Source organism: Thiomonas sp. FB-Cd, assembly GCF_000733775.1.
Classification (GTDB): domain Bacteria; phylum Pseudomonadota; class Gammaproteobacteria; order Burkholderiales; family Burkholderiaceae_C; genus Thiomonas_A.
In genome coordinates, this window is sequence record NZ_JPOE01000005.1 from 1,200,768 (window position 1) to 1,257,556 (window position 56,789).

The 56,789-nt window shown below is 64.0% G+C and carries 46 protein-coding genes and 2 pseudogenes (2 of these 48 cut by a window edge); 22 read left to right on the forward strand and 26 right to left on the reverse strand.

Going from position 1 to position 56,789, the window contains the following annotated elements:
- Together mnmE and tatA are read left to right on the forward strand one after the other, a co-directional pair.
- Positions 1 to 25, forward strand: the 3' portion of a protein-coding gene (mnmE, locus tag CD04_RS0119345; RefSeq protein ID WP_031409775.1) for a tRNA uridine-5-carboxymethylaminomethyl(34) synthesis GTPase MnmE. Its footprint begins 1,406 nt before the window's first position; the window shows 25 of its 1,431 coding nt (coding positions 1,407-1,431); its start codon lies beyond the left edge, outside the window; its stop codon occupies positions 23 to 25.
- Positions 26 to 110: 85 nt separating this feature from the next.
- A complete protein-coding gene (gene tatA, locus CD04_RS0119350; RefSeq protein ID WP_081858096.1) occupies positions 111 to 377 on the forward strand; it encodes a Sec-independent protein translocase subunit TatA in 267 nt (88 codons plus the stop codon).
- Between the two features lie 29 nt (positions 378 to 406).
- On the opposite strand, the gene CD04_RS0119355 is transcribed toward tatA, so the two are convergent.
- The gene (locus CD04_RS0119355) at positions 407 to 1,414 is read right to left on the reverse strand and encodes a D-2-hydroxyacid dehydrogenase family protein (protein WP_031409779.1); all 1,008 of its coding nucleotides are present in this window, start codon (positions 1,412 to 1,414) and stop codon (positions 407 to 409) included.
- Between the two features lie 240 nt (positions 1,415 to 1,654).
- Here CD04_RS0119355 and CD04_RS0119360 point away from each other — a divergent pair, with 240 nt between their 5' ends.
- Entirely contained in the window at positions 1,655 to 2,221 is a 567-nt protein-coding gene (locus CD04_RS0119360; RefSeq protein ID WP_031409781.1) for a CoxG family protein, read from the forward strand.
- 33 nt (positions 2,222 to 2,254) lie between these two features.
- Here the strand turns inward: CD04_RS0119360 and CD04_RS0119365 are convergent, their stop codons facing one another.
- Complete coding sequence (locus tag CD04_RS0119365; RefSeq protein ID WP_051849451.1) at positions 2,255 to 4,054, reverse strand: cation:proton antiporter; 1,800 nt, start codon at positions 4,052 to 4,054, stop codon at positions 2,255 to 2,257.
- 140 nt (positions 4,055 to 4,194) lie between these two features.
- The gene (locus CD04_RS23430) at positions 4,195 to 4,542 is read right to left on the reverse strand and encodes a helix-turn-helix transcriptional regulator (protein WP_081858097.1); all 348 of its coding nucleotides are present in this window, start codon (positions 4,540 to 4,542) and stop codon (positions 4,195 to 4,197) included.
- Between the two features lie 131 nt (positions 4,543 to 4,673).
- On the opposite strand from CD04_RS23430, the gene CD04_RS0119375 reads away from it, so the two are divergent.
- Positions 4,674 to 5,987, forward strand: coding sequence for an MFS transporter (locus CD04_RS0119375; RefSeq protein ID WP_031409786.1), 1,314 nt, complete (start codon positions 4,674 to 4,676; stop codon positions 5,985 to 5,987).
- Positions 5,988 to 6,033: 46 nt separating this feature from the next.
- Here the strand turns inward: CD04_RS0119375 and CD04_RS0119380 are convergent, their stop codons facing one another.
- Positions 6,034 to 6,318: a DUF3567 family protein gene (locus CD04_RS0119380; protein ID WP_031409788.1), complete on the reverse strand. Its 285-nt coding sequence runs from the start codon at positions 6,316 to 6,318 to the stop codon at positions 6,034 to 6,036.
- A 465-nt stretch (positions 6,319 to 6,783) separates the two neighbouring features.
- The gene (locus tag CD04_RS0119385) at positions 6,784 to 8,010 is read right to left on the reverse strand and encodes a DUF3108 domain-containing protein (protein ID WP_051849452.1); all 1,227 of its coding nucleotides are present in this window, start codon (positions 8,008 to 8,010) and stop codon (positions 6,784 to 6,786) included.
- Between the two features lie 223 nt (positions 8,011 to 8,233).
- Here CD04_RS0119385 and CD04_RS22300 point away from each other — a divergent pair, with 223 nt between their 5' ends.
- The 3 genes and pseudogenes from CD04_RS22300 to CD04_RS25390 all read left to right on the forward strand — a co-directional run bounded on the left by CD04_RS22300 (position 8,234) and on the right by CD04_RS25390 (position 10,412).
- Positions 8,234 to 8,977 (forward strand): PhaM family polyhydroxyalkanoate granule multifunctional regulatory protein, encoded by a 744-nt coding sequence (locus CD04_RS22300; protein WP_038168581.1) that lies wholly within the window; start codon positions 8,234 to 8,236, stop codon positions 8,975 to 8,977.
- Between the two features lie 212 nt (positions 8,978 to 9,189).
- Positions 9,190 to 9,770, forward strand: a pseudogene (locus tag CD04_RS25385) (FIST N-terminal domain-containing protein); the annotation flags it as partial.
- A gap of 39 nt (positions 9,771 to 9,809) precedes the next feature.
- Positions 9,810 to 10,412 carry an FIST C-terminal domain-containing protein gene (locus CD04_RS25390; RefSeq protein WP_369792870.1) on the forward strand — a complete coding sequence of 201 codons (603 nt, stop codon included), beginning with the start codon at positions 9,810 to 9,812 and terminating at the stop codon, positions 10,410 to 10,412.
- 93 nt (positions 10,413 to 10,505) lie between these two features.
- Here CD04_RS25390 and CD04_RS0119400 read toward each other — a convergent pair whose 3' ends face one another.
- From CD04_RS0119400 to mnmG, 5 genes are read right to left on the reverse strand one after another with little or no spacing between them, the layout of a single operon-like run.
- Positions 10,506 to 11,420, reverse strand: coding sequence for a ParB/RepB/Spo0J family partition protein (locus tag CD04_RS0119400; RefSeq protein WP_051849453.1), 915 nt, complete (start codon positions 11,418 to 11,420; stop codon positions 10,506 to 10,508).
- A 34-nt stretch (positions 11,421 to 11,454) separates the two neighbouring features.
- Entirely contained in the window at positions 11,455 to 11,997 is a 543-nt protein-coding gene (locus CD04_RS0119405; protein WP_031409796.1) for an alpha/beta hydrolase, read from the reverse strand.
- A gap of 3 nt (positions 11,998 to 12,000) precedes the next feature.
- Positions 12,001 to 12,816, reverse strand: a complete 816-nt coding sequence (locus tag CD04_RS0119410) for a ParA family protein (protein ID WP_038168910.1) — start codon at positions 12,814 to 12,816, stop codon at positions 12,001 to 12,003.
- A gap of 32 nt (positions 12,817 to 12,848) precedes the next feature.
- Positions 12,849 to 13,511, reverse strand: a complete 663-nt coding sequence (gene rsmG, locus CD04_RS0119415; protein ID WP_038168912.1) for a 16S rRNA (guanine(527)-N(7))-methyltransferase RsmG — start codon at positions 13,509 to 13,511, stop codon at positions 12,849 to 12,851.
- A gap of 20 nt (positions 13,512 to 13,531) precedes the next feature.
- Positions 13,532 to 15,460, reverse strand: coding sequence for a tRNA uridine-5-carboxymethylaminomethyl(34) synthesis enzyme MnmG (gene mnmG / locus CD04_RS0119420; RefSeq protein ID WP_031409802.1), 1,929 nt, complete (start codon positions 15,458 to 15,460; stop codon positions 13,532 to 13,534).
- A 382-nt stretch (positions 15,461 to 15,842) separates the two neighbouring features.
- On the opposite strand from mnmG, the gene CD04_RS0119430 reads away from it, so the two are divergent.
- A complete protein-coding gene (locus CD04_RS0119430; RefSeq protein WP_031409806.1) occupies positions 15,843 to 16,043 on the forward strand; it encodes a DUF2892 domain-containing protein in 201 nt (66 codons plus the stop codon).
- Positions 16,044 to 16,405: 362 nt separating this feature from the next.
- Here CD04_RS0119430 and CD04_RS0119435 read toward each other — a convergent pair whose 3' ends face one another.
- From CD04_RS0119435 to CD04_RS0119455, 5 genes are all read right to left on the reverse strand, one after another.
- A complete protein-coding gene (locus CD04_RS0119435) occupies positions 16,406 to 17,182 on the reverse strand; it encodes a TSUP family transporter (RefSeq protein WP_031409808.1) in 777 nt (258 codons plus the stop codon).
- A gap of 298 nt (positions 17,183 to 17,480) precedes the next feature.
- Positions 17,481 to 18,104: a MarC family protein gene (locus CD04_RS0119440; RefSeq protein ID WP_031409810.1), complete on the reverse strand. Its 624-nt coding sequence runs from the start codon at positions 18,102 to 18,104 to the stop codon at positions 17,481 to 17,483.
- A 90-nt stretch (positions 18,105 to 18,194) separates the two neighbouring features.
- Positions 18,195 to 19,154: an AAA family ATPase gene (locus CD04_RS0119445; protein ID WP_038168582.1), complete on the reverse strand. Its 960-nt coding sequence runs from the start codon at positions 19,152 to 19,154 to the stop codon at positions 18,195 to 18,197.
- Positions 19,155 to 19,360: 206 nt separating this feature from the next.
- Positions 19,361 to 20,662 (reverse strand): RNA-guided endonuclease TnpB family protein, encoded by a 1,302-nt coding sequence (locus tag CD04_RS0119450; RefSeq protein WP_031409814.1) that lies wholly within the window; start codon positions 20,660 to 20,662, stop codon positions 19,361 to 19,363.
- 111 nt (positions 20,663 to 20,773) lie between these two features.
- Positions 20,774 to 22,660, reverse strand: coding sequence for a potassium transporter Kup (locus CD04_RS0119455; RefSeq protein ID WP_031409816.1), 1,887 nt, complete (start codon positions 22,658 to 22,660; stop codon positions 20,774 to 20,776).
- A 181-nt stretch (positions 22,661 to 22,841) separates the two neighbouring features.
- Here CD04_RS0119455 and hemN point away from each other — a divergent pair, with 181 nt between their 5' ends.
- Positions 22,842 to 24,254, forward strand: a complete 1,413-nt coding sequence (hemN, locus tag CD04_RS0119465; RefSeq protein WP_038168914.1) for an oxygen-independent coproporphyrinogen III oxidase — start codon at positions 22,842 to 22,844, stop codon at positions 24,252 to 24,254.
- A 150-nt stretch (positions 24,255 to 24,404) separates the two neighbouring features.
- Here the strand turns inward: hemN and CD04_RS0119470 are convergent, their stop codons facing one another.
- From CD04_RS0119470 to CD04_RS22310, 5 genes and pseudogenes are all read right to left on the reverse strand, one after another.
- Positions 24,405 to 24,776 (reverse strand): HIT family protein, encoded by a 372-nt coding sequence (locus CD04_RS0119470; protein ID WP_231480700.1) that lies wholly within the window; start codon positions 24,774 to 24,776, stop codon positions 24,405 to 24,407.
- Positions 24,777 to 24,885: 109 nt separating this feature from the next.
- The gene (locus CD04_RS0119475; RefSeq protein WP_051849455.1) at positions 24,886 to 25,668 is read right to left on the reverse strand and encodes an anti-sigma factor domain-containing protein; all 783 of its coding nucleotides are present in this window, start codon (positions 25,666 to 25,668) and stop codon (positions 24,886 to 24,888) included.
- Positions 25,665 to 26,234, reverse strand: coding sequence for a sigma-70 family RNA polymerase sigma factor (locus tag CD04_RS0119480; RefSeq protein WP_031409825.1), 570 nt, complete (start codon positions 26,232 to 26,234; stop codon positions 25,665 to 25,667). Before CD04_RS0119480 ends, CD04_RS0119475 begins: the two co-directional genes overlap by 4 nt.
- 208 nt (positions 26,235 to 26,442) lie before the next feature.
- On the reverse strand, positions 26,443 to 27,021 hold the full coding sequence (locus CD04_RS0119485; RefSeq protein ID WP_031409827.1) for a ferritin-like domain-containing protein: 579 nt from the start codon (positions 27,019 to 27,021) through the stop codon (positions 26,443 to 26,445).
- A 430-nt stretch (positions 27,022 to 27,451) separates the two neighbouring features.
- A pseudogene (locus CD04_RS22310) lies at positions 27,452 to 31,449 on the reverse strand (DUF3683 domain-containing protein).
- A gap of 426 nt (positions 31,450 to 31,875) precedes the next feature.
- Between CD04_RS22310 and CD04_RS0119495 the strand changes: the two are divergent.
- The 3 genes from CD04_RS0119495 to CD04_RS0119505 all read left to right on the forward strand — a co-directional run bounded on the left by CD04_RS0119495 (position 31,876) and on the right by CD04_RS0119505 (position 34,620).
- On the forward strand, positions 31,876 to 32,931 hold the full coding sequence (locus CD04_RS0119495) for a homocysteine S-methyltransferase family protein (RefSeq protein ID WP_031409829.1): 1,056 nt from the start codon (positions 31,876 to 31,878) through the stop codon (positions 32,929 to 32,931).
- Between the two features lie 144 nt (positions 32,932 to 33,075).
- Positions 33,076 to 34,008, forward strand: coding sequence for a hypothetical protein (locus tag CD04_RS22815; protein ID WP_051849457.1), 933 nt, complete (start codon positions 33,076 to 33,078; stop codon positions 34,006 to 34,008).
- A 210-nt stretch (positions 34,009 to 34,218) separates the two neighbouring features.
- On the forward strand, positions 34,219 to 34,620 hold the full coding sequence (locus CD04_RS0119505; protein WP_038168583.1) for a metalloregulator ArsR/SmtB family transcription factor: 402 nt from the start codon (positions 34,219 to 34,221) through the stop codon (positions 34,618 to 34,620).
- 181 nt (positions 34,621 to 34,801) lie between these two features.
- On the opposite strand, the gene CD04_RS0119510 is transcribed toward CD04_RS0119505, so the two are convergent.
- Complete coding sequence (locus CD04_RS0119510; protein ID WP_197033173.1) at positions 34,802 to 35,398, reverse strand: cyclic nucleotide-binding domain-containing protein; 597 nt, start codon at positions 35,396 to 35,398, stop codon at positions 34,802 to 34,804.
- 177 nt (positions 35,399 to 35,575) lie between these two features.
- Here CD04_RS0119510 and metH point away from each other — a divergent pair, with 177 nt between their 5' ends.
- Complete coding sequence (metH, locus tag CD04_RS0119515) at positions 35,576 to 38,332, forward strand: methionine synthase (RefSeq protein WP_231480701.1); 2,757 nt, start codon at positions 35,576 to 35,578, stop codon at positions 38,330 to 38,332.
- Between the two features lie 103 nt (positions 38,333 to 38,435).
- Here the strand turns inward: metH and CD04_RS0119520 are convergent, their stop codons facing one another.
- The 3 genes from CD04_RS0119520 to CD04_RS0119530 all read right to left on the reverse strand — a co-directional run bounded on the left by CD04_RS0119520 (position 38,436) and on the right by CD04_RS0119530 (position 44,337).
- Positions 38,436 to 41,555, reverse strand: a complete 3,120-nt coding sequence (locus CD04_RS0119520) for an efflux RND transporter permease subunit (protein WP_031409841.1) — start codon at positions 41,553 to 41,555, stop codon at positions 38,436 to 38,438.
- A gap of 25 nt (positions 41,556 to 41,580) precedes the next feature.
- On the reverse strand, positions 41,581 to 42,723 hold the full coding sequence (locus CD04_RS0119525) for an efflux RND transporter periplasmic adaptor subunit (RefSeq protein ID WP_031409843.1): 1,143 nt from the start codon (positions 42,721 to 42,723) through the stop codon (positions 41,581 to 41,583).
- Positions 42,724 to 42,804: 81 nt separating this feature from the next.
- Positions 42,805 to 44,337: an efflux transporter outer membrane subunit gene (locus tag CD04_RS0119530; RefSeq protein WP_051849459.1), complete on the reverse strand. Its 1,533-nt coding sequence runs from the start codon at positions 44,335 to 44,337 to the stop codon at positions 42,805 to 42,807.
- A 311-nt stretch (positions 44,338 to 44,648) separates the two neighbouring features.
- Between CD04_RS0119530 and CD04_RS0119535 the strand changes: the two genes are divergently transcribed.
- From CD04_RS0119535 to CD04_RS0119545, 3 genes are all read left to right on the forward strand, one after another.
- On the forward strand, positions 44,649 to 45,491 hold the full coding sequence (locus tag CD04_RS0119535) for an AraC family transcriptional regulator (RefSeq protein ID WP_051849460.1): 843 nt from the start codon (positions 44,649 to 44,651) through the stop codon (positions 45,489 to 45,491).
- Positions 45,492 to 45,610: 119 nt separating this feature from the next.
- The gene (locus CD04_RS0119540) at positions 45,611 to 46,882 is read left to right on the forward strand and encodes an O-acetylhomoserine aminocarboxypropyltransferase/cysteine synthase family protein (protein ID WP_031409848.1); all 1,272 of its coding nucleotides are present in this window, start codon (positions 45,611 to 45,613) and stop codon (positions 46,880 to 46,882) included.
- Positions 46,883 to 47,040: 158 nt separating this feature from the next.
- A complete protein-coding gene (locus tag CD04_RS0119545) occupies positions 47,041 to 47,847 on the forward strand; it encodes a glycine zipper 2TM domain-containing protein (RefSeq protein ID WP_038168589.1) in 807 nt (268 codons plus the stop codon).
- A gap of 530 nt (positions 47,848 to 48,377) precedes the next feature.
- Here CD04_RS0119545 and CD04_RS0119550 read toward each other — a convergent pair.
- On the reverse strand, positions 48,378 to 48,647 hold the full coding sequence (locus CD04_RS0119550) for an accessory factor UbiK family protein (RefSeq protein ID WP_031409853.1): 270 nt from the start codon (positions 48,645 to 48,647) through the stop codon (positions 48,378 to 48,380).
- A gap of 417 nt (positions 48,648 to 49,064) precedes the next feature.
- Between CD04_RS0119550 and CD04_RS0119565 the strand changes: the two genes are divergently transcribed.
- The 5 genes from CD04_RS0119565 to gshB all read left to right on the forward strand — a co-directional run bounded on the left by CD04_RS0119565 (position 49,065) and on the right by gshB (position 54,538).
- Positions 49,065 to 50,180 carry an outer membrane beta-barrel protein gene (locus CD04_RS0119565; protein ID WP_031409857.1) on the forward strand — a complete coding sequence of 372 codons (1,116 nt, stop codon included), beginning with the start codon at positions 49,065 to 49,067 and terminating at the stop codon, positions 50,178 to 50,180.
- Between the two features lie 34 nt (positions 50,181 to 50,214).
- The gene (locus CD04_RS0119570; RefSeq protein WP_031409862.1) at positions 50,215 to 50,553 is read left to right on the forward strand and encodes a P-II family nitrogen regulator; all 339 of its coding nucleotides are present in this window, start codon (positions 50,215 to 50,217) and stop codon (positions 50,551 to 50,553) included.
- Positions 50,554 to 50,581: 28 nt separating this feature from the next.
- Complete coding sequence (locus tag CD04_RS0119575) at positions 50,582 to 51,985, forward strand: ammonium transporter (RefSeq protein ID WP_031409864.1); 1,404 nt, start codon at positions 50,582 to 50,584, stop codon at positions 51,983 to 51,985.
- 260 nt (positions 51,986 to 52,245) lie between these two features.
- On the forward strand, positions 52,246 to 53,538 hold the full coding sequence (gshA, locus tag CD04_RS0119580; RefSeq protein WP_031409865.1) for a glutamate--cysteine ligase: 1,293 nt from the start codon (positions 52,246 to 52,248) through the stop codon (positions 53,536 to 53,538).
- A gap of 22 nt (positions 53,539 to 53,560) precedes the next feature.
- Positions 53,561 to 54,538: a glutathione synthase gene (gshB, locus tag CD04_RS0119585; protein ID WP_031409867.1), complete on the forward strand. Its 978-nt coding sequence runs from the start codon at positions 53,561 to 53,563 to the stop codon at positions 54,536 to 54,538.
- 194 nt (positions 54,539 to 54,732) lie between these two features.
- Here gshB and CD04_RS0119590 read toward each other — a convergent pair whose 3' ends face one another.
- Positions 54,733 to 55,641 (reverse strand): hypothetical protein, encoded by a 909-nt coding sequence (locus tag CD04_RS0119590; RefSeq protein ID WP_031409869.1) that lies wholly within the window; start codon positions 55,639 to 55,641, stop codon positions 54,733 to 54,735.
- Between the two features lie 318 nt (positions 55,642 to 55,959).
- Here CD04_RS0119590 and CD04_RS0119595 point away from each other — a divergent pair, with 318 nt between their 5' ends.
- Positions 55,960 to 56,789: the 5' portion of a class I SAM-dependent RNA methyltransferase gene (locus CD04_RS0119595; RefSeq protein ID WP_031409872.1), read on the forward strand. Its footprint extends 454 nt past the window's final position; 830 of the gene's 1,284 nt are visible here — the first part of the coding sequence; the start codon lies at positions 55,960 to 55,962; its stop codon lies off the right edge, out of view.

Genomic DNA, 56,789 nt, shown 5'->3' on the forward strand with positions numbered 1-56,789 from the left:
CAACCGATTCTGCATCGGCAAGTGAGTGCGGGGAACATTCGGGCGAAGACCCGGTCTTACCAAGTTGTGCATTGATCAGGATACGATGGCGTCCACCAACGGAGATCGCAATGGGCGAATTCAGCATTTGGCATTGGCTTATCGTGTTGGTCATCGTGATGATGGTGTTTGGCACGAAAAAGCTCAAGAACATCGGTACGGATCTTGGCCAGGCCGTCAAGGGATTCAAGGACGGCATGCGCGATGCCGAGGCAAGCGAGCCGTCGGTGCCTGCAGCGTCACCCGGACAGGCCGCGCAGCTGCCGCGACCGCTGGGAGAGGCAATGGCCGAAGTCAGTCAATCGGCGGCGGGCGCGTCGGGACGCGACCCGAATTGACGCGGCGCAAGCGGCCGCGCGCTGCTTGCCTAGCGCAGATGGTCGAGCGCTTGCGGGTTCAGGAGGTCAGCAGTGTCGCCTGCGGAAAAGTGACCGATCGCCTCAAATGCCTGCCCGAACAGGTGCTCGTAATGCTCCAGCTCGACGTAGCCGATGTGGGGCGTACAGATGGCGTTTTCCAGGCGCAGCAAGGGATTTCCCCGCATGATGGGTTCGGCCTCGAACACGTCCACTGCAGCCATGCCCGGACGGCCGCGGTTGAGCGCGGAAACCAGGGCATCGGAAGCGATGAGTTCGGCGCGCGCCGTGTTGACCAGGATGGCCTGCGGTTTCATGTGGGAGAGCTCACTGAGCGTGACAACGCCCCGGGTGGCGTCGGTCAAACGCAGGTGCAGGCTGAGGATGTCGCTTTCAATGAATAGCGCCTCGCGGGTCGCCGCCACGTCCAGGCCCGATTGGGCCGCAGCCGTGCGCGATGCCTCGCTGCCCCATACGAGCACGTGCATTCCAAAGGCCTGGCCATAGCGGGCCACGATGCGCCCGATGCGTCCATAGCCCCAAATGCCGAGCGTCTTGCCCGCCAGGCGCTGGCCTAAGCCGAAATTCACCGGCATGGACTGGGATTTGAGCCCTGGCTGCTGCCAGGCTCCTTGCTTGAGGTTGGCAACGTATTGGGGGATGCGGCGCATGGCCGACATGATGAGCGCCCAGGTGAATTCGGCGGTCGGGGCGGGGTCGCCTTTGCCCTCGATGACAGCGATGCCCAGTGCCGTACAGGCGTCGACGTCCAGATGGGCGCCGACGTGGCCCGTTTGCACGACGAGTTTGAGCTTGGGGCATTTGTCCAGCACCGCACGGGTGAGCGCGGTGCGCTCACGGTTGAGGACCACCACCTGCGCGTCGCGCAGGCGCACGGCGAGCTGGCCAGCGCCCTTGACGTTGTTGTTGAACACCTTGACGTCATGTCCGCTCAGGGTCGCAAAGCAGGCGAGCTTGCGCACGGCGTCTTGGTAGTCATCCAGAATCACGATTTGCATGGCGTAACTGTAGCGGCCAACGCGCCGCGTGTCCTCATGACGGGTGGCAGGCATGCCTCCAGACAGCGACCGGTTGACCGCTCGAGGTGCGATTGGATGAAATCCCTAAAAGGACTTTCCCGCAGTTTGTTGCACTGCAGCTTGAAAGTGGGGGTGTCCAGGGAATATAAGTACACATTAATACTGCAACGGGCGCGCCGCGCCCGTCCCACCGGTCCCTCATCCATTAGCGAGAACACCATGGACGTCCAAGGCAAACGCACCATTCCGCTGACGCCAGCCCAAACTTGGGAAGCGTTGAACTCCACCCAGATGCTCAAGTCCTGTATTCCAGGCTGTGAATCGGTCACACAAACCGGCGAAGGGCAGTTCGAGGTGGTGCAGGTGCTCAATATCGCGAACTACAAGACCCGCTTTTCCAGCACGCTCACGCTCGAGGATGTCAACCCGCCACACAGCTACGTCCTGCGATTTGAGGGCAATGGGGGCAATGCCGGCTTCGGCCTTGGGCGCGCGCTGATCGCGTTGCAGCCCACCGACGGCGGCACGCAGATGAACTACCAGGCCAGCGCCGAGGTCGGTGGCGCCATCGCGCAGATGGGACAAAGTGCGGTGGATCTGGCCGTCAAGGGGCTGATTGAAGATTTCTTCAGCCGCTTCGAGCGCAACGCGCGCGGCGACGAGTCCGCCCGGATGCCGGGCAGCATGGTCGAGCGCCTGTGGTTCATGATGCCGCCTTGGGCATGGGCCATTTCAACCCTGGTGGCCGTCTTCATCATTTACTGGGGCATGCACGGCACGTGGTGAGCGGCATGGCAGCGCCGCCCGAACGACGCTGATTCAGGACGCTGCCGTATCACCCGCCGGCGGCGCCCCGGCATCCTGGGCGTGCAGCGCCAGCTGCGCATCGTCCTGCAAAATATCTTCCAACTCCGCCCGCGCGCTTTTCGACAGCGCAATCAGTGCCGACTGATCATGCGAGACAGCTTGTTGGCGTTCGAGTAGGCGTTCGTCATGCGCTGCAAACAGGTTCGCGATGCGCTGCACATTCAGCCCCGGCCGAATCGCCTGCAGCGCCTGCTTGCCCATTTCGACACTCGACCACCACGTCTCGCGCGTTGCATTGCGCACGCCGAGCTCGCGCAGCCGCATGAGGTGGGCACGATTGCGTGCGCGGGCCAGCAGCGGCACTTCGGGGAAGTGCCGGCGCATGAGTTCAGCGATCTTCACACTGGCCTCGACGTCGTCCACAGCAAGAACGAACAGCTTGGCGTCGCCGACGCGCGCGGCGTGCAGCAATGCCAGGCGGCTTGCGTCGCCGTAGTAGATTTTATTGCCGAACCTGCGCACGAAATCCACCTGCTCGGGGCTCGCATCCAGTGCCGTGAAGGCAATGCCCTGCGCGTTGAGCATGCGGCCGACCACCTGGCCCACGCGGCCAAACCCGGCAATGACCACAGCTTCTCCCGGGGTGTCGATGGGGCTGAAAGGTGGCGTTTGGCGCTCTCGCATCCACGGCTTGAGCAGTCTGTCGTGCAGCATCAGCAAAATTGGAGCCAGTGCCATGGACACCGCCACGGCCGCCGTCAGGAGCTCCACAGTGGGCCGGCGCAGCAGCCCTCCAGCGCCGGCGTTGGCCAGCAGCACAAATGCGAACTCGCCACCACAGGCGAGAAAAATCGCCAGGGTCAAACTGGTTGACGTGTCCCCGCCGACGACGCGGCGCCAGACGAACAGCATGCAGGCCTTGAGCAGCAGGATGCCGGCGCCCAAGCCGACGACAAGATAGGGCTGCGCGGCCAGCAAGGGGAGTTGGATTCCCATCCCCACGGCGATGAAAAACAAACCGAGCAGGAGGGATTCGAAAGGTTCGATCGCGGCTTCGAGTTCATGGCGAAACTCGGAGTCTGCCAACAGGACGCCAGCCAGGAATGCGCCGAGTGAGGCGGATAAACCCACCGAGCTGAGGCCCACCGCAATGCCCACGGCGCCCAACAGGGCAGCAGCGGCAAACAATTCGCGGTTTCCGCTTCCAAATCGCGCAACATAACGGAACATCGTGGCCAGCACCGGTCTTCCGAGCACGGCGAGCAGCCCGAGCGCGGCCAGCGCCGGCCAGCCAGGCGGCTTGCCGCCGGCGCCCGCGAGGGCCAGAAGTGCCAGGATGGGAATGACGCTGACGTCCTGAAACAGCAAAATCGCGAACGACTCGCGCCCGAAGCGCGTGGTGAGCTCACGCCGCTCGGCAAGAAGTGGCAGGATGTAAGCGGTGGATGACATGGCAATGGCCACGCCGACCAGCGCCGCTGCGGCCCAGCCAAGCCCGAAGGCTGTGCCCAATGCGGCCACCGGGAGCGCGACTCCAGCCATTTGCAGCGTACCCAGGCCAAAGACCTGACGTCTCAGTGCCCACAGCCGGCTGGGTTGCAGCTCCAGACCAATGAGAAACATCAGCAGCGTGACGCCAAGCGCTGCGGTGTGCAGGATGGCATCGGGCTGGCTGTCCACGCGCAGCCCATAGGGGCCGACGGCCATGCCCGCCACCAAATAGCCCAGCACCGAGCCCAGGCCCAGGCGCTTGAAGAGCGGGACGAGCAGCACCGCGGCGGCCAGCAGGATGAGAAATGCAGTGGCAGACATGGCCCGATGGTAGGGCCAACCGCAGCGCGCGCTTCAAAGGCGAGCCGAGCCTGTACCGCCCTCGGGGAGGGGGCGTGTCGCGCACGGAGTCAGTCGCCGTGCGATTGGCGCGAAGTGCGCGCGGGTGGCCGCAGCCTGCGCTATGGGGACAGCTCGCCGCACAGCGCGCGCACGACAGCCATGACCTGTGGCGTCTTGATGCGGTAGTGCACGAACCGGCCGCGCCGCTCGGCGTCGACGATATTCTCGGCGCGCAGCCGCGAGAGTTGCTGCGACAAGGCGGCCTGACGCATGCCGACTGCGTGCTCGAGATCGCGCACACACATCGGCCCATCGATGAGCAGGCAAAGGATGCACAAGCGCTCCCGATGCGCCATGGCTTTGAGCACGCGCACGGCCAGCGCGCCCGAATGACCATGCAATTGCTGGGCGCGCAGGGCACCCAGCTCGGGGCGTACGGATATCGGGCTCGGGGCAACGAGGATCATGCGAGCAAGTCTATGGAGGTGTTCTTGAACTTGTTTTGACGCAGGGCAAGTTTTCTGCAGTGCGCCGCAACTTCCGGTGGCTTCTGCGCCCCGTGGCAAGCGCTGCTAGAGTTCGGGTCGGTCCCTCGCTCATGTCCGATCTCACTCCGCTCCCCGCTCATCCCCCGCTGCGCCTGGCGCTGGGTATGTGGGCGCTTGCGGCGGCGGCATATATGGCCGGGTTTTTCCTGCGGGTGACGCCCGGCGTGTTGAATGGTCCGCTGATGCGCGACTTTCATCTCAATGCCGCGCAGCTTGGCAACCTGGCCTCGTTTTATTTCTATTTTTACGCGGCATCGCAGATTCCCACTGGCATTGCCAACGATCGGTGGGGTCCGAAGGCGCTCATCGTGTTTGGCACCCTGTTGACGGGGCTGGGGACCCTCCTGTTTGCCGCTGCGCCCAACTACTCGGTGGCGCTTGTGGCTCGGGGCATGATCGGCCTTGGCCACGGTGTGGCATGGGTGTCGCTGCTGGAGGTTTCCGCTCGCTGGTTCGCCCCCCGGGTATTCGGCACCATGTCGGGACTGTCGCTATCGGCCGGAACGCTTGGTGCGGTGCTGGCGCAGGCGCCTTTGCTGGCAATGAGCCGGTTATTGGGCTGGCGTTGGACGCTGGCTGGCGTCGGGATCGTCTGCCTCGTGCTCGCGCTGCTGGCCTGGCGCACCATACGCAATTCACCGCGCGAGCGCGGATACCGCGATTGGCTGCCGTCACACGCTCCAACCTCGGCACGCGAGGTGCTGCGAGGCCTGCGCGCGGTCTGGCGTTGGCGCAACACGGCATTGCTCTTCGTGGCACCAAGCGGTATATGTGGCGCCTTCCTGACCTTCACGACGCTTTGGGGTGCGCCATTTTTGGAACAGCACCGGGGCATGAGCGGCGAGCGTTCATCCTGGGTCATCGCGGCGATGCTCGTTGGATTCTCGGTGGGTAGCATCGTTTGGGGCCGGCTGTCGGACCGGCTGCGCCTGCGCAAGCTGCCGTACGTGATCGGAGGCACGCTGACGCTGGCCGGATTTGCGCTGCTCACCCTTTGGCCGCAGGCGCCGGGGGGTCTGCTCTTGCCGGTCCTGCTCGCGAGCGCCGTGGGTGCCGGATCGATGGTCGTCGGCTTCGCCTGGGCAAAGGAGTCGGTACCGCAGGACCTCGCAGGCACTGCCACCGGGGTTCATAACACGGGCGTCATGGTCGGGGCGCTGATTCAGCTTCCCCTGTTGGGCTGGGTGTTGGATGCTTTGTGGACGGGACGCAGCCTCGCCGGAGTGCGGCAGTACGGGCTGCACGCATTCCAGATGGCATTTGGGGTGCTGATGGTGTGGGTCGCGGTGGCCCTTTTGTGCGTGTTTCTGGCCCGGGAAACCCACGCACAACCGCAGGCACGCGCACCGCAAAGGCCCCAGTAGACAACAGCGCCCGCCTTAGAAAGGCAAGCCGGGCGCCGGCTTCGGGTCAGTGAGCGTGCAGGTTCTGGCGCGACAGGGCCGAAAAACCATCAAGGAATTCGTCGATGTCATCGGTCGTTGGCGAGTTGGCCATGAGGTTCTGCACGCGCTCACGGAATCCGTCGGCCACGGGGCCGTCGATGAAGATTTCCTTGCGGGCGAATTTGTCGACGATTTCAAAGCCGCCGTGCCGCTCCGTGTCGCTGCTCTCGGAGCGCTTTTCCATGACGCGATCGGCCCAGTCGAGCTGGAAAACGCAAAACGCATCGGAATCGTAAATCATGGTTTGCATGGCTAGTCTCGCTTTCGGTGTGTTGTGGCGTTGCAATGTATGCCGGGCCGTGGTCGTTGCCGACCGAGCCGCCAACTAAAGCTCACTTTCAGAGTTGAACAACAGATAGGGGCAAGTAAGCAAGAATCAAGCCCACCCCCGAAACCGAGCGCGAATCCTGCAGCCCCACGGCCATTCAACGCACCGCGCTCCACATCGGTGCACACGCGTGCGCTCTGGCCCGCCATCAGGCCAATGCTCCGTGTCTCAGGGCAGCAAATGCTCGAGCGTCGAACGGCTAATAATGTCGGACATTTGCTTTCGTGATCGCACATGGCGTGGCGATCGGCGGGTCGGCCCTGCGGTGGCATTTGCATTGGGGGGATGGCGGTGGAGGCTGCACCCTCCCTCGGATTTGGGCCGCCTTCGGCGGAGCCGTCGCGTCTTTCTGCGTCGGCGACAGCTCGGCCAGCGCTGCGCTCGGCGCTACTGCTGGCGCGCTTGGCGAAGCGTGAACAGCAGGAAGTTCTCGTCGGATTGTTGCAGGCGAATCTGAACCGGCAGGTTTTGCAATGCCGGCGCGAGCCAGACTTCGGCACCCAGCCCGTGCTCGTCCCCGGGGTGGATAAGGTGCCAGCACAGCAGCCTGCCAACGTCGGTGCGCACCACGTCTTGCCCGGCGATGATGAAGTCCCATGTGGTGGTGCCTGTAGGCCTGGCGACTTCAAATGCCATGTGCTGGCCGACGCGAAAATCCTGGGGGCGCATCGTGAGCTGGTGGGCAAGTTGCATGAAGATGCTGGCACTGTCCTGAAGGTGGCTCGGCAGTGGCATGACCGTGCTGATGGCTGAGAAGCTGAGGGTGTTGTGATCGCGGTTGAAGCTCACGGTCTTGCGCCGTGTGAAGACGCGCTCGACGTAACGGTCGGGCGCGAGCCAGTTGCCGTCGATATGCCCCGTACTCGTGTAGGCGAAGCTCACGAGCGCCGCACCAGCGAGTTCAACGCGGTAACTGCGGCCGTCGCGTAACCAGTCCAGTGAGCCTTCGCCGTGCAGAGGGCCGCGGTAATAGCCGGACAACACATACTGAAGCTGGGTGGCCGGAGGCCACCCAAGGGCATCGGCCTGGCCTGCGGGCGCGGTGGCGGACGAGGATGCGTCCGCCGTGGGCGCGGGCGCCGACGATGCAGGGCCGGATGCCCCGGGGGCGGCGGATCCCTGATCGGCCGCCTGCAGATGCGGTGCCGCCACGTTTGGCAAGGCGGTGTTTGCGTTCGAGGGCTGAGCCGCGGAAGCGGACGGCGACAGAGGCGACGCGGGCAGGCTGGGGGTTGAGGCACCTCCAGCCACAGGCGCTGCTGGAGGCGCGGAGGCCTTGGGCGCCGGAAGGGAGGTTGCCTGTGACGGGGCGCGGCCCTGCCCTTCGCTGCCAAGACTCAATGTTGGTGCCGGAGGCGGGACGTGGTTTGGAGGCGAAGCGGGCGCGGGGTTGCGCGTTGGTGCAATGACCGGTTTGCTCACCCGGGCGGTGGGTACGAGCAGATGGACAAACACGGGCTCGGCAATGCGGTTCGGCTCGGCCGCCGGGAAAGCCCTGCCCAGGCCGTGCAGCAGCAAGGCGTGCAGGGCCACGACCACGAGAGCCCAGGCCAGCGCTTGCCGCCAGGCCAGTCGGCCTGTGGCATTGGGCGGCGAAGGAGCGGATTTCGACATGCGCGCATTGTGCCCCGGCTCTCCCGAGGCAGTTCTTGGCAGGCGCTGGGGCGGCGTGGGAGGCGGCGGGCCAGGCTCGCGCGGGGGTGGGGGCACGATCGGGGGCCGGTGTGCCGGCCGGGGGCTGCCATGGACCGCTGAGCATGGGGGCGACGCCGTGTGGCTTCCTGTTTGCAAGCGGCACGAGTGGCGCTATGCTGGGTAGCCATTCGCGAGGTGAGCCATGCATCCGTACACCCAAGGCCAGGCCATGCCAGGCATGGAGTTTTTCCAGTCGCTGCTCAAGGGCTCCGGGCTGCCGACGGGGTTTGCCAGTTGGATGGCCCCGACGATGGATCCGAAGGAACTCGAGCAGAAGATCACGGACTTGAAGGCGGTTCTGCAATGGCTGGAAGCCAATGCCAAGCTGACCCAGGCGACGATCCAGACGCTGGAAGTTCAGCGCATGACGTTGTCGGCACTGAAGACGATGAACGTGGATCTGGGGGAGCTGGCCGGACGCATGACCGAGGCAATGCAGGCGGGCGCACAGGCCATGGGGGCCGCTGCGGCCGATGGCCATGGCAGCGCAACTCCCCAGGATCCGTCGCCGGCCGCATCGAGCGCGGAGGAGTCGCCGGGCGCCGCGGTGGAGGATGCGGGGGCGGAGTTTCCGCTCCCGGGCGTGATGGATCCAATGCAGTGGTGGAACGCGGTTAGCCAGCAGTTCAGTCAGGTGGCGACCCAGGCGCTGCGCGAGAGTCCCTGGCCAATGCCGGGTGCCAACGCGGAGGCGAGTGCCGCATCCGCTGCTCCGGCGCCAGGCGGCGCACAGGCCGGATCGCCGGCTCGAAGGGCCAAGAAGGCCCAGTCCGGCGCTTCGCAAGCGGCAAAGCCCACTGTGAGGGGGGCGACGGTGGCCAAGCGCGCGAGCCAGCCCGGCAAGGGGGCAAGTGCGGCTGCGCGCACCAAGGTCGCCGGGAAGTAAAGCAAAGCGCCAAGGGGGCGCAGTCGCGTCCTGTTGGCGAGGCTTGACCGTGAAGGCTTGGCATGAGCCGCAAGGCGCTGCCGAAGCCGCTTGCCGTGCAAGCCCCCATCGGCCTGTCGGCACGGGAGCCGGCATTAGCATGGGTGCTCCTTGGTTTTCCCGTCGCCATCGGGGCCCACTTCACGCTCATTCATTTCTCGTTGGTACTTCCTATGCGTTTCATCAGCGCCCACGCAAGCCACAGTCACTGGGCCACAGCCCTGGAGCGGGCCTTGGCGCAGATTGCTGTGGCCCGCGCGCAGCCCGATACCATTGCGCGGCCGAATCTTGGCATCGTTTATTTCACCGACGCCTATGCGTCCGCTGCCGAGCCGCTGCTGCGTGAGCTGCGCAGCCGCACGGGGGTTGCCCATTGGGTGGGCGGGGTGGGCGTGGGCATCGCGGCGGATGCGCAGGAGTATTTTGACCAGCCGGCACTGGCGCTGATGCTGCTGCAGGTCCCCCGCGTGACTTCCGGGTTTTCTCCGGACTCAAGCCGCTGCAGCCCGCGTCGAGCGGTTGGCGCGGTGCGCACACAGCCCTGGTGCATGGCGATCCGGCCACGCCCGAGATGGATGATCTCGTTCGGGACATGGCCGGGCGCACGACCGCCGGTGAGATTTTTGGCGGCTTGGTCTCCTCGCGAGCGCAGGCGGTCCAGATTGCGGATGATGTGCTGCAGGGGGGCGTGTCGGGCGTCGCCTTTTCGGCGCGGGTGGCCATGGCGGGCGGCCTCACGCAAGGCTGTGAGCCGGTGGGGCCGGCGCGTGCCATCACGCGGTGCACGCAGAACGTGATCTATGCGCTGGATGGTGCGCCCGCCTTATCGGCCCTGTTGGACGATCTCGGCGAGTCCAGTCTGGAGTTGCCGCGCCTGGCGCCGCGCCTGCGCGCGACCCTGGCCGGGTTGTCGCCTGCTGCCGGTGGCGCACGAAGTGGGCGGCCCATCGGGGCCGAGACCACTCTGCGTCACCTCATTGGCGTGGATCCTACGGGACATGGCGTCGCGATCGCCACAGTGCCCGAGCCCGGCATGCATGTGCGATTTTGTCGCCGCGATGTGAACGCTGCTCGGCGTGACCTCATCCGGCTTTGTGCCGAGGTACGCGAGGAGCTCGAGCAGCGGCGCGAGGCGCGGTGGGTGGCAACGCAGCAGACGGCGAAGGTCGGGCGCCCGCCGCAGACGGGCGTGCCCGCACGTGGTGCCGTGTACGTCTCATGCGCGGGCCGGGGTGGCCCGCATTTCGGCGGGCCCTCGGCAGAGCTGGCGCTGGTGCGCCAGCATCTCGGGGACATGCCGCTCGTTGGCCTTTTTGCTGCAGGCGAGATCGCGGGTGATCGCCTTTACGGCTACACAGGCGTGCTGACCGTGTTCGGGGAAGATCCTTTGATGTGAGTACTCGCTTCATTCCAGAGCGAGGGCAATCAAGGCTTTAAGGCCCAAGACGCGTTGGGTCTGCCGGGTAATGGCGCGCACAGGCGCCGGTTGTCACGCGGCTGGCCGGAGAAGGGTGATGAGCCCATTGAGCTCGTCAAGCGAATGAAAGGCGAGGTGGATTTCACCGCGCACCGCTTTGCCACTTCCGCGCACGCGGATTTGCACGGGCGCGGCAAGGTGCTCGGCCAATTCGTTGGCGATGCGGTCCAGTTCGCGTTGTTCGCGCGACGGTTGGGCGCTGGCGCGAGGCTTGGCGCTGTCTTGGTGGCTCGCGCGGGTGCACAGGCGTTCGGTTTCGCGCACCGACAGGCGGCGGGCCGCGACCTGTTGCGCAACTTGGATTTGAGCGGCGCCGTCAAGCGCGAGCAAAGCGCGCGCGTGGCCCATGTCCAAATCCCCCGCGAGCAGCATGGACTGCACGGGTGTGGCGAGGTTGATGAGGCGCAGGAGATTGCTCACGGATGTGCGCGACCGCCCCACCGCCTGAGCCGCTTGCTCATGGGTGAAATGGAACTCGGCAATCAGGCGCTGGATGCCTTGGGCCTCTTCCAGCGGGTTCAGATCCTCACGCTGGATGTTTTCAATCAGGGCCATCGCCAAGGCGGCTTGGTCCGGCACCTCACGCACCAGGACCGGCACCACATCGAGCCCGGCCAGGCGCGCAGCGCGGCTGCGGCGTTCCCCGGCAATGATCTCGTATTTTCCCTGCTGCAGCGGGCGCACGAGAATCGGCTGCATCACACCCTGAGCTTTGATGCTCTCGGCGAGCTCGTACAGCGCACCTTCATCCATGCGCGTGCGCGGCTGGTATTTGCCGGGCAGCAATGCATCCAGGGGCAGGCTCGACGGGTGGCCGGCCGCGGTAATGTCGGCGCCTTGCGAGCCCAGAAGGGCTTCAAGCCCGAGGCCCAGGCCTTTTCGTTTCTTTCCGCCGGACGCGGGAGGGGTGGAGGGATTGGTGCTCATGGATGGGGGCGGTGGTGAAGTGGGGGAAATTGCATCAGGCGCGGGCGAGTTCGAGCAGCCAGTCGCGGCCGCGCGGCCAGTCACCCAAACCGCTTTCGGCGTTGATGTGGCGCAGCGCCCCGGCCTCGGTGTGGCGCGAGCCCCAAGCCAAGGCCATACGGGTGGTGGCCTCGGGGCGGCAATACGGGTCGTCGGTACTGCTGATGAGGCGCGTTGGAAATGGCACGCGCTGCAGGGCGTAGCGTTGCCAGCTTTGCAAGGCGGGTGGCAGGTCCTCGCGGGTGAGATCCGGTGGGGCAACCAGTAAGGCGCCCTTCACGCGGTGAGCATTGCGGCTGATTCCTGCCCAGCCCGCAGCCAGATGGCAGCCGAGGCTGTGCGCGCCCAGCAGCACGGGGAAGGCTGCATTCAGCACGGCTGCTTCAAGCTCGCAGATCCAGTCACCGCGCAGCGGGGTGGTCCAGTCGTGCTGCTGCACGAGATGATCACCATGCAACTGCGCCCATCGGGTTTGCCAATGACCCGGCCCGGAGCCGAGCCAGCCCGGAAGGAGCAGGACGGTGATTTGCTCGCTCATCGTCTAATCCTCTGCGGTGGCCGGACTGGGCGCGTTTGCGGGTGCGGGTACGGGCGTGCTCACCCGTTGCACCATCTCCTGCGCAAACTCGACATAGGCCTGGGCGCCCCGACTGGACCTGTCGAACACGACGCCTGGCTGCCCGTAGCTGGGCGCTTCGGCCAGTCGGACATTGCGCGGAATGACCGCGTTGAAGACCTTGGGGCCAAAGTGCGTCTTGAGCTGTTCGCTGACTTGTTGCTGCAAGGTGATGCGCGGGTCAAACATCACCCGCAAGAGTCCGATGAGTGTAAGGTCCGGATTCAGTCGGGCATGGACTTGCCGCACGGTATTGACAAGATCAGTGAGCCCCTCCAGCGCGAAATACTCACACTGCATCGGCACAACAACGCCTTGTGCCGCACACAGGCCGTTGAGCGTAAGAAGGCCAAGCGCAGGTGGTGAGTCGATGAGGACGAAATCATAGTCGTGACGCACCGCGTGCAGGGCATCTTTGAGGCGATGCTCGCGCCGTTCCTGGTCGACGAGTTCAACCTCGGCTCCGGCGAGCTCACGGTTGGCGCCGAGCACGTCGTAGCCGGCCTTGTCGCTGTGCCGCCGGGCTTCGGCAACGCTGGACATGCCCAGGAGCACCTGGTAAACGCTGGGCTGCAGACCGCGCTTGTCCACGCCGGAGCCCATCGTGGCGTTGCCCTGCGGGTCGAGGTCCACAAGGAGCACGCGCTGCCCCACTTGGGCAAGACCCGCGGCGAGATTCACGCAGGTGGTCGTCTTTCCGACTCCACCCTTTTGGTTGGCGACACAAAATACCGATGCCATTGCATCTCCCTCATTGAGGCGCGTGGTGACAGTCATTGCGTACGATGGCGGGTCATCCAAACCACGCAACGCTGGGCGTCGACGCCCGGTACGGTGAGCGGCTGGACTGTCGCGTCGATTGTGGGGGGAAGCGCCTCAAGCTCGGGCTGCGGTGTGACGCCCTTCATCGCGGCCCAGCAGCCCTCCTCGGCCAAGAGGTGCGACGTGAGCCGGATCAGCGTGGCAAGATCGCTGAAGGCGCGGCTTGTGATGCAGTCGAAGGCCGGCAGGCGCAGTTGCTCGACGCGCGCGTGCACAACCTCCACGCGGGTCAGGCGCAGCTCGGCAGCAGCCTGCTGCATGAAGGCGCATTTCTTTCGCACGGCGTCATTCAGCACCACGTGCATGCCGGGGCGCATGATGGCCAGTACCAGCCCCGGTAGGCCCCCACCGGAGCCGACATCGAGGAGGCGGTGCGAGGCGCGTTCGGTGATGCCTGGCAGCAAGGCAAGGCAGTCGGCCACGTGCAGGTCAAGCATCTGGCGGGGATCACGGATGGCCGTGAGGTTGTACACCCGGTTCCAGCGTTGCAGAAGATCCAGATAGGCGAGCAGCTGTGCGCGCTGGGTTGCACTGGCAGTCAGCTGCAGCGCATCGAGCACGCCGTCGAGACGCTGGGCCGTGCTCGCTGGCGCTGCGTCCAGGGGATCGTTCATGACCTGCGGGCGCGGCGGCATCAGGTCGATTCCCGCGCAAGCGCGGCGGGGCGCAGCCGGCGCTTGCGCAGGTGCACCAAGAGAAGGGAGATGGCCGCCGGGGTGACGCCGGAGATCCGTGAAGCCTGGCCCAAGGTCTCGGGCATGGCCCGCCCGAGCTTTTGCTGCACTTCGATGGAGAGCCCCTGCACGGCACAATAGTCCAAATCCGCCGGCAGCGGAAGGTGTTCGTATTCGGCGGCGCGTTGGACGTCTTGGTGCTGGCGATCGATGTAGCCGGCATACTTCACAGCGATCTGGACCTGCTCGGCTTCATCCGGTTGTAAGGGCTCGGCGGGGGCGAACCGTCCCTCCAGAGCCGAAATCAGCCGCGTGTAGTCAACCTCGGGACGGCGTAGGAGATCTTCGAGACGGTATTCGCGCTCGATGCCCTGCCCGATCAGCGCGGAAGCTTCGGCATGCGCGAGCATGCCGGGCTGCACCCAGGTCGAGCGCAGGCGCTCGCGCTCACGATCGATTGCATCGCGCTTGCGGCAGAAAGCGCCCCAGCGCTGGTCATCGACCAGGCCGAGCCTGCGGCCGATTTCAGTCAGGCGCAGGTCGGCGTTGTCCTCTCGAAGGCTCAAGCGGTATTCGGCGCGACTGGTAAACATGCGATAAGGCTCGTTGACGCCCTTGGTGATCAGGTCGTCGACCAAGACTCCGAGATAGGCTTGATCGCGGGCTGGACACCACGGATCGCGGCCATGCACCTGCAAGGCGGCGTTTGCGCCGGCCAGAATGCCCTGCGCAGCAGCCTCTTCGTAGCCGGTGGTGCCATTGATCTGTCCAGCGAAAAACAGCCCCTCAATCGCGCGTGTTTCAAGGGATGATTTCAGGGCGCGAGGATCAAAGTAGTCATACTCGATCGCATAGCCGGGGCGCAGCAGGTGGGCATTTTCAAGCCCCTGGATGCTTCGCACGAGCGCCAGCTGCACATCGAAGGGCAAACTGGTCGAAATGCCGTTGGGATAAAACTCATGCGTGGTGAGGCCTTCGGGCTCCAGGAAAATCTGGTGTGCATCCTTGTCGGCGAAGCGGTGAATCTTGTCCTCGATGCTCGGGCAGTAGCGCGGGCCCACGCCCTCGATGACGCCCGTGTACATCGGGCTGCGGTCGAGGCCGCTGCGGATGATGTCATGGGTGCGTGAATTGGTGTGTGTGATCCAGCAGGGTCGATGGGCCGGGTGCTGCTCGGGGCGGCCGAGGAAGCTGAAGACGGGCGTGGGGTCGCGGTCGCCCGGCTGCTCTTCGGTCCGGGAAAAATCGATGGTGCGGCCGTCGATGCGGGGTGGCGTGCCCGTTTTCAGGCGCCCCTGGGGAAGCTGGAGCTCCCTCAGGCGGCGGGCGAGCGAGACGGCGGGGGGATCACCGGCGCGGCCGGCTGCGTAGTGGTCGAGGCCAATGTGGATCTTGCCGTCCAGAAAGGTGCCGGCGGTGAGCACGACCGTGCGCGCATGAAAGCGAATGCCGCTTTGCGTAACGGCGCCGCGAACGCGTTCACCTTGGCCTGTCGAGGCAAGGATGAGGTCGTCCACAGCTTGCTGGAACACCCAAAGGTTGGGTTGGCCCTCAAGTTTTTGGCGGATGGCCGCTTTGTACAGCAGCCGATCGGCCTGTGCGCGCGTTGCGCGCACGGCTGGGCCCTTGCTTCCGTTGAGGATGCGGAACTGGATGCCCGCGAGATCGGTGGCCGCGGCCATGGCGCCGCCCAAGGCATCGATTTCCTTGACGAGGTGCCCCTTGCCGATCCCACCGATCGATGGGTTGCACGACATTTGCCCCAAGGTTTCGATGTTGTGGGTGAGAAGCAGTGTGGTGGCGCCCATGCGGGCGGCCGCAAGGGCGGCTTCCGTGCCGGCGTGACCGCCGCCAACGACGATGACGTCAAAGGTTTGTGGGTAATCCATGGGTTCAAGTCCTGAGCATCGATTGTAGGGCGAGCGAGCTGGCAGCCGAGGCACCGATGTTCCACGTGGAACATCGGTGCCTCGGTCTGGCGCGCATTGGCCGTTCGGTGGACCAAGTTCCGGGGCGCTGCCACCCGCGCGACTGGCGGGCGCGGGGCTGGCTTTGGGTGGCGTGTGGCGCTTTGGGGGGGGCAAGGATGCACGCATGCCGTTGCCGGCAAGGCGAGGCGCGCTGTGGATTCGAGGGACGGCGGAGTGCGGGAGCGGCAGATGGTGGATTGCGCACAGCGCGTGGCGGAACTCATGCGCGAGATCTGATTTGGGTCAGAGCCAAGAAACGCCGGGGCGCGTATAGTCTCACCATCGCAGGCAAGGAGGTCTCATGAAGATCAATGAAGGCGGTTGGGATCGTGTGGTTCGTGTCGTCGTTGGCTTGGCACTGATACTGGCGGCCGCGCTCGGTTATGTCGGCGTGTGGGGCTACATCGGTATTGTTCCCTTGGTCACGGGGATTATCGGGGTCTGTCCGGCCTACAGCCTGTTGGGCATGAGCACCTGCCCGATGAAGAGCCGCCAGGGCTGAGCTGCGCGCGTCAATAGGAGCTATGCACGGCGACAGCGGGTGTTCCACGTGGAACACCCGCTGTCTGCTGCCATCGGATGCCGGACCGGGGCCCGCGCCTGCAGCGCGTGTCCGTCGTCGTGTTCGCGCCGTTTCCCCTCGCTCGCCGTGTCAGGACGTCAGTCTTGCATTGGGGCGGACCGTCAAAGGCGGCCTGACGGGAGCGGGTACCGGCCCCGGGGTCGGGAAGGGTTGACGAAGGCGCGAAGCCGGGCAATGCCGGCGCACCAGCCACGAAGCGCTTCAACCATGCAGGCAAGCGAGCCTTCCGTTTTGCCCAGCCAGCTGGTCGGGCATGTTCGACGACCGATCGCCAGGTGCGATCAGTGGGCCGCCGCTGCAAAAAATGCGTCCCAAGCCGTCTTGGCGATCAGCAGCGCCACAATGCCGATGAACATCCAACGCACGAAATGGGTGCCTCGGCGCATGGCCAGCCGGGTGCCCAGCACGCTGCCGGCGATGTTGCAGAGGGCGATGACCAGCGCGATGGGCCACATCACGTGCCCTTTGCTTGCAAACAGCAGGAGCGCGGCCAGATTGCACGCAACGTTCACGACCTTCGCGCTCGCCGCGGCATGCAGGAAATCGAAGCCAAATCCACGGACAAACAGGAACACTAGAAAATTGCCGGTGCCGGGGCCAAAGAAGCCGTCATAAAACCCGATCACACCGCCACCGAGGACCGCCAACAGCGTTTCGGCGCGCCCACTGAGGTGCGGACTGTGGTGGTGCCCGAGATCCTTGCGGGCCAGGGTATAAGCGAGCACGGCGGTCAGGATGAAGGGCAAGGCCTTGCGGAACTCGCCTGACTCAACCCGCGTGATCTCGAAGGCCCCAAGCAGGGCACCGCCGAAGGCGGCCAGGGTTGCGGGGAGGACCGTGCTCCAGGGAATGCGAACGCGGCGCAAAAAGGACAGCATCGCTGCCGACGTGCCCCAGATCGCCCCACCCTTGTTGGTGCCAAATAGCGTGGCAGGCGGTGTGGTGGGAAATGCTGAAAATAGCGCAGGCACCAGAATGAGGCCACCGCCCCCGACGATCGAGTCCACGAAGCCTGCGGCCATTGCGGCCAAGCCAAGGGTGAGCAGGCCGAAATCCATCAACGGGCGGGTGCGTGTGGTCGCTGCTGTGGGAGGCTCGCACGCTCCCACGTCATGGAAATGGAGAAACCAAAAGAAAAGGCGCCGGAACCTTTGGTTCTGGCGCCCGGTATCAGCTTTGCCGCTGATGGCTTGGGGATTTGCGGATGCCCGCAACCCCTATGGGCTGTCTCCTCAGTGCTCACCCCTTGGTCAGGCTGCAGTGCAAGCATTGCGAATACGCAAGATTATTGAGGCGTTGCACGGAACATGCACGCGGGAAAACCCGAATCAAGTTGGTGCATCGCACCAATTCGAGTCACCGGCCCAGCCCCGGAAATAACTTCAGTAATCCGTCGCTCATCATTTCCACGGAAAGGGCCGCAAGAATCAGCCCCATGAGGCGTGTCATGACATTGATTCCCGTCTTGCCCAGAAAACGTGCGATGGGCTGCGCGGCACGAAAGGCCATCGCAGATGCGAGTGCGATCACCACACCGTACGAGACCAGCACGAGCAAGTCGCTCCAATGACGCGCCTTGTTGGCGTAGATGATGACCGTCGAGATGGTGGCCGGCCCCGTCAACAGCGGAATCGTCAGGGGGACGACTGCCACGCTGTCACTGGCTACGGCCTCATCCACTTCCTCCGGTGTGGACTTGACCGCACCCGGTTTGGCATTGAGCATGCTGATGGCAGAGATCAGCAGCAACATCCCGCCGCCCACCTGGAAGGATGCAAGCGAGATCCCGAAAAAGTGCAGAAGATCCGTACCAAAAAGCGCGCTGAGCCCGATCACGAGAAAGGCCGAAAACGCGCTCACCAAGATGGTGCGGTGCCGCTGCGCCGGACTGAAGCCTTCGGTGAAGGCGATAAAGAAGGGAATTGCCCCCAGGGGATTGACAATGGCCAACAGCGCCACAAGGGGCTTGATGAGATTCATGGCGGCGGGTGATGGATGCGCAGTCCGAAGCCTAGCGCCTCGTGCTTGCGCCCGCCAGGTGCCGGGCTTTGCAGCGGCGAAGCGCAGCTGTTACTGCATAAAGCCGATGCGTGCGCGCCGTCGTGCGTTTGCGCGGGCGAAGTCCTGCGGCAGGAGCTCTTGCCGACCCGCCACCTTCGCTGCGCCGAAGGCGCCATTGACGAGGCGCCGCATCTCCCGCGGGCTCACATGCGCAAGCGCATCGAGCGCGGAATCGCTAAGGGCCTCGGGGAACACGCCACCCCAATCGTGGCTCTCGCGTACGTCCCGGTAAAGCCGCGCCGCGATCGCGCGTCGCCCCGCTTCATCCGGGGGGTCGATCTCATAGACGTTGAGTCGATTGAGGATTGGATCGGGGATGGTCGAGGCGTCGTTCGCAGTGGCCACCCACACCACAGCGCTGCAGTCAATTGGCACTTCGGCAAACTCGTCGGTGAAATGCTGCGCCGTGTCATGCTCGAGCAAACTGTACAGCGCGCCAAGCGGGTCGTATTGCACGCTCGAGGCAGCCTTGTCGATTTCGTCGATCACGACCACAGGGTTGGCAAATTCGCCCTGCACGAGGGTTTCAAAGACCTTGCCCGGGCGCGACCCCTTCCATTGCGACGACGAGCCGGAGAGGATCCACCCGGCAGTCAGGGCATTCATTGGGGCGAGCGCCCAGCTCGTGCCCAAAAGCGCGGCAACCCGCCGCGCAAAGTGCGTCTTGCCGATCCCGGGCTCGCCCAGAAGCAGCATGGGAGTGACTTCGATGGCGTCACGGCTGTCCACGGCCAAAGCGACAGCGCGACGAATGTCCTCCAGCGGCTCGCCGAAATTGGGCAGTTCCTGCTGCAGGGCATCCATGTCGGGCAACTGCGCTGGCTTGATCGCCAGGCGCTGGCCACCCGCCTCAATCATGCGCGTGTAGGTGTGCCGCAGCTGTTCATGGGACTCGGCCGGCAGGCTCTTGAGCTTGCGCTCGACTTCGTCGACGGCATAGACGGATTTGTACGCGGCAACGGCAATCATGATGCACCTCCGGAAAGCACGAACTGCATGCAACCCCAAGCAGCAATCATGCCAGACCATCGGCGCAACGCAAGCCTTCACAGTTGTGCAATGACCGCAGGTTGTGGACTTTCGCACACATCGCGGGTTTTGCCGAAGTTGACTTCCTCCCCGCCCTTGGTCTGCGGCCACCGCTTGCGCGGGAAGGGCGGAGATTCCTACGGCGCTCAGGTGCGGCATTGAACCGTCCCTGAGTCGCTTCGGCGGGTTCCTGCTGCTGGCGGCCTGACTGCTCCACTCACTTCACAGGCGATCCGGGCTGCGCTCTTGCGCCCGGCACAAGCGTGCGCCGTGTCCTGCCCTTCGTCTCGCAGTATTTCCATCCCGCGAGCAAGGATGTTGAGCGCGCCGACAACATCGGCATGATTCGCGTAGCCACACGCGACGCACTTGAACTGCGCCTGCGTGCGGCGATTGTCGGCCGCGATGTGGCCGCAGCATGGGCAGGTGCGGCTCGTGTTGTGCGGCGGCACAGCGATGAGACAGCCGCCGCTCCACGCCAGCTTGTAGTCCAGTTGCCTGCGGAACTCGGCCCAGCCCTGGTCCAGGATGGACCTGTTCAGGCCGCGCTTGGCCCGAACGTTCCTGCCCGGTCTCTCGGCCGTGCCCGCAGCGCTGCGCGACATGTTCTTCACCTGCAAGTCCTCGATACACACCATCGCGTGGTTTTGGCTGATCGTGGTCGTGGCCTTGTGCAGGGCGTCGCCTCGGGCATTGCCGATCCTCTGGTGGAGTTTTGTGACTTTGGCCTTCGCCTTCCTCCAGTTCTTGCTGAACTTCACCTTGCGGCTCATCGCCCGCTGGTACCGCGCAAGCCGCACCGCGTGCGTCCTGAAACTGTTCAGCGGTGGCAGAAACGCACCGTCGCTGAACGTGGCAAAGCGGGCAATGCCCACGTCGATCCCGATGGCGCGGGTGGCGCTCGGGAACGGCTGCTCGACCTCACGCTCGGTCTGGATCGACACAAACCATTGGCCTGCGCTGAAACTCACCGTGGCGTTGCGCACCGCACCGAGAACGTCCCGGCTGTTGCGATAGCGCAGCCACCCCAGCTTGGGCAAGAAGATGCGGCTGTTCCCTGCATCGAGCTTGATCTGTCTCGGGTCGGGATAGCGCAAGCTGTCGCCCTGGCCCTTCTTCTTGAATCGCGGAAAGTCCGTGCGCCTGGCGAAGAAGTTGGTGTAGGCGCGTTCCAGATCCTTGAGCGCCTGTTGCAACGGATGCACGGGCGCCTCGGCCAGCCAGGGTGCGACGCGCCCCGAAGGCAGCGGCGCCCCGTTACGCCATGCCGTGAGTTCCTTGCACAGCCTGGCGTAGCCGCGCTTTTTCTCACCCCGCTCGTGGCGGGCCCTTTGCAACGCCAGCGCCTCATTGAACACGACCCGGCACGAGCCCGCGAAGCGGCGCATCTGGCGCTGCTGCGGGCCGTTCGGACGAAGCTCGAACTTGAACGCCTGGAGTCGCTGCATGACTGGTTTAATGTGCAGCTTATGCGGCGCCACTTCAAGACAAACAAGGATGCCTGTGGCATCCGCGCTTTGCTTCCCCGCGCTGAACGGCCGGGCTTGTCGCGCATCGGGTCAGATCTCGATTTGCGTGCCCAGCTCCACGACACGGTTGGGCGGGATCCGGAAGTAGTCGGAGGCATCCTGCGCGTTGCGGCTCATCCAGGAGAACAGCACCTCGCGCCATAGCGCCATCCCCGGAATCTTGGACGGGATGATGGTTTGGCGCGCGAGGAAAAAGGAGGTTTCCATCAAGTGGAACTCCAGCCCGAAAAACCGCTCGCAATCCTTGAGCAAGCGCTGGATGTCCGGCTCGTCCTTGAAGCCGAAATTCACATGCAACAGGTAGATGCCCTCTTCCATGGACGTGAGCTCAATGCCCTGCTCCGGCGGTACATGGGGGACATCCGCGGTTTGTGCGGACAGGAAGATCACCCGTTCGTGCAGCACCTTGTTGTGCTTGAGGTTGTGCAGAAGTGCGTGTGGCACCGTGTTGGCATCGGGGGTGAGATAGATGGCTGTGCCTTCGACGCGGGTTGGTGGATAGGTGGACAGGCTGTGCACGAAATCCTTCAGGTTCAGCGCGTGCTCCTGCAACTGGCGCTTGAGCAGGGTGCGCCCGCGCTTCCAGGTTGACAGCATCGTGTACACGGCCGCGCCGAAAACCAGTGGAAACCAGCCGCCGTGGTCGATCTTCAGGGAATTCGAGGCCAGGAAGAGCAGTTCCACCAGCGCCAGCGGCACAAATGCGAGATTGGCGCGGCGCGTGCTCCACCCCCAGCGCTGCGGTACGACCATCCATAAGAACACGGTCGTGGTGAGCATGGTGATGTTCACCGCAATTCCATAGGCAGCGGCCAGATTGTCCGAGGTGCGGAAGGCGAGCACCAGAATGACCACGAAAATCAGCAGCATCCAGTTGATGAAGGGCACATAGATCTGCCCCTGGTTGCGCTCATTCGTGAACAGCACGGTCATGCGCGGCAGATAGCCCAGCTTGATGGCCTGGGTGGTCATGGAATAGGCGCCTGAGATCACCGCTTGCGAGGCGATGACCGTGGCCATGCCGGCCAGAATCACCAGCGGCCACAGCGCCCAACCCGGCGCCAAATAGAAGAACGGGTTCTTCACCGCCTCAGGGCGCGTCAGCACGAGTGCGCCTTGGCCGAAGTAATTCAGCAGCAGCCCCGGCATCACCACGCCCAGCCATGCCGCCCGGATCGGCTTGCGCCCGAAATGACCCATGTCGGCATACAGGGCCTCGCCACCGGTCAGCGTCAGAAACACCGCGCCCAGCAGGAACAGCGCCAGCCCCGGATGGCGGATGAACATATCCACTCCCCACCAGGGATTGAGCGCCAGCAGCACCATCGGGTTGGACGCGATCTGGATCAAGCCCAAAATGCCCAACACCCCGAACCATACCACCATGACCGGCCCAAAAAACGCGCCCACCAGCGCCGTGCCGCGCTTTTGCACCAGAAACAGACCGATCAAGATGAGGACCGTGATGGGCACCACGGCATCGCTGAGTACTGGGGTTGCCACCGCCGTGCCCTCGATCGCCGAGAGCACCGAAATGGCGGGCGTGATGATGCTGTCGCCATAGAACATCGACGCGCCGATCAGGCCGAGGGACACAGCCACGGTGCGCCCGCGCGTACGCGGCGCATAGCGGCGCATGACCAGTGCCATGAGCGCCAGAATCCCGCCCTCGCCGTCGTTGTCCGCGCGCAACGCCAACATCACGTATTTGACCGTGACAATGATCGTCAGCGCCCAAAAAATGAGTGACAGCACGCCATAAATGTTCGGTACGCTGTACCCAAGGTCGTGGGAGGGATTGAATGCCTCCTTGAAAGCGTACAGCGGACTCGTGCCGATATCGCCATAGACAACCCCCAGGGCGCCCAGGCTGAGAGCGGCCAACGATCCCTTGTGTTGTGTTTCGGTGTCTTGCATATGATTTGCGCTCCGCTTCGGATCTTTTCCCCCCAGCGGGCCCGAATGAAAGGGACTGTCATCTTAGGGCTGTTTTGTTGCGAAGCATCATTTGTGCCCGTCCCATGGTGCCGATCGCGATGCGCAGCGTCCTTGCGCCAGATCAAAGCCACCGCCCCCACCAGCCCGCATCATGCCCACGATGACGAGTCGCACCATGATGCCAGCCAACCTTGATTTCCAGCCCGAACTGATCCGCCGCTACGACGTGGCCGGTCCACGCTATACGTCTTACCCAACCGCCGACCGCTTTCGCCCTGACTTTCAAGCGGCCGATTACGCGGCCGCTCTGCGTGAGCGAGGCCGCGCTGCCCTCACCCCCTTGTCGCTTTACGTCCACATTCCCTTCTGTGAGACGCTGTGCTACTACTGTGGCTGCAACAAGATTCCCACGAAAAACCACGCGCGCAGCGCACCTTACCTCGATCAGGTCGAGCAGGAAATGGGGTTGGTGGCGGGGCTGCTCGGCCAGCGCTTGCCCGTTTCGCAGCTGCACTGGGGTGGCGGCACGCCCACATTCCTGAGCGACGAGGAGGCATCGCGTCTGATGGACGTGACGCGCCGGTACTTCGAGCTGCAAGCCGGAGGGGAGTACTCGATCGAGATTGACCCGCGCAAGGTTGGCAGGCAGCGCGTGGCGCACTTGGCCGCGCTGGGCTTCAACCGCATGAGTGTCGGGGTGCAGGATTTCGATCCCGCCGTGCAGCAGGCGGTCAATCGCATCCAGAGCTATGAGGAAACGAAGGAGGTCATCGATGCGGCGCGGGCCAACGGCTTTGCCTCGGTCAGCGTCGATCTGATCTACGGACTGCCCCGGCAAAACGCCTTCAACTTCGCGGCAACGCTGGAGAAGGTCATCGACCTGCGGCCCGACCGCGTCGCACTTTACAGCTATGCGCACCTGCCGCAACGCTTTACACCGCAGCGGCGCATCAATGAGGCCGACCTACCCGAGCCACAAGCCAAGCTCGTGCTCCTGGGGCTGGCAATCCGCCGCCTGGCCCATGCTGGCTACGTGTACATTGGGATGGATCATTTCGCGCTGCCCGCGGATGAGCTTGCGCAAGCCCAGCAAAAGGGCAAGCTGCATCGTAATTTCCAGGGCTATTCCACGCAGGCGGACTTGGACTTGCTCGCCTTCGGCGTGTCGGGAATTTCGAAGCTTGGCAGGCACTACATCCAGAATGCCAAGACCCTGGAAGCGTACGGCGCAGCTCTATCGGCCGGCGAGTTACCCGTCGAAAGGGGGCTGACGCTGAGTGACGATGACCTGCTGCGCCGCGAGGCCATTCAACGCCTGATGTGCGATTTCGCGCTCGACCTGGAAGACCTCGCGCAGCGCCATGGCGTGCCGGACGCGGCCACTTATTTTGCTGCGGATCTCAAGCGCCTCCACCCCTTGGAAGAAGCCGGGCTGCTGCAGCGCGACGGACTTACCTTGCGCGTGACGCCCCAGGGAAGGCTGCTCGTGCGCATCGTGGCCATGCAGTTCGACCGCTATTTGCATGACGCCGCTGCGCTGCTACAGGCGCCACGCTATTCGCGGGTCATCTGAGCGGCATGCGCGGCACGCTTGGTCCTGTGGGCCGGGTCAGGAAAGGCTCAGCCCTGCGAGCCTGCGCAAGCGGTTGATCGTCGGGCGCAACAGCGCGGAAACGGTGCGCCCAGCCGGTGCGCCGATGGGCGTCCTGGATCCTCGGCTGCGTTAGCCAAACCGTTCCTGCAGTTTCGCACGCAATGCAGTGTCCAGATCGGGGATAAGCGAGCGCACGGCTTCAAGCCGGTTGAGGTCAGCGGCTCGCTGCGGCGCGGCCCACACGGGCTGCGGCCAATGCGTGTCCCAGTGCCAGCGCGCAATGACGTGCCAATGCAGATGCGGCACCACATTGCCCAAAGTCGCGAGATTGACCTTGTCGGGCGCCACATGTTCGCGCACGACTTGCTCGACGAGCACCACCGCGTCCATGCAAGCACTGCGCTCCAAGACGCTCAGGTCACTGAACTCGGCCCGATGGGCCTGCCAGATCACGCGGTAGAAAGCCGGGTGCTGGGCCTCGTCGGCTCGCACCAGACGCATCCATGCTCCGCTCCATACAACCGGTAGCCGATCCGTTTGGGCGCACAACGGGCAAGGGGCTGCAGCGTCGCGACCCGACAGCACGGCGCAAGGCTGCGGCATGGCTGGCCTATTCGTAAAAATCACCACCGCCCTGACCCGGGGCAAGATGCGGTGCGCCCGGCCGCAATTGGGTCATCGCCACGACATTGCCCACGTAGATGACGGGTCCTGTGGGCTGTCCGGTGGGTGAGCCGCCGGCCGGCTCCAGGCTAATGGCAAACCCCTTGGCCTGGGCTAACGCCAACAGTGCTGGTGCAGGCAGACTCAGGGTGTCAGAGCTGCGCAGTTGCACCAGCCCGACCGCTTGAGGCTTGCCCTGTTTGGGCAGCATCCACAACTCGAACGATTTGTCGCTCGGCGTTGCCGTTGGTCCCACGGCGGTGAGGACCAGGCGGTCACGGTGCACCGTGAGCACGGCACTGTGGCCATCAGGCCCCTTGAGTACCGCGGCCATTTGCGCCGCAGTGGGTTTGCCGGGGCCAACCTGTTGTACCACCATGACCAGGGACACCAGGAGCGAAGCGGCCAGCACACCAAGGCCAAGGGCCAGCGCCTGCCACGTCTGCTTCGCCCAGCCTCGGGCGGGCTGCAGGGGCACACCCGAGGCCCTGCGAGAGCCTTTGTCAGCGACCGCGGTGCGTGAGCGCACCGCGGTCCAAACGGCAGCCGGCGCGTCCTCCGCCAGCAGGCAGGCGTCGAGCCGGCTGCGCCAACGCTGCGTCGCCGTGCGCAGTTCAGGGTGCGCCTGGATCAGCGTCTCGAAACGGCGGCGCGCAGCAGCGCTCATGCCGCCGGTCAGATAGTCGGCAGCCAGAAGGTCGGCAAGTTCGGGACGCTCATAGCGCGTCATGGCGTGGCACCCTCCCCCAAACACGCACGCAAGGAAAGGATCGCACGGCGAATGATGGTTTTGATCGTGCCGAGGGCCATCCCCGTGCGCGCGGCCAACTCGCCGTGGGACAGGCCCATCACGTAGGAATGAGTAAGGAGCTCGCGTTGCTGCGCCTTGAGTTGCCCGAAGCAGCGGTCAAGCGAGCCATGCGACATGCTGCGTTCGAGTTGCTGCTCAGGGCCGGGCGCGGCATCAGCCGGGTCCAGGGGGATATGCATTGCATCCATGCTGTCCACGGGTTCACGCTTGAGGGCGCGCAACTTGTCCAGGCAAGTGTTGCGCACCACGGTGGCCAGCCAGGCTTCAGCCGCGCCCTGCGCCGGCCGATAGTTGGCAGCCTGGTGCCACACCTTGACGTAAGCGTCCTGCAGCGCGTCTTCGGCCAGAGCCCGGTCCCGCAGCAGACGCAAACAGATCGCCCACGCGCGGCGCCGCGTGGCGTCATACACCGAGGCAAACGCCTGATGGTCGCCAAGCGCCGCGTAAGCCAGGAGCTTTCCCAGGTCGGGTCTCGAAGGTGGCATGTCGTGCAGGTTGCAGGATGCGCCAGGGATGCCCCGGCACAGCACGCTCCGGGGTCCGACGCGGCGGCCCCGAGCGGCCGCCCCGGAGCTCGGGCGTTATCGCATCTTAACGGCAACGCATCTGGCTGCGCGGCTGGCCGCAGACAAGCGACGACGCAGTCCCCAGTGGAACTCGGCCACGGGCCGGAATGCGTCGATCGGGGCTCGCTTAGGCGATGAACGCCGCGGGAACCGGGTTCTCACCCAACGCGTTGAGCAGGATCGCCCAGTGCATGGTCTCGTCGCCGAGGATGCTGGCTGCAGCTTTCGCCAAATCCCGATTGTGGAATTGCGGCACGGTTCCAAGGTAGGCGCTGGCAGCACCTTGCTCCAGACCGGCGGCGAAGCGCAACACGTCGGCTTGGCTCTTCAACGCGTTGGTGGGAAAGTTGTATTGGGCCGGCTGCATCGCCTCGACCGGTGTGCCGCCCAGTTTGGTGACGGTGGATTCCAGAACCCCGGCATGCGCTTTGTGCTGGCCCTGAAATCCCACGGCAACAGCCAGCACAGGCTTGTTGAGCAGGCCGGACTCGGCGCCGACCTGGTACGCGGCTATCGCCTGATATTCCAGCCCCAGGGCAATATTGAGCATCTTGATGTCTCCTTCGGTGGACATCGAAGCTGCAAAGCTGCGCGCCGGCAGCGCGAAGGTCGAGGCCGCGGTAAGGCCGGCGACAAACAGTCCGCCTTTCTTGAACCAGGTGCGACGGGAGAGTTCGGGGGAGGCTGCATGCGAGGTGATGTTCATGATCGTGTCCTTGGCAAATGGTGGGCTAACAGGCCGCTTCGGCATCCGTGCGCGCGCGGCCCTGCTCTCATCAACGCCACGACTCGTGTTTTGGATTCAGCCGGTTGCGCAACAAACACCGCCCTCATGGGCGAGCGGCTTTGTTGCCTATGGGTCAAGGAAGCGTGGCGTCGCTCCCGCGGTTGCGTCGGGCAGGATCATGCTCTTGCCAGGATCGATTGCGCGTCACGCGTGGAAGGTCGGCGGCCGCAAGCGGGACGCATGGCTGGACTCCATCGCGCATCACGTCGCCCGATCCTGCCTGTTCCCGGAGTTCGATCCGAATCGCGCGGTGCGTGCACGTAGGCCAAGCCGCGAGGCGGGGGTGCATCGGCACCCCGCCTCCGCGCGCGATCAACCGCTATGGGGGTGTGCGGGCCCCCACAGCCGCCTACACAAGGACTCTTTCGATTCCGCCGGCATTGGCTGCCCGCACGTATTTCGCCATCCATTCCTCGCCGAGGATGTGGCGCGCCATCTCGATGACGATGTAGTCAGCTGTCAGCAGGCCGCTTTGCAAGTCGTCACGATAGCGCCCGAGACCTTGCAGGCAACTGGGACAGGACGTGAGGATCTTGACATCACCGGTATGCCCCTGCGCGCGCAGGGCAGCCTCGTCAGCGCGCAGCTCCTCCTCCTTGCGGAAGCGAACCTGCGTGGAAATATCCGGCCGCGCCACCCCGAGGGTTCCGCTTTCGCCGCAGCAGCGCTCGCTCTTGCGCACGCCATTGCCGAGCAATGCCTTGACCGTCTTCATCGGGTCCTGCTGCTTCATCGGACTGTGGCAAGGGTCGTGGTAGAGATACGCCGTGTCGCCTTGCGGCAGGGTCACGTTCTTTTCCAGAAGGAACTCGTGGATATCGACAATGCGGCAACCGGGAAAGATATCCTCGAACTTGTAGCCCTGCAGCTGGTCGTAGCAGGTGCCGCAGCTCACCACGACGGTCTTGATGTCCAGGTAGTTGAGCGTATTGGCCACGCGGTGAAACAGGACACGGTTATCGGTGATGATCTTTTCCGCCTTGTCATACTGCCCCGCGCCGCGTTGCGGGTAGCCACAACACAGGTAGCCCGGCGGCAGGACGGTTTGTACACCCACGTTCCATAGCATCGCCTGTGTGGCCAGCCCCACCTGACTGAACAAGCGCTCGGACCCACAGCCGGGGAAATAGAAGACGGCTTCGGAATCGACCGTGGTCGTGGCAGGGTTGCGGATGATGGGGACGAAGTCCTTGTCCTCGATGTCCAGGAGGGCGCGTGCCGTCTTCTTCGGCAAGCCGCCCGGCATGGGCTTGTTGATGAAATGGATCACCTGCTCGCGCATGGCGGGCTTGCCGGTGCTGGCGGGGGGGCAGCCGTTTGCTTCCGGCCGATACGGCGCAAAAGCCGCACACCCACGTTCTGCGCCTTGTAGCCCCACTGGATCAGCCCCAGGCGCGCTGCCTTGATGGTGCGGGGGTCCGTTGCGTTGAGGAAGAACATGGCCGCCACGCTGGCCGGGTTGAAACGCTTCTTGCCCATCTTGCGCAGCAGATTGCGCATGTTCATGGACACGTCGCCAAAATCAATGTCCACAGGGCAGGGAGCAAGGCACTTATGGCAGACGGTGCAGTGGTCGGCCACGTCCTCGAACTCTTCCCAGTGGTTGATGCTTACGCCGCGTCGGGTTTGCTCCTCATACAGGAAGGCCTCAACCAGCAAAGACGTGGCGAGAATCTTGTTGCGCGGTGAGTAAAGCAGGTTGGCGCGCGGCACATGGGTGGCGCACACCGGCTTGCACTTGCCACAGCGCAGGCAGTCCTTCACCGAGTTGGATATGGCGCCGATGTCGCTTTGCTGCATGATCAGCGATTCGTGCCCCATCAGCCCGAAGCTCGGCGTGTAGGCGTTGGTGAGATCGGCGGGGAGTTGCGGATCGTCCAGCAGCTTGCCCTTGTTGAAACGCCCCTCGGGGTCCACGCGCCGCTTGTAGTCGCGGAAGGGCCCGATTTCGGCCTCGGTCAGGAATTGCAGCTTGGTGATGCCAATGCCGTGCTCGCCCGAGATCACGCCATCGAGGTTGCGCGCGAGCGCCATGATGCGGGCAACAGCGTCATGTGCCGCCTGCAGCATGAGGTAATCATCCGAATTGACCGGGATGTTGGTGTGCACGTTGCCGTCGCCTGCGTGCATGTGCAGCGCCACCCAGACACGGCCTTTGAGCACGCGCGCATGAATGGCATTGAGCTCGCGGCGCAGGGGCTCGAAGGCACCGCCGGCAAAAATCGCATGCAGAGGTTTGCGGATTTCCGCTTTCCACGAAGCGCGCAGGCTGTGCTCCTGCAGGAGATTGAAGACTTGCGCGCGCGGGGTCCGGTGCAGCATCTGCATGGCAGCCGTGCTCGCCGCATCGAGACCATGCTGCGCAAAATGCGGCAACGCCTGAGACAGCGGCGTATCCAGTTCCTGCAGCAGAAAACTCCAGCGCTCATGCGTGCGCGCTACCTGCTCCAGAGCCTGAGCACGCGCCGCTTCCAGCTCGCTGGTCGCGACCGGGGCTTCGCCCTCGCCAAGCTCCTCGTTCTTGGCCAGGGGCAGTCGCCCACGCAGGAAGCGATCAATCTCGGCGGTGAGTTGCAGCTTGCTCTTGAGCGAAAGCTCGATATTGATGCGCTCGATGCCGTCCACGTACTCGCCCATGCGCGGCAGCGGAATCACCACATCCTCGTTGATCTTGAAGGCATTGGTATGGCGTGCGATGGCCGCGGTGCGCTTGCGGTCCAGCCAGAATTTCTTGCGTGCCTCCGCGCTCACGGCCACGAACCCCTCGCCCACGCGCGCGTTGGCCATGCGCACCACGTCGGCGGTGGCGCGGGCGACCGCCTCATCGTCCTCCCCGACGATGTCACCAAACAGCGCCATTTTCGGAAAGAGGCCACGTTTGCTCTTGGGTGCGTAGCCCACGGCTCTGAGGTAGCGCTCGTCGAGGTGCTCAAGTCCCGCCAGGATGGCACCGCCGGGGCGGGCTTCCAAATAGTTCTTGATCTCCACGATGCTGGGAATCGCTTCCCGCGCCTGGCCGAAGAACTCCAGACAAAAGGTGCGTATATGCGGCGGCATGCGGTGCAGAACCCAGCGCGCGCTGGTGATGAGCCCGTCACAGCCTTCCTTCTGAATGCCCGGCAGCCCCGCCAGGAATTTGTCCGTCACATCCTTACCCAAGCCGGCCTTGCGGAAACGGCTGCCTGGAATCTCGAGCACCTCCGTGCTCAGCAGCGTGCTGCTGTCCGATGCGAAGGTCTCGACCTTGAAGCGCGCCACCTCTGCATCGTGAATCTTTCCCAAATTGTGGTCCAGGCGCGTGACTTCCACCCAGCGGCCCTGCGGGTCCACCAGCCGCCACCAAGCCAGGTTGTCGATGGCGGTTCCCCAGAGCACGGCCTTTTTGCCGCCCGCATTCATGGCGATGTTGCCGCCAATACACGATGCATCCGCCGAGGTCGGGTCCACCGCGAAGACCAAACCGGCGCGATCGGCTGCGTCGGCGACGCGTTGGGTGACGACCCCGGCGCCGGCGCGAATCGTGGCCACGGGCTGGGCGACTCCGGGCAGTGCGAGGTGCTCAACCGGCCCCAGGTCTTCCAGCTTCTCGGTGTTGATCACCGCGCTCTTCCAGACAAGCGGCACGGCGCCACCGGTGTAGCCGGTGCCGCCACCGCGCGGCACAATGGTCAGGCCCAGCTCGACGCAGGCCCGCACGATGGGCGCAATCTCGGCCTCGGTATCGGGACAAAGCACGACAAACGGGACCTCGACGCGCCAGTCGGTGGCGTCGGTCATATGCGAGACCCGTGCCAAGCCGTCGAAACGAATGTTGTCACGTTTGGTCAAGCGGGAGAGATCGCGCAGGGCGCGTCGCCGCAGCGCTGCCACCTCGTCAAACCAGAGGGCGAAGGCGGATACCGCTGCGCGCGCTCGCTCGAGCAGCTGCACAACCAGCGCATCGCGCGCTGCGCTCTGCGCGTCGGCCGCGTCCGCGGTGCTTCGGCGCTTGTCGATCTCACGCAGGCGGTGCCAGAGTGCGTCGATCAGTGCGCGCCGGCGCTTGACGCTGTGCAGAAGGTCGTCCTGCAGATACGGATTGCGCCGAAGAACCCAGATGTCCCCAAGCACCTCATAGAGCATGCGTGCACTGCGTCCGGTTCGCCGCTCCTGGCGTAGCTGGTCCAACCAGACCCAGGCATCGGCTCCAAGCAGGCGAATGACGATCTCGCGGTCGGAAAACGATGTGTAGTTGTAGGGAATCTCGCGCAGGCGTGCCGGCGGCTCGAGATGCGCCAAGCTGGCGGGAAGGGCTGCCTCAGGCATTGGCGCGGGCACGTTCGGTAGCAAATCTTGTGGAGCATTCATGGCGCAGACCAAAACGTGCATTGTAGGAAGCGGGGTTTCCCCCGGGGCGGCGCGGGTTGAAGGGGCGCCCCCGCTCAGTCGCAAGGTGCGTCAATCCTGCGCTGCGCCTTCCCATCGCCATCGCGGCCTTCAGCGCGCGCCGGCGATTGCCCGCCCTGGCTCGGGCATGGACGAGCTAGGGCCAGGGCCCCGACGACGGCTTGGGCGCTCACCATCGACGCGCTCCGCATCAATGGCCCACGCCTGGCGCAGGCGTAGCGTTGGGTTGGGTTGGGCCGACTCAGCCGATGCGCCGCAAGGTGTGTGCGCCGTGATGCGCGGCGACCCTTTGACCTGGCGCCCCTTGGGCGCTGGGTCGCGTTTGCCTTGTACAAAGCGCGGGTGTGCCGCGTGCGCGCTTCACGTTCTGCTTTCTACAATGATCCGATGCTCTCCAACCATCCCGCCTATTCCCGCGCCGCGCAATTGCCCGAGCTCCTGCGCCAGCGCATCCTCATCCTTGATGGCGCCATGGGCACGATGATCCAGCGCCTCAAGCTCTCCGAGGCTCAATACCGAGGGGAGCGGTTCAAGGATTGGCCGCGGGACGTGAAAGGCAATAACGAGTTGCTCAACATCACCCAGCCGCAGATCATCCGTGACATTCATGACGGTTATTTTGCCGCCGGGGCGGACATTGTCGAGACCAACACCTTCGGCGCGACCGCGATCGCGCAGGACGACTATGGGATGGCCCATCTCGCGGATGAACTCAACCGCGCTGCGGCGCGCATTGCACGCGCGTCGGCCGACGCGCACAGCACGCCCGACAAGCCACGTTTCGTGGCCGGTGCCTTGGGGCCCACGCCCAAGACGGCCAGCATCAGCCCCGACGTCAACGACCCCGGCGCGCGCAACGTCACGTTCGAGCAACTGCGCGCGGCCTACTACGAGCAAGCAAAGGCGTTGGGGGAAGAAGGCGTGGACCTGTTTCTGGTCGAGACGATTTTCGACACCTTGAATGCCAAGGCAGCCCTGTTCGCAATCGATGAATGGTTCGAGAGCAGCGGTGAGCGCTTGCCGATCATCATCAGCGGCACCGTGACCGACGCTTCCGGGCGCATCTTGTCAGGCCAGACCGTGCCAGCATTCTGGGCCAGCGTGCGGCACGCCCAGCCGCTGGCAGTCGGTCTGAACTGCGCCTTGGGCGCAGCGCTGATGCGCCCCTATCTGCAGGAGTTGGCCAAGGTGGCAGGCGATACCTACATTTCCTGCTATCCGAATGCCGGGCTTCCCAACCCGATGAGCGATACCGGCTTTGACGAAACCCCGGAGGTCACCTCGCGCCTGCTTCATGAGTTCGCCGCCGAAGGGCTTGTGAACATCGTCGGCGGGTGTTGCGGAACCACACCGGAACATATAGTCGCCATTGGCCGCGCGGTCGGCCACGAGAAACCCCGCCTGCTTTCAGGCCGTGGGCCGTTTTACGCGCAGCAGTCGTAGCGCGGCCATGGCGCGGTGGGAGGACTCAAGGCCCCTCTGAAGGTTACATTTGGTCGCACCGAAGGCGGCGATCTCCCGGAACAATGCGCAGGGTCACCGTTCCTCCCAATCGCCCTTGCGCCTCTGCCCTCTGAGGATGGCCTAATGCCTGTCATCTATGAGAAAACGCCTGCTGGCCGCCAAGTGCTCAGCACCCGTCAGCCTGAGCTCAGTCGAGCTTTGCGCAATCTCCTCTTGCTCATCGACGGGACCAAGAGCGATCAAGAATTGATGGCGTTGCTCAATAGCAACGACCTGAGCGCTGCTTCGTTTGGGCACTTGCAGCAATTGGGTTTCATTGCCCAGCGCGCAGAACTGAATGCCGCGCATTCGGTGAGTGGCGGCCTGCGCCAAACGGCGGCCGTGCCGGCCGAAGCGGCCGCACCGCAGGGCGCGCCGACGCGCCGGGCATCACCGTTTGCGCGCCTTGGGCAAGGCTTGCGCTCCGTGTTGCAGTCGCGGGAGGAGTCACCCCGGGAAATTTCGGCCGGTTTGGCCGAGGTCGTCAAGTGCGCCGCGGTCGCTGACGCCGACTTTTTCAGTTGGCTGGAAGGCCATATTGAGGAGTTGCTCGCCCGGCAGCAACAGTCCGTCACCCATGTCGTGCAGCGCATACCCGAGCTGCGCGCATCCATCGAAGCCCAGGATCGCGTGCAGCGACGCTCGCCTTCATCCCTGGATTTCGGAATGGCGCTGGCCCGGGTCATTGAATCCATCCTGGGTTACGGCCAGTACCTGCATGGCGAGGCCGTAGGCTTGGGTATGTGGCTCACTGCCGCGATCGGGCAAGACCTCGGCGTGCAGTCGGAAGCGAGCGCTCAGCGCCTGCGCGCATTGCTGCATCGCTGCGCGTTGCCCACGCAGCCGCCTCAAGTCGCCGCGGGTCGCTGGCTCGATCTTCTGCCTGTTGACCGCGCGGGCTCCGGTGGGCAGATCCAGTTCGTGCTGCTCGAGGACATCGCGAAGCCCGTTGCGCGACTGGTCCCGCGCTCCGTCGTGGTCGAGGCGCTCGACCGTGCCGGGGCGCTGAACGGTTAGGCGACGCGTCAAGCGCGAGCGCGCGTGTCGAGTACCCATGAACTCGGTCTTGCGGTCCAATGGCCCTGCGCGTGCCATGCCCAAGCCGGGCGCAGGGCGTTCAGTGGGCGAAATTCAAGGATCCTTGTCCCCATGCAGCGCACGTTGCAGCCCGAACGCACGGAAGCGGCTCTCCCGGCGGTTTCCATCCCGTAACAGCGAACCATTGCCATGTCAGCACTTCCCAATCCCCTGTCGCTCCTTGCCTATCCGACCGTTCAGGATGATGAGGCGGCGCAGCGCGTGTTTACCTCCGCAGCCGAGTTGTTCGGCGTGCTGGCCACTCCACTGCGACTGCGCATTCTGAATGCGATTTGCGACCGGGAGAAGGGGGTGAATGACATCGTCGATGCAGTGCATTCGACACAGCCCAACGTTTCCCAGCATCTGAAGGTGCTGTACCTCGCGGGCATCGTCACCAAGCGCCGTCTGGGGAACCAGATTTATTACAAGGTGCAGAGCGAAAAGGCGATGCAGTTGTGCCGTACGGTGTGCACCCAGATCGCGATCGAGCTGGCCGATCCCGATGCCATTGGCGACGTCAGCCGGCTGGCCTCGAAGCGTTCGGCGTGATCGGTCCGCGTGCCGGTGGCCGGAGCGTGCTCAGCCTTGAACGGGCGCGCCGTCCCAAAGGCGGCGTGTGCACCGGGCTATGGCCCGCCTCCTTCCAAAGCGCACGGCCAGGCGCCAGATCCCAGTGATTTGATTGCGACGTTGCCGAGGTCGGGCAACGCCCGGGCCGGTTGTGCTTGGCTCAGCGACGCCGAGCCTTGTTGCGCTTGAGACCGCCAGCGAGTGTTGAAGCATCCAGCGTGGGATGCATCGCCGCGGTGACCTGCGACAGGGTCGACAATTTGCTTGAGGTGGCGCGAAGACGCTCGGCCAGCCTGGAGGCGATGCCCAGGGCGAGCTTGGCACCCACCAGCGGGAACTCATGCACCAAGCGCTCAAGGGCTTCACGGGTGAGCAGGGCGAGCACCGCGTCCGTGTAGGCCACGCAAGTGGCTGAACGGGGAGCGTCGTTGAGTATGCCCATCTCGCCGAGCAGCGCGCCGGGCTGCGCAATGGACACGACCAGACTGTCCGATTGTTGGCTCGTGCTCTTTTCCACGCTGACTTCGCCATCAAGCAGCAGCATCATGCCATCGGTCTGGCTGGGATCGTCTTGCCGGATGAACACGATCCCGGCGGGCACAAACTGGATGTCCATGTATCCGGCCAGGATTCCGGCTTCCGCCTTGGACAGGCGCAACCAAGCGGGCATGTTCAGAAGCACCTCGACGATGCGGGGCGTCCAGTCGCGCAGGGCGGGGGAAGACAGACGGGGTCGGGCGCGCAGAAACAAGGACATGGGGTGGTGCCTAAAATGCTGGAGGCCATGCATGGTGGCGATGGTCCGCATTCTCGCATCAGGAAAGCGGTCCACCTCGAGTCGAAGCCAAGCACAGCCGACGGGGCGCTGCGCCTCGCCTGTGCGGCCAGTCGCGTATGTTGTGATCGAGCCGCCTTGCACACTCTAACTCCATCCATGAACACGCCCACCAACCCCGCCCTCTCAATGCCTGGCCAGGAGACTTTGCCGCCTCCCCTCATGTTGGCGGGCCTCGAGCCTTTGGCGGTCGGGCCCGGCTCGCTGTTTGTCAACATTGGCGAGCGCACCAATGTCACCGGGTCCAAGGCGTTCGCGCGCATGATTCTCGCTGGCGAATTCGATCGGGCTTTGGCCGTGGCGCGGCAGCAAGTGGAGAACGGCGCCCAGATCGTCGACGTCAATATGGACGAAGCCATGCTCGACAGCAAGGCAGCCATGGTGCGATTTCTCAACCTGATGGCAGCCGAGCCTGACATCGCACGCGTGCCGGTGATGATCGACAGCTCGAAGTGGGACGTGATCGAAGCCGGCCTGCGGTGCGTGCAGGGCAAGGCGATCGTCAACTCCATCTCGATGAAGGAGGGCGAGGCCGAGTTTCGCCGCCAGGCGCGGCTTGTGCGGCGCTACGGGGCGGCAGCGGTGGTGATGGCCTTCGACGAGCAGGGCCAGGCCGACACGTACGAACGCAAAATTCAAATATGCGAACGCGCCTATCGCATTTTGGTCGATGAAGTGGGTTTCCCACCCGAGGACATCATTTTCGATCCAAACATCTTCGCCATCGCGACCGGGATCGAGGAGCACAACCACTACGCCGTGGACTTCATCGAGGCCGTGCGCTGGATCAAGGCGCATTTGCCTGGCGCCAAGGTCTCGGGCGGAGTCTCCAACGTGAGCTTCTCGTTTCGTGGCAACGACGCGGTGCGCGAGGCCATTCATACCGTGTTTCTCTTCCACGCCATCCGGGCCGGCATGGATATGGGCATCGTCAACGCCGGCCAAATGGGTGTGTACGACGAGATCGAACCGGCTCTTCGCGAGGCTGTGGAAGACGTGGTGCTTGACCGCCGGCCGGACGCAGGCGAGCGGTTGGTCGAAATGGCTGAGCGCGTGAAGGGGACCGTGCGCGACGAGGGAACGCGCAATGCCTGGCGCGCGCAGGCCGTGGAGCAGCGCCTAAGCCACGCGCTGGTGCATGGCATCACCGACTTCATCACCGAGGATACCGAGGAGCTGCGGGCACGCTTTGCGGCCGAGGGCAAGCGCCCGCTGGCAGTCATCGAAGGCCCGCTGATGGACGGGATGAACATCGTGGGCGACCTGTTCGGCCAAGGCAAGATGTTCCTTCCGCAAGTGGTCAAGAGCGCGCGGGTGATGAAGCAGGCGGTGGCCCACCTTTTGCCCTTCATCGAGGAGGAGAAGCGCCTGCTCGAGGCTGCGGGGGGCGACGTCAAACCGCGCGGCAAGATCGTCATCGCCACCGTGAAGGGCGATGTGCACGACATCGGAAAAAATATCGTGACGGTTGTGCTTCAGTGCAACAACTTTGACGTCGTCAACATGGGCGTCATGGTTCCCTGCCAGGAGATCCTTGCGCGCGCCAAGGTCGAAGGTGCGGATGTGGTGGGCCTGTCGGGCCTCATTACGCCAAGCCTGGAGGAAATGCAGTTCGTTGCCACCGAGATGCAGCGCGACGACTATTTCCGCGTGAAGAAGATTCCTCTGCTCATCGGTGGCGCCACGACGAGCAGGGTGCACACTGCCGTCAAGATCGCACCGCATTATGAGGGCCCTGTGGTCTATGTGCCCGATGCGTCGCGCAGCGTCGGCATCGCGCAAAGCCTTTTATCGGAGCAGTCGGAGACCTTTGTCGCGCAGGTCCGCGCTGACTACGACCGCATTCGCGCGCAGCATGCAGGAAAGAAGCAGACGGCGATGATCACGCTGCAAGAGGCGCGTGCCAACAAGCTTGTGCTGAACTGGCCTGAGGCGGTCGCGCCCGAGCCCAAATTCATTGGCCGGCGTGTGTTCCGAAACATCGACTTGGCCGAAGCCGCGCGCTTTATCGACTGGGGGCCGTTCTTCCAGACCTGGGATCTGGCCGGACCCTTTCCTGCCATACTCAGCGATGCCATCGTTGGCGAGCAAGCCCGCCAGGTCTACGCAGATGCGCAGGCCATGCTGAAAAAAATCATCGACGGGCGCTGGCTTCAGGCGCAGGCAGCGATCGGCCTTTGGCCGGCGAACACCGTGGACGACGACGATATCGAGGTCTACACGGATGCCACGCGCAGCGAGGTGTTGATGACCTGGTGGGGCTTGCGGCAGCAAACCGAACGCCCGGTGGTGGACGGGGTACGCAGGCCCAATCTCGCGCTGGCTGATTTCATCGCCCCCAAGGGCTCTGCGCCAGACCACATCGGCCTGTTCGCGGTCACTGCGGGCCTGGGTGTGGACGCACGCGTTCAGGCCTACATGGCCGCGCACGACGACTACAACGCAATCATGCTCAAGGCCATGGCTGACCGCTTGGCCGAAGCGCTGGCGGAGTGGATGCACCTGCGCGTGCGCACGGATTTTTGGGGGTACGCCTCCTCCGAGCATTTGAGCCTGGAGCAACTCATCGCCGAGCAATATGTCGGAATCCGACCCGCGCCAGGCTACCCGGCCTGCCCCGAGCACTCGGTGAAGGCCGACATGTTTCGCGTGCTTGGCGCCGGCGACATCGGCATGTCGCTGACCGAAAGCTGGGCCATGCTGCCGGCGGCGAGCGTCAGCGGATTCTTCCTGGCACACCCGCAGGCCCGCTACTTCCACGTCGGCCCGATCGATGATGATCAGGCGGCCGACTGGGAGCGTCGCAGCGGGCGCAAGCTCCAGGCCGTGCAGCGAGCGTTTGACAGGCTGGTGTGAAGGGCGCTGGCGCCGACCGCTGGGCGATGGGCGATTCTGAACCCTAGGCCCAGGCGCGTGAGGCCGGTGCGGTGCCGGCCCTCACGCACACGGCAGCGATCGATCAGCCGCCGTGCGACGCTGCCTGCTGCGCAGCGGCCGCTGCAGCTTCATCGTCGCGCAACTTCTGCGCACGGGCTTCGTGACTGTGATCGGCGCCCAGCATCATGTACATCGCCGGGACCATGAACAGCGTAAACAGGGTGCCAATGGACAGGCCTGTGGCGATCACCAATCCCATGTCGAAGCGGCTCACGGCGCCAGCGCCGCTCGCGGTGATGAGTGGCATCACGCCGAAAACCATGGCGGCGGTTGTCATGAGAATCGGGCGCAAGCGCATGCCGGCAGCATGCTCGATGGCCTCGCGCTTGCTTCGGCCCTCGCGCTGCAGATTGTTGGCGAACTCCACGATCAGGATGCCATGCTTGGATATGAGGCCGATGAGGGTGACCAACCCCACCTCCGTGTAGATGTTGAGCGTGGCTTGGCCGACACCGATGTTGATGAACAGCAGCGCTCCGGAAATGGCCATCGGGACCGACACCAGGATGATGATGGGGTCACGGAAACTCTCGAACTGTGCAGCGAGAGCCAGGAAGATGATGATGATGGCGAAGGCGAAAGTCAGCAGCAGGCCGCCCGATTCCTGCACGAACTGGCGTGAGGGCCCCGCGTAGTCAAAGCTGTAACCTTCGGGGAGGGTGCGCTGCGCCAGCTGCTTGAGGTCATCAAGCGCCTGGCCTTGGGCGACGAAGGGCATGGCGACGCCCTGGATGGTGGCTGAATTGGCCTGTTGAAAGTGATTGATGGTTTCAGGCTGAACCCGGGTCTTGAGGTGGACCACGGTGGACAGGGGCACCATGGCGCCGCTTGCCGTGCGCAGGTAGTAGTTCTTGAGCTGATCGGGGTTGAGCCTGAAGCGTTGCTCAACTTGCGGGATCACCTTGTAGGCGCGGCCGTCCAGCTCGAAAAAGTTGACGTACCCGCCACCGAGCATGGCGGAAAGGGCGCTGCCAATTGATTGCATGCTCAGGCCGAGCTGCGCGGCCATATTGCGGTCGATTTCGATGCTGGTTTGAGGCAGGTCGATGCGAAGGTCAGACTGCAGGAACATGAAATTTCCCGTCTTCTGCGCATCCTGCAGAAATTTTTGCGACACCTGGTAAAGCTTGCTGAAAGGCTCGGTCGTGGTAATCACAAACTGAATCGGCAGCCCGCGCGCACCCGGCAAAGAGGGCGGCTGGAAGACCGCGAGTTGGGAGCCGGCAATGTGATTCAGCTTCTGCTGCAAAACCGGCTGGAGCTGGGTGGCGGTTTGGGTCCGCTGATCCCATGGCTTCAACACCATGCCGCCAATGACCTGTGTGGGCGTATTGAGCTGGAAGACGTGGTCGGTTTCCGGGAAGGTCTTGTAGGCCTGGTAAACCTGGTTGGCGTAGAGCTGGCGCTGGTTGAGGGTCGCCGTCGGATTGTTGAAGGCAATGGAGATGAGCACGCCCTGGTCTTCCTGCGGCGCCAGCTCCGATTTCGAGGTGGAGTACAGGTAATAGATCGAGCCCAGGATGAGAATGGCCAGCACGGCTGTTACCGGCAGGAAGTCCAGTGAGCCGTGCAATGTGCGCTCGTAGCGTTTGTGCAGGCGGTCAAAGCTGCGGTCAAGGAAGAGCACCAGCCGGTCCTGCCAGCTGTGGCTTTGGGGGTTCGCAGCCTTGAGCAGGTGCGAGCACAGCATGGGCGTAAGCGTGAGCGCGATGACGGCGGAAATGATCACCGTGCCGACAAGCGTGAAGGCGAACTCGGTGAACAGCGCTCCCGTCAGCCCGCCCATGAAGCCAATGGGCACGTACACCGCAACCAGCACGATGGCCATCGCGATGATGGGATTCGCCAGCTCGCGCGCCGCACGCACGGCGGCATCCCTGCGCGACATGCCCTCTTCCAGGTGCCGGCTGATGTTCTCCACGACGATGATGGCGTCGTCGACCACCAGTCCAATGGCCAGCACAATGGCCAGGAGGGTCAGCAGGTTGATGGAGTAGCCCAGCGCGAGCATCACCGTGAAGGTCCCGATGATGGAAAGCGGTATGGCGACGAGCGGAATGATGACCGAGCGCAGCGAGCCGAGGAAGACGAACACCACCGCGCTCACGATGAGAACGGCTTCAAACAGGGTTTTGATGACCTCGTCGATGGAGGCGTTGACGAACTTGGTCGAGTCGTAGACGATCGCGCCATTCAGGCCCGCGGGCAGTTGCGACTGGATGTCGGGGAAGGCCTTGTGCACGCGCGCGATGACGTCGAGGAGGTTCGCGCCAGGAGCCACTTGGATGCCCACATACACCGAGGTCTTGCCGTCAAAGGCGACCGAGGTGTCATAGTCGTCCGAACCCAGTGTGACGTTGGCCACATCGTCCAGCCGCACGACCTGTCCATTCGAGGACTTGACCACCATCTTCTTGAAGCCGTCCAAAGACTTCAAGTCCGTGTTCGCCGACAGATTGACCTGCACCATCTGGCCTTTGGTGCTGCCGGTGGAGGCCAGGTAGTTATTGGCTGCCAGCGCGCTGTAGACATCGGCCGCCGTAAGCCCGTACGCGGCAAGCTTCTCCGGGTCCAGCCAGGCGCGAAGCGCAAAATTCTTCGCGCCGATGATCTCGGCCGTCTGAACGCCATTGATCGACTGCAGCTTGGGTTGCACCGCGCGGATCAGATAGTCCGTGATCTGGTTGGGCTTCAGGACGTTGCTGTAGAAGCCGATGTACATCGCATCGATCGTCTGGCCGATGCTCACCGATAGCACCGGCTTTTCCGACTGCGGCGGCAACTGGTTGAGAACCGAGTTCACCTTGGTGTTGATTTCGGTAAGCGCCTTGTCCGGGTCATAGTTCAGACGCAAATTGGCCGTGATGGTGCTCACACCCTGGATACTGCTCGACGTCATGTCGTCAATGCCATTGGCCTGGGCGATGGCGTTTTCCAGCGGTGTGGTGATAAAGCTGGCGACAAGGTTGGCATCGGCGCCGGGATAGGCGGTGGTGATCGTGACAACGGCGTTTTGCGTGTAGGGATACTGCAGCACCGGCAGCAGCCCCATCGAGCGCAAACCCAGCACCAGGATCACGAGGCTGACCACGGTGGCAAGCACCGGGCGCTCGATGAAGATGTCCGTGAATTTCTTGTTCATGCGCAGTTCTCGTTGCGGGTTGCCATCAGGAGTTGGGCACCTGCGGGTTCGGGCTGTTGGCTGGCTCCACGGAGTTGTTCACCAGGATCGGCGAGCCATTGCGCAACTTGAGTTGCCCGGCGGTCACCACCGTCTCGCCTGACTGCACGCCCTTGAGCACGGCCACCTGGTCACCGCGGGTTGGGCCGGTTGTGATGAAGCGCTGCTCGGCGACGAGCGCCGGCTTGCCATTCGGTCCTTTGCCGTGCGTCTTCACCACGAACACCGTCGCACCATAAGGGTTGTAAGACACGGCGGCATTGGGCAGGGTGATGTAGTCGCGCGGCTGGCCTTCGGAAACACGCACGGTGGCAAACAGCCCGGGCAGCAGGGTTCCGTTCGGATTGGGCAGGCGCGCGCGCACCTTGAGGTTGCGCGTCGCCGTGTCGACCTGGGGTTCAATGGCAGTGACCGTCGCCTCGAAGACCTTCCCCGGTGCCGCGCTCGTTTCGACCTGGGCCTTCATGCCGAGGTGGATCAGGTCGATCTGGTTCTGCGGCACGGTGAAATCGATTTCCATGGGATCAAGCCGTTGCAGCGTGACCGTCGCCGTTCCTGGGGCGAGGTACTGGCCCAGATTGACTTGCCGGATGCCCAGTTGCCCTGAAAACGGGGCGGAGATGGTTTTCTGGGCGATGAGTGCCTTTTGCGCGGCGACCTGCGCCTGTGCGCTCTTGAGCGCAGCCGCATCGGTATCAACCACGGCTTGGCTGACCGCCTGCACCTTGAGCTGAGCCTCGTCACGCTTGAGGTTGAGCTGGGCAAGTGCCGCCTGCGCCTCGAGCTGTGCCAGTTGCGCCTTCAATGGCGAGGGATTGAGCTCCACCAGCGGCTGGCCGGCGTGCACCTTTTGTCCCGAATCAAAGTGAATGGCAGTCACCAAGCCACTTACCTCGGCGCTCAGCGTGGCCTCCTGGCTTGCACGGAGATTGCCCAGCGCCTCAACCGTCGGCTGCCAGCTCGATTCCCGTGCCACCGTGGTCGATACCGTCTGCGGCGGGTTGGCCATGCCCTTGATCGCCTTGGCGATCATGGTGCTTTTGAAGCTCTGAAACCACACCACCCCGCCGAGAACGATGGCGGCGATGATAAGCATGATGATCATGCGTTTGGTGGTGCCCTTAGTCATTGCTCACTCCGTCTTCTTTCTGATCGCGTAAAAAAGTCAAGATCAGGTCGCTGCCTTTGCGGCGACCTGATCGAACAAAACTCAGGGTTGAGATGGGCCGCCTTGCTGCGCCGCACCAGGCATCGAGGGCGCACCCGCGGCAGCCGTCGACGTGGTCAGCACGCCGCCGCCCATGGCCTGATAGAGGGCGGCGCTATCGGCGAGCCGGGCTGCTTGCGCTGCGATGAGGCTGATGCGGGTTTGCTGCGCCTGTTGTTGTGCCGTGAGCAGCTGCAGGTAACTGGCGGCGCCAAGCTGGTACTGCTGCTCGACGAGCTTGAGCGACTCTTGGGCAGCCAGATCAGCCGCGGCTTGGGCTTGGAGGGCCTGGGAGTCGTTTTCGAGCTGACGCAGTGCGTCGGCCACGTTGCGCAGTGCTTGCAGTACGGTTTGCTGGTAGTTTGCGCCCGCCGCCTGCAAGCTGGCCTGCGCTGCGCTGGCACCGGACTTCAGGCCCGCATTGAATAGCGGCTGGGCCAATTGCCCCGCCAGGTTCCAGACCATCGAGCCGGGGCCGAAGAGTGCGCCGGTCGTGAGCGCCTGCGTACCAAAGCTCGCGCTGAGGTTGATCTGCGGATACAGATTCGAAATGGCCACACCGTACTGCGCGGTGGCGGCATGCAGCAAGGCTGTGGACGCCTGGATGTCGGGCCGCTGGCGCACCAGCTCGGAGGGTATGACGACCGGCAACTGCCCAGGCAGAGTGAAGTCAGCGAGTGCGAAGTGCGGAATATCCGTCGCCCCCGGCGCCTGGCCAATCAAGACCGCCAGGAGGTGGTCGGCCTGCTCCAGCTTGTTGCGCAATGCTGGCAAGGTGGCGCGGGTTTGCTCCGTCTGGGTCTGGAGGGTGAGCACGTCGGCACGCGCGGCCGCGCCGAGCTCAAAGCGCTTGCGCGCGATGTCGAGTTGCGCTTGCTGCGCCTTGAGGATGGCTTGCGTCGCCTGCAATTGGGAAGCGACCTGGGCTTGGCCAAAGGCGGTGGTGACGACATTTCCGGCCAGAGTCAGACGCGCGCCTGCAAGCTGGAAGCTTTGATAGTCCGCCTGTGCCGCCAGCGCCTCCAGCGCGCGCCGATTGCCGCCGAACAAATCCAGGTTGTAGTTGACGGCGACGCCAGCGTTATACAGGTTATAAATCGTTTGCCGTGAGCTGCTCTGTCCCAGGCTGGCCGCATTGATTTCATTGCGGCTGGCACCAAGTTTGCCATTCAGCGTGGGGTACAGGGTGGAGCCGGCTTGCGCTTCATAGGTCTGGCGTGCTTGGCGCAGCGTGGCCTCAGCCGCAGCCAAGGTCGGGCTGTTGTCGAGGGCCCGCGCGACAAGTGCATCAAGCTTCTCCGATCCGAACGCACGCCACCAGTCCGCTGCAACCGCCGGGGCCGCAGCGAGACGCTGCGCCGAGCCCAGGGCCACGGGCGCCGACGCAGTGGCCGTGGGCGAAGGCGCACGCGTGTAGCTGTCGACTGCAGGCGGCGCCGGCGACTTGAAGTTGGGCCCGACCGTGGTGCAGCCGACCAGCAGCGCTGCTGCAAGAGCCGTCCATAGGGCGCGCGGTGGCACGGTCAATCGATGCATGGTGTCGTGATCCTGAGTCTAGGGAAACGGGCGATCGGGCTAAGCTGCCCAGCCGTCCTTCGCTTCGCGCAGTTGGCTTGCAGAGCTAGGGCCTTGTAGGCTGCGATTCTAGGGAGCAGGCGCCAAGCGCGCTGACGCCCCTCGGCGGGCGGGGGGCATTACCAATAGCCTGTCATGGTAGGCGTTGGTCGATTGGCGTGGTTGCTCTACTATGCCAATGAATAGCTCAATTGAGCCAAGTGGCCCGAGGGGGGTCGTCGAACCCCGCCATTGGCACACCTCATCCCCCTGCGCGCCAGGCGCGACGTTCCATGGCACTGTCTGATGCGATCCGCGCTCAAATCAACCGGTCCGAAGGGGTTGAAATGGTTGTCGTGAACGTGCGCAACGAGGAAGCGTTCGACCCCACCAGTCATGTGCTGCCTCGGGGCACCTTGTTCCTGCTGACAGAGGGCCTGGTGGCTGTCGAGACGCGGCAGGGGCGTTTCGTTGCGGGGGCGCGCTCGATCGGCTGGATGCCACCGGGGGCGCCGCATGCAGTGCAGTCTTACGGCCCGACAGCCGGATTCGGCGCGTTCCTGCGCCCGGATCTTTGCGTTGGCATGCCTGCGCATCCCGCCAATTTTCAGGCCACTGCTCTGGCCGTGCTGGTGCTCCAGCGCGCCGTGGGCTGGCCCATCGACTCGGCGCTTGCACCCGCCCAGAGGCGTTTGGTGCTGGTGCTTCTTGACGAGTTGCAGCAAGCGTCCGCGCAGCCCCTGCAACTGCCATGGCCTGAGGATGAACGCCTGCTCGCAGTGGCACGCGCACTCCTCGCAAATCCGGCCAGCCCGCGGCGGCTCCAGCAGTGGGCACGGTTTGCCGAAATGAGCCCGCGCAGCCTGAGCCGCAAGTTTGTCCAGGAGACCGGGATGACCTTCGCGCGATGGCGGCAATGGGCCAGGCTCATCCAGTCGCTCGAGTGGCTGGCCGAAGGGCAGGCCGTCAAGAGCGTTTCGCTCTCATTGGGCTACAGCAGCGTCAGTGCCTTCATCAAGGTTTTTCGCGAGGCGCTGGGCAGTACGCCGGCAGCCTATTTCCAAACCCGGGCCGCCGACGCAGAGCGTGCCGGGCGCCGGGACAGCCAAGCCGATCCGATTCGGCCCGCAGAATAAGCTCATTCCCGCAAAGTCTTTGGAAAGTGCGCCAAGCCGGATTACGCTCAGGGCTAGGGGCGCAACCCGCCGCGGTCAACGCGGGTCAGCGTTGACCGCGGCGATACGAGGAGACTTCCATGCGATTCGAAACCCAAGTGATTCATGCGGGCTACAAGCCCGATCCCACCACCCGCGCGGTGGCCACGCCCATCTACCAGACCGTGTCCTATGCGTTTGACAATACGCAGCACGGCGCGGACCTGTTCGATTTGAAGGTGCCGGGCAACATCTACACGCGCATCATGAACCCGACCAACGCCGTGCTGGAAGAGCGCGTGGCTGCACTGGAAGGCGGGTTGGCTGCACTCACACTTGCCTCGGGCATGGCGGCCATCACGGCAGCCGTGCAGACGATCGCGGAGGCCGGGGACAACATCGTCTCCAGCAGCCGGCTGTATGGTGGCACCTACAACCTGTTTGCGCACACCTTTCCTCGCCAAGGCATCGAGGTGCGCTTTGCCGATCCGGCCGACCCGGCAAGCTTTGCCCGACTGATCGATGCCCGCACCAAGGCTTTGTACTGCGAAACGATCGGCAACCCACTTGGCAACGTCACCGATATTGGCGCGCTGGCGACAGTGGCCCGTGCTGCAGGCGTTCCTCTGATCGTCGATAACACCGTACCTTCGCCGTATCTGTGCCGTCCCATTGAGCATGGCGCTGACATCGTGGTGCATTCGCTCACCAAGTACCTGGGCGGGCATGGCAACAGCGTGGGGGGGGCCATCGTCGATTCGGGCAAGTTCGATTGGTCCAGGCACGCTGAGCGATTCAAGCTGTTGGTGCAGCCGGACGCGAGCTACCACGGCGTGGCTTATGCGCAGCATTTTGGGGCAGCCGCCTTCATCGCCCGGGCTCGCGTCGTGCCGTTGCGCAATATGGGAGCGGCGCTGTCGCCTCTCAACGCCTTTCTGATTCTGCAGGGCATCGAAACACTCCCGCTGCGCATGGATCGGATCTGCCACAACGCGCTGCGTATTGCCGAGCACTTGCGCAAGCATCCCAAGGTGGCCTGGGTCGGCTATGCGGGCCTGCCCGATCATCCAGACCATGATGTATGCCAGCGCCTGATGCACGGTCGAGCCTCCGGTATCCTTGGCTTCGGCGTGAAGGGAGGCAGAGAGGCCGGGGCACGCTTCCAGGACGCCCTGGAACTCTTCACGCGGCTGGTGAATATTGGTGATTGCAAATCGCTCGCCTGCCACCCGGCCACGACCACCCATCGCCAATTGAATGAGCAGGAGCTGGTGGCTGCCGGGGTCACGCCGGATATGGTGCGCCTCTCCATCGGCATCGAGCATGCCGACGACCTGATCGCCGATTTGGATCGCGCGCTGGCGGCGGCCTGAATCGGGACGGCGATCGCTTTGGCGTTAAGCGCCAAAGCGCCGATTGTCAGCGCCAGAGGCGCTGGTGCGTTAAAGGCAGTGCACAATTTGACCAAAACGCGCCGGGCGCGCTGCGCGCCCGGCTTCGACATTTCGACATTCCTTTTCCAACTCGACCTATGACGCAAAACCCCATTCCACCCCAGTCGACAACCGGCTCATCGATCCCCAAAGCGGCCTGGATCGCCGCCGGTACGATCGGGACGCTTATCGTGGTTCTGCTGGCGGCCGTGCTTTATAAGCTGAGTGCGCCTGCTGCACCAACCAGTGCACTTCCGGGGCCGGCCCCGGCCTCGATGCCGGCGCCGCCAGGCCAGACGCTTGGCGCAGGCAACAATCCACAATCGGCAGTTGCCGTCACGAATGCGAATCCTGCAGCACCCGGTTCGGCGCAATTCCCCGCATTGCGACCGTCCACCACGCAAGCGGGGCAGGAGCCAAGGCCGGCGAGTGGTCGTACAGCTTCGGTGACGGGCCGGTCGTCGGGCGACGAGCGCGCTGAGCGACCCGTCGCAAGCACAGGCAGCACCAATGGCGCATATGCACCGCAGACATTTTCGCCCCAGCAGGCGCCGGTGCAGCAGCCGCAAGTTTGCAGTACCTGTGGCACGGTGGTGGCGGTGGCCCCGGTGCAGCAACCGGGTCAAGCCAACGGTGTAGGCGCGGTGGTGGGCGGCTTGGTCGGCGGCTTGCTCGGTAACCAGGTCGGAGGTGGCAACGGGCGCACCGCCGCCACGGTGATTGGCGCCGTCGGCGGCGGCTTGGCGGGCAACGAGGTGCAAAAACGCGTGAACGCCAAGACCGTATACCAGGTGCAGGTCCGCATGGATGATGGCCAGGTTCGCACCACGACCGTGGGCGTCGAGCCTCCCGTGGGCCAGCGCGTGCAGTTTGGCGCCGATGGGGGCCTGAATCCCTTGCCCTGAGGCCGTGGGCCATGCAATGCGCGGAGTCTCGCCCGCACGCAATCGGTTGGGCTGTGTCTGCTCAAACCCATGCGCGCGCGGCCTGATCCGCGCTCGAGGAGGCATTCCCGGCGCTTTTTCTTTGTGGTCGGGCAAAGGTCGCGCATGAGGTTCGAAGGGGTCTGCGCAAGCAGCGGTGCATTCGGGCACAACCGTCGCGCCAGATCCGCATAGGGCCGTTGCACACGCGGCCGTGTGTGCGCCAGGCGTTAACCCAAGCCAGCTCAAGCGAGCACGCTTCTGAGCCCGCCGTCCTGAAGCACGTTGTGGCATCGAGCCGGGACGGGTCGCTTCGGCGGGCCCGTGCCGCGGCCGGCAGCGCTACACCAAGTGCTTCACAGGCGATCCGGGCCTGTCCCAACCTTCAGTCCCGCCAAATAGACAACAAACAGAGGACACACCGCAAGCCCCTCAAGGAGGCCTGCGGCAGCCGCGCCATCCTTGCACGCCCTCAAGGACGTGGCTTGTCGCGATCGGGTCATGCGTCCCGGTCAGTTGGCAGGCGTTTTGTCCGGGGTGGTGGCCAACTGTGCCTCCAGGGCAGCGACCTGAGCTTCCAGTTGCGCGATGCGCTGGCTTGATGCAGCGAGCATGGCCTGCAGCGCGTCGAATTCCTCGCGTGTGACCAAGTCCAGCTTGCCTGCCGCTGACAGCGCCAGCGCCCGCGCGTTGCGTTGCACATCTTTCAGCGGGGATTGTTCCAGCGCCTCGGCGGCGCGGCGCAGGAAGGCCTTGGGCGAATTCGGGGTGGGCGTTTTCATCGTGTGTGTCCGGGAGGCGAATGCCGAGGCCCCTATTGTGGCTGCAATCGGCGCGGCGCTCGCCGGAGCAGGCGCTTTTCCTGCAAGACGATTGACGCACTGCAGCGAAAACCCCGGCGATGCCGGCGGCGGCTTCTGCCCCCGGATGGGGCGTCGAGTCTACCGTCCGGGGCCGCCTTGCGTGCACAACAGCGGCGCCCAGGGCTGCAAGCACACCATCACGGAGCATGGGCGCCGATTCAATGCACCGCAAACGAGCATTTTGCACCGACAGTGAGCGCCGATGGTGGAATTAGGCGGCCGAAACACCATCGAGACGATCAAGGCGCACCTGGCACGAAAGCTGCAGAGCAAGGTCAGGGCAAACCAGCGCCCTGCCGACCAACATTTCAATTGCAACGTTTCGGGAGAACCTTGATGAAGAAGATCGTCCTTGCTGCTTGCCTCGCTGCTGCGTACGGCTACGCCGGATTTGTCTGCGCCCAAACGGCTCCGGCAGCTCCTGCGGCCCCAAGCTTGGGCGCAGTGCTTGCTGCCACGCCGGGTTTGAGCATTACGGGGTACGTCGCATCGACCTACACCCACTTTGATACCGTCCCGGCGCTGCGTGCCTTCGACACCAGTCAAAACGGGTTCAAGGTGAATCAAGCTGCAGCCACGCTGGCGTATCTGCCCAGTTCTGGGGCAGGGGCGCAAGTGACGGTCATTGGCGGATCGGATGCCAAGATCCTGCGCCAGGGCGAAACATGGCCTTTCAATTCGACCGCCAGTCAGTTCGATTTGAATAATGCGTTCGTCCAGTATGCGACGGGTCCGGTGACGGTCATGGCCGGAAAATTCTCCACGCTGGCCGGGGCGGAAGTCACGGATCCGGCGAACGACAACGAGATCTCGCGCTCGCTGCTGTTCTGGAACATGGAGCCCGGTACCCATACCGGCTTGCGGGCCAGCTACGCCGTGGACCCTGCGGTGACCTTGGTCGCCGGAGTCAACAATGGCTGGAACTTCACGAGCTCTCCATCCAGCACCTCGAAGACGCTGGAGCTGGGCGCATCGGGAACACCCAGCAAGATGTTCTCGTATTCGGCCGCTTTCTACTCCGGCCAGTCGCCACTGTATGGTGGGTTGCCGACGGGCACGCTGCAGCTCCTTGACCTGGTCGGCACGATCAATGCGACCGATGCGTTGAGCTTCGTCGGCAACGTGGACATTCTGTCCAAGGACGGAGCCGCGGCCGGCGGCGGCAAGGGCAAGGCCAATGGCCTGGCGCTGTACGCCAACTACACGCTCACCGATCAATGGATGCTCTCCGCGCGTGGCGAGTATGTGGATGACAAGGATGGACTGATTACCGCCATCGCCGGCAACAAGCTCAAGGAGCTGACACTGGCCGCCAACTATATGCCAGTGAAGAACCTGAAGCTCTCGGGCGAGGTGCGTCAGGATCGGTCCGACCAGCCATATTTCTCGAAAGACGGCGTCGCGGTCAACAACCAGACCTCGCTCGCGCTGCAAGCGGTCTATTCATTCTGAGCACACCCCCACCCTCATCAGGAAGGAGCAACCCATGAAAATGATCATGGCAATCATCAAGCCGTTCAAGCTCGACGAGGTCCGCGAAGCCTTGTCCGGTATCGGGGTGACGGGTATCACCGTCACTGAAGTCAAAGGCTTTGGACGGCAAAAGGGCCATACCGAGCTGTATCGAGGCGCGGAATACGTGGTCGATTTCCTGCCCAAGGTGAAGATTGAGGCTGCCGTCCCCGATACGCTCGTTGAGCGCACCATCGAGGCGATTGAAACCTCGGCTCGCACCGGCAAGATCGGCGACGGCAAGATCTTCGTCTCGGCCATTGAACAGGTCGTGCGTATCCGTACCGGCGAGACCGGTGGCGATGCGCTCTGATCCCAGCCCTCCAAGAAAGGTCAAGGACATGAAAAAGTTTCTCGCAATGATCGCGCTGAGCCTGGTGACGTTGGCCAGCACAGCCCCGGCATGGGCGCAGACTGCCAGCGCCCCTGCCTCCGCGGCTCCGGCCGCGCCTGCACCGGCCGCGGCAGCCGCACCCGCTGCGCCGGCCCCAGTGGCCGCTCCGGCGGCTGCCGCGCCGAACCCGGCAGCATTCATCAATTCTGGCGATAACGCGTGGATGCTGACGTCCACCGCGCTGGTGCTGATGATGACCATCCCGGGACTCGCGCTCTTCTATGGCGGCATGGTGCGCAAGAAGAATGTGCTTGCCACGCTCATGCAGAGCTTCGCGATTACAGCTCTGGTCACGGTGCTATGGATGATTGTCGGCTATAGCCTGGCCTTCACCCAGGGATCGGGTTTCATCGGCGGGCTGAGCCGGTTCTTTCTCTCGGGCATGGGACTGGATAGCGCCAATGCACTGGCACCCACCATCCCCGAAACCACGTACATGACGTTCCAGATGACCTTCGCCATCATCACGCCGGCGCTCATCGTGGGTTCGTTCGCAGACCGCATGAAGTTCTCGGCACTGCTGTGGTTCATGGGGTTGTGGCTGCTTGCGGTGTATGCGCCAATTGCCCACATGGTCTGGGGCCCAGGCGGGTGGCTGGGCGGTGACGGCGTGCTTGACTATGCGGGCGGCACGGTCGTGCATATCAACGCCGGTGTGGCAGGTCTCGTGGCGGCCCTCGTCATGGGCAAGCGCGTGGGTTATGGCAAGGAGCCGATGCCTCCCCACAACCTGGTGCTGACCATGATTGGTGCGTCGCTTCTGTGGGTCGGTTGGTTTGGTTTCAACGCCGGCTCCGCCGTGGCTGCAAGCGACCGTGCGGGCATGGCCATGGCCGCCACGCAAATCGCAACGGCCGCCGCGGCATTGGGATGGATGTTTGCCGAGTGGATGACGCGCGGCAAGCCCACGATTCTTGGAATCTGTTCGGGTGCAGTGGCCGGCCTCGTCGCCATTACCCCAGCCTCCGGCTTTGTGGGCCCGAGCGGGGCGCTTGCCATCGGGATCGCGGCTGGCGTCGTGTGTTTCTGGACTGCGGTGTACATGAAGGAGATGATTGGATACGACGACTCGCTCGACGCCTTCGGCGTGCACGCCATCGGGGGTATCCTGGGTGCTCTGCTGACCGGCGTCTTTGCGGTCAAGGCCATTGGCGGCACCGCGGGGCTTCTCGAAGGCAATGCCGCGCAAATGCTGATCCAAGCCAAGGGCGTGGCGGTCACGATCGTCTACGACGCCGTTGTCACCTTCATCATTCTGAAGCTTGTGGACATGACGCTGGGCCTGCGTGTGACCGAAGAACAGGAGCGCGAAGGCCTCGACATCAGCCTGCACGGCGAGCAGGTCTTGTGATGCAAGTCTGATTGCAAGGTGGTTTACCCGGGGCTGCGTACTTGCCCCGGCCGCATCTCCAGCGGAATCTTCTGCCCGGCGCCTTGCCGGGCTTTTTTTTGGGTGCGCCGACTGGCCGCGCCCGCTGTCTTTGCCGTCTTTGATCAGGAGCGGGCGGGCATCCGTTGGCAGGAATCACGGGGCTCTGTCACAATTGATGGATCCCACCCACAGCGGCAATGCGTGCGCTAGGGCCACTCCGAACTGAAATCCGATTACGCATGATTCCCCATCTCGTCTCCAACGAAAGCGGCCCGGTGCTCGAACTCGAGCAGCGCATCCTCGAAGCTCAGCCATCGATTGAACGGTGGTTCCGGCTGGAATGGATGGAGCATGCGCCGCCGTTTTACGCCTCCGTGGACTTGCGCAACGGCGGCTTCAAGCTCGCGCCGGTGGACACCAATCTTTTTCCGGGCGGCTGGAACAATCTGTCGGACGAGATGATTCCTCTCGCCGTGCAGGCGGCCATGGCGGCGATCGAGAAGATTTGTCCCGAGGCCAAGGGGTTGTTGCTCATCCCGGAAAAGCATACGCGCAACACGTTCTACCTGGAAAATCTCGGGCGCCTGACGCAAATCTTCCATCAGGCCGGGTTGAACGTGCATGTGGGCACGGTGGATGAAACCATCACGGACGTCAAGACCGTGCACCTGCCCAGCGGCGAACCCCTGGTGCTGGAGCCGTTGGTGCGCAGCAAGCGCCGCCTCGGAACCAAGGACTTTGACCCCTGCACCATCCTGCTCAACAATGATCTGTCTTCGGGGGTGCCGTCCAGCCTTGAGGGGTTGTATGAGCAGTATGTGCTGCCTCCGCTGCACGCGGGGTGGACCACGCGCCGAAAGACGACCCATTTCAAGAGCTATGACGACGTGGTCAAGCGCTTCGCCAAGCTCATTGGTGTGGACCCGTGGATGCTCAACCCGTATTTTGCTCAGTGCACCAACATCGATTTCCAGGAGCGCCAGGGCGAGGACTGCCTTGCCGACGCCGTGGACACGGTGTTGGCGAAGGTGCGGAAAAAATACAAGGAATACGGCATTCACGCAAAGCCCTTTGTCGCGGTGAAGGCCGACGCCGGAACCTACGGAATGGGTGTGATGATGGTGCACGATGCTGCCGAGGTCAAAGACCTCAACCGCAAAACGCGCAACAAGATGAGTGTTGTCAAAGAAGGCATGGAGGTGCGCGACGTCATCATCCAGGAAGGTATCCCCAGCATCGAGCGTCTTCAGGAGGCGGTGTGTGAGCCTGTCGTGTACATGATGGACCGGTACGTGGTTGGCGGGTTCTATCGCGTGCATGCTGACCGAGGCCCCAGTGAGAATCTCAATTCGCCTGGCATGCACTTTGTGCCACTGGCCTTCGACGAACAGTTCAACGTGACGCACCCCGAGGCCAAGCCCGGCACCAACGGACCTAACCGCTTTTACATGTATGGGGTGATCGCGCGCCTGGCGCTCGTCGCGGCGAGCTACGAGCTCGAGAGGACCGACCCCGAAGCCGAGACGGTCTGAAGCCGACGTGCCGGAGAACCCCATGCACTTGTTGTTCGTCGCCGATCCGCTGGAGATCTTCAACCCCAAGAAGGACTCGACTCTTGCCATGATGCGGGAGGCCCAGCGGCGCGGATTCGCGGTATGGGCCTGTGAGCCGCGCAACCTGCATTGGAGCAGTGGCGGTGCTCCGGCCGAGGGCGCGTGGGTGCGGGCGAACTGCCGTCATGTCCAGGTTCTCGAGGGCGCGAAGCCCTGGTTCGGCGAAGTCGAGCACGTGGATCGCGCGCTCCACAGCTTCGCCGGTGTGATCATGCGCAAGGATCCACCTTTTGATAATGAGTACTTTTACGCGACGCACCTGCTTGAACAGGCTGAGCGCGAGGGTGCGCGCGTCTTCAACCGCCCACGCGCGCTACGCGATCATCCGGAGAAGCTAGCCATCCTGGAGTGGCCTCAGTTCATTCCGCACACCCTGGTCAGCCGCGACCTTGCGCAATTGCGCGCATTTGCGGCATCGGAACGCGACATCATCATCAAGCCCTTGGATGGGATGGGCGGAAGCGGGATCTTCCGCCTGCGCGCTGCCGCCGACGGCAGCCCTGACGTCAACCTGAGCGTCGCGCTCGAAACCCTTACCGATTGGGGGCGGCGTACGATCATGGCGCAGCGCTTTATCCCCGAAATCGCAAAGGGCGACAAGCGTGTCTTGGTCATCGGCGGCGAACCTGTGCCATTCGCATTGGCGCGCATTCCGCAAGGTGGCGAGACGCGCGGCAATCTGGCTGCCGGCGGTTTGGGCGTCGCGCAGCCGCTGACAGCGGCGGACCGCTCCATCGCGGACACACTCGGCCCGGTGCTTGCCGCTCGCGGACTGCTCCTGGTGGGTCTCGACATCATTGGCGAGCGGTTGACCGAGATCAACGTCACCAGTCCGACGTGCTTCGTGGAGATCACTCAGCAAACGGGCTATGACGTGGCAGCGCGGTTCATCGACGCCGTGCAAGCCGCGATCGGGTAAGCAAGAGCGGCCGGCCCGAAGAACGGAGCTTGCGGAGGATCAGTCCGAGCCGTTGCCGGACGATCCGTGACGGTAAAGCAGTGGAGGTGCGCGGCACGCCAGCGGCGCACGCACGTGGCCTCCTGCACAGACTCGGCGATCAAGGCCAGTGCTTTTGCAGGGACTGCCAGCCGGAATCATCCGCGCTCAAACCGTCATGACTTTGCGCGAAGCCATTGCATGAACGCCGCATAGGGCTTGGGGCTGCCGGCCTCCCAGCCCGTTATGTGCAATGCCTTGTTCACACTTTCGGATTCGGCGCCAAGCAATGCGGTGCGCACATTGACGACGCTGGCGGAAGGCACCTTGGGCGCGGCCAACAGTGCCCAGAATGGCATGGGCTGGTGTGCCAGGACCACGCCGCCATGGGCTTTCCAGGCTCGGGACAGGATGGGTGTGACCGCACCGATGACGGCAACATGCGTGGTTTGCATGAAGCCTGTGACCGCATTCTGATACTTCGCGTAGACGTCATGCCCGGGTATGACTGCCGCATGCTCGCGCCACATTTTCTGAGCCACCTCGTCAACCAGGCTTCCCTTGGCTGGAGCCAGGATGAAGGCTGCCGGCGACGACCAGACAGCGCTCGGCGGCACACAGGTCTGCGGAATGTTTTGCTGAAGGCCCAGGAGCGCAAGAGTCGGCCCGCCCAGTAGCACCTGCCCTGGCTTGTCGGGGCACGGTTGGGCGATGAGGTCCGTGCCGAACTCGACCGGCGACTGCGCGACAGCCACCAGGCGCCAGCCTTTGGACAGCAACAACGCGGTCAGGTTGGGTGGCTTGACGAAGGCAAAGTCGTACCCCTGCCCCTGCGGTGCTGCACCCACCGACTGGGCCGTGAAGTGGTCCTCCCAGATCACCCGATGGCCGGTTGCATTGCCGATGAAGTCGGCCAGGGCCTGCGAGGTGTTGCCAACGGCGACGGCGTTTTCCTGGACCAAGCCGTTCTGGATTCCAAGCACCCAGTTTGAGGGCGCATGGAGGGGCGTTGCGTGGGCGGCGCATCCCAGACCGAGGAGCGCTGCAAAGACGACGGGTGAGAGAAATCGAATGCGTAGGTTCATGGTGCGAAGTGCAAGAGAGGCAACGATTGCGACAGGGCCGGCAGCGCCGGTGCATGTGCGTGCTCCAGGGGTGGCCCGATTTCACGTCAGCTTACCTGTGCGCTGGCGCGCCAGGTCCTATAGCTTGTACCAATGCCGTTGATGCGCACAAGCGGTGGAACCGGTCGAGCCTCAACGCAACGCTCGACGATCCGAAGTCGCGCGTCATGTCCGGGCGCCAGCGCGCGTACGTCCCTTCGCACTCCACAGCGAAGGCAAGCACGGCACCCGCCGCTCGGGTGGTGGCGCTAAGCTGCGAACTTTTCCCGCGAGCACGCCATGTCCGATCAGCATTCCTTGTTTCTGCCCTGCCCGCGCGGGCTGGAGGCGTCGCTCGTGGCCGAGATGGAGCAACTCGCCAGCCCCACCCTGCAGGTGCGCGAACCGGTGGCCAGTGGCGTGCCGGCGCGCGGAACGCTCGCTGATGTGATGCTTCTCAATTTGCATAGTCGCATTGCGTCGCGTGTTCTGCTCCGCATGGGTCGAGCCGCAGCGGCGCATGCGGACGACGTGTACCGTCTGGCGCTTGCGTTGCCGTGGGAGCGCTGGTTTACCCCCCAACAGACCTTGCGCGTGGACGTGACCGCCGAGCGCGGCTCGACGCTGCCGCCGCAAGGCGCGGCGGCGCGCCCGGTCTGGCGAAGCAGCGTCGAATCCGCCCAATCCGCGAACTTTCCCGATAGCCTCCTGTTCGCAGCGTTGCGCGTCAAGGACGGTGTGTGCGACCACTTTCGCCGCTTGGGGCAAGAGCGGCCCAGTGTGGACCGCCAGAACCCCGACGTGCGCATTCACCTGCACCTTGGCGCGGCTGACGCCTTGCTCTACCTGGATACGTCCGGGGAGGCGCTGTTCAAGCGCGGCTGGCGTGCCGAGCATGGGGAAGCCCCACTCAAGGAAAATCTGGCCGCGGGTCTCGTGCGGCTGTCCGGTTGGACGCCGCAGGACGTGTTCTTCGACCCGCTGTGCGGCGCGGGAACGCTCGCCATCGAAGCAGCGCAAAGCGCTTGCCGCATTGCGTCCGGGCTGAACCGCACGTTCGGATTCGAGCGGCTTGCCGGCTTCGACGCTGCGCTTTGGGAAGGGCTTCGCGAAGCAGCACGGGCCATGCA

Excerpts from the sequence above, each read along its gene's own strand:
- CD04_RS0119375 (WP_031409786.1), top strand. The coding sequence starts at position 4,674 with ATGTCCGATCTCACTCCGCTCCCCGCTCATCCCCCGCTGCGCCTGGCG.
- gshA (WP_031409865.1), top strand. The coding sequence starts at position 52,246 with ATGATTCCCCATCTCGTCTCCAACGAAAGCGGCCCGGTGCTCGAACTC.
- CD04_RS0119455 (WP_031409816.1), bottom strand. The coding sequence starts at position 22,660 with ATGCAAGACACCGAAACACAACACAAGGGATCGTTGGCCGCTCTCAGC.
- CD04_RS0119470 (WP_231480700.1), bottom strand. The coding sequence starts at position 24,776 with ATGCGTCTGGTGCGAGCCGACGAGGCCCAGCACCCGGCTTTCTACCGC.
- CD04_RS0119355 (WP_031409779.1), bottom strand. The coding sequence starts at position 1,414 with ATGCAAATCGTGATTCTGGATGACTACCAAGACGCCGTGCGCAAGCTC.
- gshB (WP_031409867.1), top strand. The coding sequence starts at position 53,561 with ATGCACTTGTTGTTCGTCGCCGATCCGCTGGAGATCTTCAACCCCAAG.
- CD04_RS22300 (WP_038168581.1), top strand. The coding sequence starts at position 8,234 with ATGCATCCGTACACCCAAGGCCAGGCCATGCCAGGCATGGAGTTTTTC.
- CD04_RS0119520 (WP_031409841.1), bottom strand. The coding sequence starts at position 41,555 with ATGAACAAGAAATTCACGGACATCTTCATCGAGCGCCCGGTGCTTGCC.
- CD04_RS0119505 (WP_038168583.1), top strand. The coding sequence starts at position 34,219 with ATGTCAGCACTTCCCAATCCCCTGTCGCTCCTTGCCTATCCGACCGTT.
- CD04_RS0119485 (WP_031409827.1), bottom strand. The coding sequence starts at position 27,021 with ATGAACATCACCTCGCATGCAGCCTCCCCCGAACTCTCCCGTCGCACC.
- CD04_RS0119410 (WP_038168910.1), bottom strand. The coding sequence starts at position 12,816 with ATGGCATCGGTATTTTGTGTCGCCAACCAAAAGGGTGGAGTCGGAAAG.
- CD04_RS0119565 (WP_031409857.1), top strand. The coding sequence starts at position 49,065 with ATGAAGAAGATCGTCCTTGCTGCTTGCCTCGCTGCTGCGTACGGCTAC.
- CD04_RS0119445 (WP_038168582.1), bottom strand. The coding sequence starts at position 19,154 with ATGATTGCCGTTGCCGCGTACAAATCCGTCTATGCCGTCGACGAAGTC.
- CD04_RS0119550 (WP_031409853.1), bottom strand. The coding sequence starts at position 48,647 with ATGAAAACGCCCACCCCGAATTCGCCCAAGGCCTTCCTGCGCCGCGCC.
- CD04_RS0119435 (WP_031409808.1), bottom strand. The coding sequence starts at position 17,182 with ATGGATTTCGGCCTGCTCACCCTTGGCTTGGCCGCAATGGCCGCAGGC.
- CD04_RS23430 (WP_081858097.1), bottom strand. The coding sequence starts at position 4,542 with ATGATCCTCGTTGCCCCGAGCCCGATATCCGTACGCCCCGAGCTGGGT.
- CD04_RS0119540 (WP_031409848.1), top strand. The coding sequence starts at position 45,611 with ATGCGATTCGAAACCCAAGTGATTCATGCGGGCTACAAGCCCGATCCC.
- metH (WP_231480701.1), top strand. The coding sequence starts at position 35,576 with ATGAACACGCCCACCAACCCCGCCCTCTCAATGCCTGGCCAGGAGACT.
- CD04_RS0119545 (WP_038168589.1), top strand. The coding sequence starts at position 47,041 with ATGACGCAAAACCCCATTCCACCCCAGTCGACAACCGGCTCATCGATC.
- CD04_RS0119495 (WP_031409829.1), top strand. The coding sequence starts at position 31,876 with ATGCTCTCCAACCATCCCGCCTATTCCCGCGCCGCGCAATTGCCCGAG.
- CD04_RS0119590 (WP_031409869.1), bottom strand. The coding sequence starts at position 55,641 with ATGAACCTACGCATTCGATTTCTCTCACCCGTCGTCTTTGCAGCGCTC.
- CD04_RS0119400 (WP_051849453.1), bottom strand. The coding sequence starts at position 11,420 with ATGAGCACCAATCCCTCCACCCCTCCCGCGTCCGGCGGAAAGAAACGA.
- CD04_RS0119360 (WP_031409781.1), top strand. The coding sequence starts at position 1,655 with ATGGACGTCCAAGGCAAACGCACCATTCCGCTGACGCCAGCCCAAACT.
- CD04_RS0119510 (WP_197033173.1), bottom strand. The coding sequence starts at position 35,398 with ATGTCCTTGTTTCTGCGCGCCCGACCCCGTCTGTCTTCCCCCGCCCTG.
- CD04_RS0119385 (WP_051849452.1), bottom strand. The coding sequence starts at position 8,010 with ATGTCGAAATCCGCTCCTTCGCCGCCCAATGCCACAGGCCGACTGGCC.
- CD04_RS0119530 (WP_051849459.1), bottom strand. The coding sequence starts at position 44,337 with ATGCATCGATTGACCGTGCCACCGCGCGCCCTATGGACGGCTCTTGCA.
- mnmG (WP_031409802.1), bottom strand. The coding sequence starts at position 15,460 with ATGGATTACCCACAAACCTTTGACGTCATCGTCGTTGGCGGCGGTCAC.
- rsmG (WP_038168912.1), bottom strand. The coding sequence starts at position 13,511 with ATGAACGATCCCCTGGACGCAGCGCCAGCGAGCACGGCCCAGCGTCTC.
- CD04_RS0119430 (WP_031409806.1), top strand. The coding sequence starts at position 15,843 with ATGAAGATCAATGAAGGCGGTTGGGATCGTGTGGTTCGTGTCGTCGTT.
- CD04_RS0119480 (WP_031409825.1), bottom strand. The coding sequence starts at position 26,234 with ATGCCACCTTCGAGACCCGACCTGGGAAAGCTCCTGGCTTACGCGGCG.
- CD04_RS22815 (WP_051849457.1), top strand. The coding sequence starts at position 33,076 with ATGCCTGTCATCTATGAGAAAACGCCTGCTGGCCGCCAAGTGCTCAGC.
- CD04_RS0119475 (WP_051849455.1), bottom strand. The coding sequence starts at position 25,668 with ATGACGCGCTATGAGCGTCCCGAACTTGCCGACCTTCTGGCTGCCGAC.
- CD04_RS0119405 (WP_031409796.1), bottom strand. The coding sequence starts at position 11,997 with ATGAGCGAGCAAATCACCGTCCTGCTCCTTCCGGGCTGGCTCGGCTCC.
- CD04_RS0119440 (WP_031409810.1), bottom strand. The coding sequence starts at position 18,104 with ATGAATCTCATCAAGCCCCTTGTGGCGCTGTTGGCCATTGTCAATCCC.
- CD04_RS0119525 (WP_031409843.1), bottom strand. The coding sequence starts at position 42,723 with ATGACTAAGGGCACCACCAAACGCATGATCATCATGCTTATCATCGCC.
- CD04_RS0119575 (WP_031409864.1), top strand. The coding sequence starts at position 50,582 with ATGAAAAAGTTTCTCGCAATGATCGCGCTGAGCCTGGTGACGTTGGCC.
- hemN (WP_038168914.1), top strand. The coding sequence starts at position 22,842 with ATGACGAGTCGCACCATGATGCCAGCCAACCTTGATTTCCAGCCCGAA.
- CD04_RS0119380 (WP_031409788.1), bottom strand. The coding sequence starts at position 6,318 with ATGCAAACCATGATTTACGATTCCGATGCGTTTTGCGTTTTCCAGCTC.
- CD04_RS0119450 (WP_031409814.1), bottom strand. The coding sequence starts at position 20,662 with ATGCAGCGACTCCAGGCGTTCAAGTTCGAGCTTCGTCCGAACGGCCCG.
- CD04_RS0119535 (WP_051849460.1), top strand. The coding sequence starts at position 44,649 with ATGGCACTGTCTGATGCGATCCGCGCTCAAATCAACCGGTCCGAAGGG.
- CD04_RS0119570 (WP_031409862.1), top strand. The coding sequence starts at position 50,215 with ATGAAAATGATCATGGCAATCATCAAGCCGTTCAAGCTCGACGAGGTC.
- tatA (WP_081858096.1), top strand. The coding sequence starts at position 111 with ATGGGCGAATTCAGCATTTGGCATTGGCTTATCGTGTTGGTCATCGTG.
- CD04_RS0119365 (WP_051849451.1), bottom strand. The coding sequence starts at position 4,054 with ATGTCTGCCACTGCATTTCTCATCCTGCTGGCCGCCGCGGTGCTGCTC.